Genomic DNA, 57671 nt, shown 5'->3' with positions numbered 1-57671 from the left:
GCCAACCGCTCCCTGGAAGAGGTCCACAAGAACTTCAACCAGCTGTGGCGCCGCAACATCAAGAAGGCCGAGAAGGCCGGTGTCGAGGTCGTCCAGGGCGGTTACCAGGACCTGGAGGAGTGGCAGCGGCTGTACGAGATCACTGCCGTGCGCGACCGCTTCCGGCCGCGCCCGCTGTCGTACTTCCAGCGCATGTGGACGGCCCTCAACACCGAGGACCCCAACCGCATGCGGCTCTACTTCGCCCGCCACAACGGCGTGAACCTGTCCGCCGCCACCATGCTGGTCGTCGGCGGGCACGTCTGGTACTCCTACGGAGCCTCGGACAACATCGGCCGTGAGGTCCGGCCCTCGAACGCGATGCAGTGGCGCATGCTGCGCGACTCCTACGCGCTCGGCGCGACCGTCTACGACCTGCGCGGGATCTCCGACTCGCTGGACGAGACGGATCACCTGTTCGGCCTGATCCAGTTCAAGGTGGGTACGGGCGGACAGGCCGCCGAGTACCTCGGGGAATGGGACTTCCCGTTGAACAAGCTGCTCCACAAGGCGCTCGACATCTACATGTCGCGCCGCTGACGCCCCCGTTTTTGTTTCCATACCTCTGATACACCGCAGCCACCAGAAAGGTTCCGGGACCGTCCATGGCGCTCACGCTGTACGTCGACACCGCGCGCTGGCGGGCACACCACAAGCATGTTCAGGAGCAGTTCCCGGGACTCGTGCCCGTCTGCAAGGGCAACGGCTACGGCTTCGGTCACGAGAAGCTGGCGGAAGAGGCCACCCGCCTCGGGTCGGACATCCTCGCCGTCGGCACCACGTACGAGGCGGCCCGGATCAAGGACTGGTTCAGCGGCGACCTGCTGGTGCTGACGCCCTACAGACGCGCTGAGGAGCCCGTCCCCCTGCCCGACCGCGTCATCCGCTCCGTGTCGTCGGTCGACGGCGTGTACGGCCTCGTGGGCGCCCGTGTCGTCATCGAGGTCATGTCCTCGATGAAGCGGCACGGAGTCAGCGAGCAGGAGCTGCCCCAGCTCCACGCGGCCATAGAGAACGTGCGCCTGGAGGGCTTCGCCATCCACCTGCCGCTGGACCGCACCGACGGCTCCGACGCCGTCGAGGAGGTCATCGGCTGGATGGACCGCCTGCGCGCTGCCCGCCTGCCGTTGCACACCATGTTCGTGAGCCACCTCAAGTCCGAGGACCTCATCCGTCTGCAGCAGCAGTTCCCGCAGACCCGTTTCCGGGCCCGTATCGGCACGCGGCTGTGGCTGGGCGACCACGAGGCGACCGAGTACCGCGGAGCGGTGCTGGACGTCACCCGCGTCGCCAAGGGCGACCGCTTCGGTTACCGGCAGCAGAAGGCCGCCTCCGACGGCTTCCTGGTGGTGGTGGCCGGCGGTACCTCGCACGGGGTGGGTCTGGAGGCGCCGAAGGCGCTGCACGGCGTCATGCCGCGCGCCAAGGGAGTGGCCCGGGCGGGGCTCGCCACGGTCAACCGGAACCTTTCTCCGTTCGTCTGGGCCGGCAAACAGCGCTGGTTCGCCGAACCGCCGCACATGCAGGTGTCGATCCTCTTCGTCCCGTCGGACGCCCCCGAGCCGAAGGTCGGCGAGGAACTGGTGGCCCATCTGCGGCACACCACCACGCAGTTCGACCGGTCGGTCGACCGCTGAAGGCTCTGCCCCCAGCGGGCAGGACCCTCAGGGGCAGGGCGAACGAATCGCCGAACGGATCACCCACGGCATCAAGCGGAGGGCCGTACACGACAGCTCGTGTACGGCCCTCCGCGTCATCCGCCCCCACCTTGTTCGCTCAGAGCGAACTGGCCTCTTGGTCTCGGTTCCCCCAGTCCACCGGTGGTCCTTCGAAGTGCATCGCGTGCCGCGGAGGCCGGGCCGCCGCGCCGTACACGTGAACGTCCTCCGCGCCGTCGAGCACTCCGCCGGAGGGATCGTCGTCACCCGCCCGGCGCACCGGGTCCCGATCGGGCATCAGGATGTCCCGGACGACGATGGCGCACAGGTACAGCGTCCCCAGCAGGTGGGCCATGATCGCGAGGTGATAGCCCTCGGCGGGCAGGCCCTTGTGGGCGTCTCCACTGGTCGTGTAGGCGAGGTACATCCAGATGCCCAGGAAATACGCCACTTCGCACGCCTGCCAGATGAGGAAGTCCCGCCAGCGGGGCCGCGCCAGCGCGGCGAGGGGGACCAGCCAGAGCACGTACTGCGGTGAGTAGACCTTGTTGGTGAGGATGAAGGCCGCGACGATCAGGAAGGCGAGCTGCGCGAAGCGCGGGCGACGCGGTGCGGTCAGCGCGAGCACGGCGATACCCGCACACACGAGCACCATCGAGACCATCGCGTACGCGTTCGCCGTCTCGGCGGTGATCTGAATGTTCAGCCGCTGTGAGATGACCAGGAAGAAGGAGCCGAAGTCGACGCCGCGTTCCTGACTGAAGCGGTAGAACTTCGCCCATCCGTCGGGGGCCAGGAGCATCACCGGCAGGTTGACCGCGAGCCAGGCCCCGACGGCCCCGAGCAGCGCGGTCACGAACGCACGCCACTTGCCCGCCCGCCAGCACAGCACGAAGAGCGGCCCGAGCAGTAGGAACGGATAGAACTTGGCGGCTGTGGCGAGTCCGAGCAGCACACCGAAGGCGAGCGGCCGACCACGCGACCACATCAGCGTGGCGGCGGCCAGCATGGCCACGGCGAGCAGATCCCAGTTGATGGTGGCCGTCAGCGCGAAGGCGGGCGCCAGCGCCATCAGAAGGCCGTCCCAGGGACGTCGGCGGTGGATACGGGCGCAACAGACGGCGATGACGGCCGCGCACACCATCAGCATCCCGGCATTGACCATCCAGTACCACTGTTCTTGGTCCTGGATGGTGCCGCTGCCCGGGGTGAGCCAGGCGGCGACCTCCATGAACACCCCCGTCAGCACCGGGTACTCGAGGTACTCCATGTCGCCGGGGATCTTGTCGAAGTACGGTACGAGCCCGTCGGCGAAGCCACGCCCCTGGTAGAGGTGCGGGATGTCCGAGTAGCAGGCATGCGTGTACTGCGAGCTGGCACCGAAGAACCAGGCGCCGTCGTAGCAGGGCAGCTTCTGGACCATGCCCAGCGCGAACATGCCGATCGCCACGAGCGCGACGACTCGTACCGGCGTCCACCAGGACGTGCCGAGCAGCGCCCGCCGGCCGATCGGGCCGCCGATCAGCTCACTGCCGGTCGCGGCGACCTCGTCCTCCCTGGTCGGCTGTACGGGCTCCGGCTCGTCCACGCTCACTCGCGTCGTCTCTGCACTGGGCATGCCGCACATCCTGCCGTACGCGCCTGGGAATCCACCCAGGGCCGCCGCAGCCCGCCGCGGGCCAGGACCGATGTTTCACGTGAAACAGAGCCCGTCACCGCTCTCCGGATCCCCGAAGACGCTCAAGGGCCACCGCACCTGATCGGTGCGGTGGCCCTTGTTTCACGTGAAACGCCTTCTGCCGGTCGAGGCGCTACCCGTTGGGGCCTCCGAAGAGTCCTCCCCCGTTCTGGTTGCCTCTCGAATCGTCCTCCGACTCCGTCGGTGTGGGAGTCACCCCGCCATCGGCTCCCCCGACATCCGTACCGCCCGCGTCGGTATCACCCGGGTCCTCACAGCTGGGATCGAAGGGGTTGTCGCAAACGTCGCTGGGCGTCGGCGACGGCTCGGGGTCGCTCTCGGAAGGCGTCGGGCTGGGCTCGGGGGGCTCCTCCTCCGACTCGGTCGGGGTCGGAGTCGGAGTCGGGTCCGGATCGTCGTTCACGATCACACCGATCGGCTGGGGCTCCGGGAAGTCCACAGCCGGCTGCCCCTGGAGGGCGTCCTCCATGTAGTCGTGCCAGATCTCGGCCGGGAACGAGGCACCGTGGATCGTCTCCTGACCACCCGTGCCGTACATCTCCAGGAACTTCCGGTTCTTGTTGGACTCGTCGTCGTCCATGCGGTACATGCTGATCGCGGTCGACAACTGCGGGGTGTATCCGACGAACCAGGCCGACTTGTTGCCGTCGGTGGTACCGGTCTTGCCCGCCACCTCACGGCCGGTCAGCCGGGCCGACGTACCGGTCCCCTCGTCCACGACGGTCTTGAGCACGTCGGTGACGTTGTCGGCGACCTTCGCCGTGAAGGCCCGCTTGGGCTCGGCGATGTCGTCGTGGTCGAACATGGTCAGACCCTCGTGCTCCACCGTCTTCACGGAGAACGGGTCGTTCTGCTTGCCGCTGGCGGCGAACGTCGCGTACGAGCCCGCCATACGGATCGCACTGGGATCGGAGATACCGATCGAGAAGGACGGGAAGCTGGTGCCGGTCAGGCTGTTCTCCTTGAGGCCTGCCGCGACGGCGGCCTCCTTCACCCGATCCAGACCGACGTCCATGCCGAGCTGCACGAAGGCCGAGTTCGCCGAGACCCGCATCGCCTCGCGGAGGTCGATCTGGTACTTCGGCGCGCGGCCGTACGACGCGTCATCGTCGTTGGCCTGCAGCCACTCCTCGCCCTTCTCGTTGGTCCAGACCTGTCCGTCGTAGTCCTTGATCTTGAGGTTGTTCTTGCCGCTGTAGAGGCTCTTCGGCGAGACGATGGTGCGCTCGTCCTGCGCCTGGTCCCCGTCGGCGAGGTCGGGATCGCGCTTGCCCCAGGTCATGGCTGCCGCGAGCACGTACGTCTTGAACGTCGAACCGACCTGCGCACCGGTGACGTCGGCGTTGTTGGTGAAGTGCTTGGTGGCGTCCTCACCGCCGTAGATCGCCTCGATGGCGCCCGACTTCGGATTCACGGACGCGCCGCCGAACTGCACATGGGTGTCGGTGTCCGGGCGCTGGCCGGGCTTGATGTTCTCCTTGCGGACCTTGACCACGGCCTTCTCGAGTTCCTTGACCTTCTTCTTGTCGAAGGTCGTGTGGATCTCGTAACCACCCTGCTCCAGCTGCTTCTGGGTGATGTCCGTGTTGTTGAGGATGTAGCCCTTGGCGGTGTCGACGAGGTAGCCGATCTGACCGCCCAGCTGGGCGTTGGACCGAGGGCTCTGGATCTTGGGGAAATCGTTGTACTTGTTGCGCTCGGCCGCGGGCAGGTGCTTGTCCTTGACCATCTCGTTGAGGATCCAGCGCCAGCGGTACGTGGCCCGCTTACGGTTGTTCTCCGGCGAGGCCTCCGGGTCGATCGACGGCGCGCCGGCCGGGTCGTAGTACGTCGCGCCCTTGAGGACCGCGGCCAGGAAGGCGCACTGGCTCGGGTTGAGCTTCTCGGCGTCCTTGCCGAAGTACGTGCGGGCGGCGGCCTGGATGCCGTACGCACCGCGTCCGTAGTACGCGGTGTTCAGGTATCCCGACATGATCTCTTCCTTCTCGACCGAGGTTCCCACCTTGACCGAGATGAAGAGCTCCTTGACCTTCCGCGACAAGGTCTGCGACTGGTCGTCCAGCATGGCGTTCTTCACGTACTGCTGGGTGATGGTCGAGCCACCCTGTGTCTGACCACCCTTGGCCATGTTGACGACGGCTCGCGCGATACCCATCGGGTCGACGCCGCTGTCGGTCTCGAACGTCTTGTTCTCGGCCGACATGACGGCGTAGCGCATCGCCTTGGGGATCTTCTCGTACGCGATGATCTGGCGGTTGACCTCACCACCCGTGGCGACCATCTGCGAGCCGTCCGACCAGTAGTAGACGTTGTTCTGTGCCGTCGCGGCCTGGGCCGGGTCGGGTACCGCCACGACCGCGTATCCGATGCCGGCCGCCGCCACCAGGCTCCCGAAGAAACCGATGAGCAGGCCGGTCGCCTGACGCCACGAAGGCACCCAGCGCATCACCCCGTACTTGCCGGCACGTGGGTAGTCGATGAAGCGCTGCTTGCCAGGCGGATCCGCGCGCCCGCGGCCGCGCCCCGGTCCACGCCCTGCGGGCTCGGCGGCTCTGCGACGGCTCCCGCCGATGCCACTGTCGGCGCTTCTCTGCGACGCCCGACGCGTGGCGGCACGGCCCTCGTACTGGTTCTCCTCACCTCCCGGGCCATAGGTCTCGGAAAGTGACCCGGTGGCGCCCCGCGGTGCCGCGCGGCGGCCGGAGGACGCCGACTGGCCGCGTCGGGCCGCGGCACGTCCGCCTCCCTGCGGCTGCGGCGGTTTGCGACGGTGCTCGCTCATCGAACGACTACTCCTCGGGCAGGCGCACCCGTGCGCGCCTGGAAACGGCGGCTGGTTTCCGGTCCCCCCGAAGTACGGATGCGGTCGTGCTGGCATTCATCCGTACCGCACCCAGGACGGCGACGTGCTCAAACGTCACTCGGTTCCCAGTGGTGTGCATGCCGCACAGACTACGCACCGCCAAAACCCACTGAGCACCGAACTTCACCCCAAATCAGGCAACTTGCTTCCTACCAATCGGTGATGTGACCCCGTTCACCGAATCCCCACTTGTCGCATCCGTAGGGGCGTTCTATCGTCTGGATGTATCGAGTCGATACATCAGCTCGGCATAAACCGTGTCGACGGGGCCAACGGGAGAGGGGAGGCGACGATGAGCCGGCGCTCCGGGATACTCGAGTTCGCCGTCCTCGGTCTGCTCCGCGAAGCCCCGATGCACGGCTACGAGCTGCGCAAACGACTCAACACGTCGTTGGGTGTGTTCCGTGCGTTCAGCTACGGGACCCTGTACCCCTGCCTCAAGACGCTGGTCGCGAACGGCTGGTTGATCGAGGAACCGGGTGGTACCCCGGAAGATGCTGCCGCCGTCCCGCTCACGGGCCGCCGCGCCAAGATCGTCTACCGGTTGACGGCGGAAGGTAAGGAGCACTTCGAGGAGCTGCTCTCGCAGACGGGTCCCGATGCCTACGAGGACGAGCACTTCGCTGCTCGCTTCGCGTTCTTCGGGCAGACCTCCCGTGATGTGCGTATGCGCGTCCTGGAGGGCCGTCGCAGCCGTTTGGAGGAACGGCTGGAGAAGATGCGGGCCTCGCTGGCGCGCACCCGAGAACGCCTCGACGACTACACGCTCGAGCTCCAGCGCCACGGGATGGAGTCCGTGGAGCGCGAAGTGCGCTGGCTGAACGAGCTCATCGAGAGCGAGCGGGCAGGCCGGGACCTGAAGGGTCCCGGCGACGCAGAGCCCGCTCGCGACACCACAGAGGGAGCGCCGGGCGCCCTGCCCCGGCCCGGGGATCTCCCCGGGCCGGATGCGCCCGGCGACACCACCACGTGAGGTCCCTGCCAGGACCTCACTCGTACACACAGGGAGCAGCCGGAATGGGTTCGGTTCGCGTAGCCGTCGTCGGTGTGGGCAACTGCGCCGCGTCGCTGGTGCAGGGAGTCGAGTACTACAAGGACGCCGACCCGGCGTCGAAGGTCCCGGGGCTCATGCACGTGCAGTTCGGCGACTACCACGTGCGTGACGTGGAGTTCGTCGCCGCCTTCGACGTCGACGCCAAGAAGGTCGGCCTCGACCTCGCGGACGCCATCGGCGCCTCCGAGAACAACACGATCAAAATCTGTGACGTGCCCGCCAGCGGAGTGACCGTGCAGCGCGGCCACACCCTCGACGGTCTCGGCAAGTACTACCGCGAGACCATCGAGGAGTCCGCCGAGGCCCCGGTGGACGTGGTCCAGGTGCTGAAGGACAGGCAGGTCGACGTTCTCGTCTGCTACCTGCCCGTCGGTTCCGAGGCCGCGGCGAAGTTCTACGCCCAGTGCGCCATCGACGCCAAGGTCGCCTTCGTCAACGCCCTTCCGGTCTTCATCGCCGGTACCAAGGAGTGGGCGGACAAGTTCGTCGAGGCGGGCGTCCCGATCGTCGGTGACGACATCAAGTCGCAGGTGGGTGCCACCATCACGCACCGCGTCATGGCGAAGCTGTTCGAGGACCGGGGTGTCGTCCTGGACCGCACGATGCAGCTGAACGTCGGCGGCAACATGGACTTCAAGAACATGCTCGAGCGTGAGCGCCTGGAGTCCAAGAAGATCTCCAAGACGCAGGCTGTCACCTCGCAGATCCCTGACCGGGAGCTCGGCGAGAAGAACGTCCACATCGGCCCGTCCGACTACGTCGCCTGGCTCGACGACCGCAAGTGGGCGTATGTCCGCCTCGAGGGCCGTGCGTTCGGAGACGTCCCGCTGAACCTGGAGTACAAGCTCGAGGTCTGGGACTCCCCGAACTCCGCCGGCGTCATCATCGACGCTCTCCGCGCCGCGAAGATCGCCAAGGACCGCGGCATCGGTGGCCCGATCCTGTCGGCGTCCTCGTACTTCATGAAGTCCCCGCCGGTGCAGTACTTCGACGACGAGGCCCGCGAGAGCGTCGAGAAGTTCATCAAGGGCGAGGTCGAGCGCTGATCCAAGCGCTCGTAGTGGGCTGTTGAGGGTCTCCGGGTCATGCGCCCGGGGGCCCTCCCCTATAGGTGAGGTTGGGCCCCATGTCCGTCGTGCGCGACCTGCGCGTCCTGCTCCGCCTCCGCGACTTCCGGCGCCTGCTGGCCGTGCGTCTGCTGTCCCAGGGAGCCGACGGGGTCTTCCAGGTCGCCCTCGCCACCTATGTCGTCTTCTCTCCCGAGAAGCAGACGTCAGCGGCGGCCATCGCCTCCGCCATGGCGGTTCTGCTCCTTCCGTACTCCCTCGTCGGCCCATTCGCGGGCGTGCTGCTGGATCGCTGGCGGCGCCGTCAGGTACTGCTGTACGGAAACCTGCTGCGTGCCCTCCTGGCCTCCGTGACGGCCCTCCTGATCCTGAGCCATGTACCCGACTGGCTCTTCTACGTCTCCGCCCTGAGCGTCACCGCGGTCAATCGCTTCGTGCTGGCGGGGCTCTCCGCCACGTTGCCCCGGGTGGTGGACCCCGACCGCCTGGTGGTAGCCAACTCGCTCTCCCCGACAGCCGGAACGCTGGCCGCGACCGCCGGCGGCGGACTCGCCTTCGTCGTCCGGCTCGTGGGCCCGGACTCCGACGCGACGGTGGTGCTGTTCGGGTCGGCCCTCTACCTGTGTGCGGCCCTCGCCTCAGTGCGTATGGCCCGCGACCTGCTGGGCCCGGAGCCGGATTCGGTGCAGCTTCAGTTGCGTTCCGCGCTCGCCGGGACCGCACGGGGCCTGGCGGCGGGGCTGCGGCATCTCACCGAGCCCGGGCGGCGGACGGCGGCCTGGGCACTGGCATCGATGACGCTGATGCGCTTCTGCTACGGCGCCCTGACGGTCATGGTCCTCATGCTCTGCCGGTACGCCTGGCCGTCCGGCAGTTCCGACGCGTCCGGCTCCGAGGAGGGACTTGCCCTGCTGGGGCTCGCCGTGGGGATCTCGGGGGTGGGATTCTTCACCGCGGCAGTGATCACGCCCTGGGCTGCCGGAAGGCTGGGGCCGAGCCGCTGGATCGTCAGCTGCTCCGTCGCCGCAGCCCTGCTTGCTCCGCCCCTCAGCCTGCCCTTCACGCAAGCGCCCCTGCTGATCGCGGCGTTCGTTCTGGGGCTGATCACCCAGGGAGCCAAGATCGCCACGGACACGATCGTGCAGTCCTCCGTGGAGGACGGCTACCGAGGGCGGATTTTCTCGCTCTACGACGTCCTGTTCAACGTCGCCTTCGTCGGTGCCGCCGCCGTGGCCGCCCTGATGCTCCCTCCGGATGGCCGCTCGGCCCCTCTGGTGATCTCCGTGGCCGTGCTCTACGGGCTGGTCGCTGTCGCCATGGTCCGCTTCGGCATGGTCGAACAACGGCGAGCCGCAGGCGTCGATGTTTCACGTGAAACATCACCCCCTCAGTAACGGCGGCCCCGTAGGTACGGACAGCGGCGCGGTGCGATGTTTCACGTGAAACATCGCACCGCGCCGCTGTCCGTACCTCACATCGGACCATCCGCCGTCAGGAAACCCCCGGCGTCCGAGCCCACCATTCCTTGAGCGCCGTCACGGCCTCGTCCTGCGGCATCGGCCCGTTCTCCAGGCGCAGCTCCAGAAGGAACTTGTAGGCCTGCCCGATCGCCGGACCGGGCCCGACACCCAGGATCTCCATGATCTGGTTGCCGTCGAGGTCCGGGCGGATGGCGTCCAGCTCCTCCTGCTCCTGGAGCTGGGCGATCCGGTCCTCCAGACCGTCGTACGCGCGGGACAGAGCGTTCGCCTTGCGCTTGTTCCGTGTCGTGCAGTCGGAACGGGTCAGCTTGTGGAGCCGGTCCAGCAGCGGGCCGGCGTCCCGTACATAGCGGCGGACGGCGGAGTCCGTCCATTCACCCATGCCGTAGCCGTGGAAGCGCAGGTGGAGTTCGACCAGACGCGAGACGTCCCTGACGAGTTCGTTGGAGTACTTGAGGGCGGTCATGCGCTTCTTGGTCATCTTGGCGCCGACCACCTCGTGGTGGTGGAAGGAGACCCGGCCGTCCTGCTCGAACCGGCGGGTACGGGGCTTGCCGATGTCGTGCAGCAGGGCGGCGAGCCGCAGAGTGAGGTCCGGTCCGGCGTCCTCGAGCGCGATCGCCTGCTCCAGGACGATCAGCGTGTGGTCGTAGACGTCCTTGTGCCGATGGTGCTCGTCCCGTTCCAGTCGCAGCGCCGGCAGCTCGGGCAGCACATGCTCGGCGAGGCCCGTCTCGACCAGCAGGCTCAGGCCCTCGCGGGGGTGAGCGGAGAGGATCAGTTTGTTCAGTTCGTCCCGTACCCGTTCCGTCGAGACGATCTCAAGACGCCCGGCCATGGCCGTCATGGCCGAGACGACCTCGGGGGCCACCTCGAAGCCCAGCTGGGCGGCGAAACGCGCGGCCCGCATCATGCGCAGCGGGTCGTCGGAGAAGGAGTCCTCGGGGGTGCCCGGAGTGCGCAGCACGCGTGCCGAGAGGTCCTCGAGCCCGCCATGAGGGTCGATGAACTCCTTCTCGGGAAGCGCCACCGCCATCGCGTTCACGGTGAAGTCCCGGCGCACGAGGTCTTCCTCGATCGAGTCGCCGTAGGACACCTCGGGCTTGCGCGAGGTCCGGTCGTACGCCTCGGAACGGTAGGTGGTGACCTCGATCTGGTAACCGTCCTTCTGCGCCCCCACCGTGCCGAAGGCGATCCCGACCTCCCAGAGGGCGTCCGCCCAGGGACGCACGATCTTCAGCACGTCCTCCGGGCGGGCGTCCGTGGTGAAGTCGAGGTCGTTGCCGAGGCGGCCGAGCAGCGCGTCCCTGACCGAGCCCCCGACCAGGGCGAGCGAGAATCCCGCCTGCTGGAAACGGCGTGCAAGGTCGTCGGCGACGGGGGACACCCGCAGCAGTTCACTCACCGCGCGGCGCTGCACCTGGCTCAGGGCACTGATGTCTTCGTTGGCGTTCGGCACAACAGAAAAGGGTACGTGGCGCCGGTGGCCGCGGTCGCCTCCATTGAACGTGCGCAAGGCAACGCTCAGGTGCACCCTGCACCGACCCGATCGATACGTACGCATACAGGGACAGCCCGACCTTGGGCCTGATCTTGTGGAGCGGACCGCGGCACTTCCCCTCGGCGCACATCGTTACCATGCGTGGACGCACATTCCGACGACCACTGACGACGACGAGGGACGGGCGAGCGCGTGGCCGAGGCGGCAGACTTCCAGGGGACCAGTCCCTCACCTGCCCGCCGGTGGCTGCTGCGCACCGGAGCACTGTTCGCCGGGGCGCCCCTGCTCGCCGGCCTGTTCCAGGTGCCCGCGGCCCCGGCCGCGCAGGCGTCGCCGAAGGCGTCCCTGGCCGAGGCCACGGGATCGAGAACCGTCGAGGTCTCCGTCGACTCGCTCAGCCCCAGTGTGCCCACCGACGGCGACACCGTCACCGTCTCCGGCACGGTCACCAACAAGGGCAAGCAGACGGTCACGGAGGCCCACGTGGGCCTCCGGGTGGCATCGACGGCCGTGACGGGCCGCTCGGCCATCGACGAGGCAGCCAGGCGCAGTGGCTTCGACCAGTTCACCGATGGCACGGAGGTCGGCGGGAAGTACGAGGAGAAGTTCCCCGCACTCGCCTCCGGTGTGGCCCAGCCCTTCACCATCTCGGTGCCCGTCAAGGAACTCGATCTTGGTTCCGACGGGGTCTATCAGCTGGGCGTCTCGCTCTCGGGCCGGACCGCGTCCGCTCAGTACGACCAGGTTCTCGGCATCCAGCGCACGTTCCTGCCGTGGCAGCCCGACGAGGCGGGCAGCAGGACGAAGACGACGTACCTCTGGCCGCTGATCTCCACCACCCATCTGACGGCCGAGACGGGCCCCGGTGAGCAGCAGACGCCCGTCTTCCTGAACGACGACCTCGCCAAGGAGATCTCGGCGGGCGGACGCCTGGAGCAGATGCTGACGCTGGGCAAGGACCTGGACATCACCTGGGTGATCGATCCTGATCTCCTGGCGTCGGTGGTGGCGATGACGGGGAACTACCGGGTCCAGAGCCGGGGCACCACCGTCGCCGGCAGGAACCAGGCCGCCGCCAAGGCCTGGCTGGCGGAGCTGGAGACCGCGGTCCAGGGCGAGGAGGTGGTCGCTCTCCCCTTCGCCGATCCCGACCTGGCCGCGCTGGCCCACAACGGCAGGACGGTCGCCGGCTCCCTGAGCCGGCTGAAGGGCGCCACCGATGTGGCCTCGGACACAGTCGAGAACATCCTCCGGGTGGTTCCGGAGACGGACTTCGCGTGGCCGGTCAACGGCGCCGTCGACCCGTCGGTCGTCAAGGTCGCCATCTCCGGCGGTGCCGACAAGGTGATCGCCCGCAGCGACAGCCTGCAGGAGAGCAGCGGCCTCTCCTACACGCCCAACGCGGCCCGGCCCATCGGTGGCGGCACCACGGCGGTGGTCGCGGACGCCCGGCTGTCGACAGCCTTCCAGGGCGACATGACGAAGGCCGAGAGTTCGACGCTGGCGGTGCAGAGGTTCCTGGCCCAGAGCCTGGTGACCGACCTCCAGAACAACAAGCAGCGCAGCATCGTGATCGCCCCCCAGCGGATGCCGACGGCGAGTCAGGCCCAGACGATGGCCCAGGCCCTGACGGCACTCCAAGGGGGCAACTGGTCGCAGCCACAGGGACTGTCCGAGGCCGCCGCGGCGAAGCCCGACCCGCGCGCCAGCACCAGGATTCCGTCCGCCTCGGCCTACCCCAGGTCGCTGCGGAAGCAGGCCCTGCCCAAGTCGGCGTTCGAGGAGATCCAGGGCACTCAGGCCGACCTCGACCGCTTCAAGGTGATCCTCACCGACCCGTCCCGTGTGGTGACGCCGTTCGGCAGGACCATGGACCGGGAGATGTCCACCTCCTGGCGGGGCCGCTCCATGGACGCGGCGGTCTACCGCAACAGCGTGCAGTCGTACCTCAACTCGCTCACCGGCCAGGTCCGGCTGATCGAGAAGTCGGAGACGAAGCTCTCCGGCCGCAGCGCCACGATCCCCGTGACCGTGCAGAACAACCTCGTGCAGAGCGTCGACCTGACACTACGGCTCGAGTCGATGGCACCGAAGCGCCTGAAGATCGGTGACAAGGCCTCCGGGGAGCAGTCCGTCGACATCTCCGGCGGCCACAGCGAGTCCGTGAAGTTCACCACCAACGCCGAAGCCAACGGCAAGGCCGACGTCGTGGCCCAGCTCTACACCGCGGACGGCGAGAAGTATGGTGACGAGGTCAGATTCACGGTGAACGTCACCGAGATCACGCCCACGGTCATGCTGGTCATCGCCGGTGGTGTCCTGCTCCTGGTCCTCGCCGGCTTCCGGATGTACACACAGCGTAAGCGTGCGGCCGCCCGGCTGGAGGGGGAGGAAGCCCCGACGGACGACGACTCACCGGAAGAGGCTCCGACGGACGAGGAAGCGAACACCGAAGCGGCCTCAGTCGTACACACTGCCGAGGAGGATTCCCCGGCGAAGTCCGGGACGGATGAGCCGGAGCACGCGAGTGACCCGGCACCGGACACCGCTCCGGAAAGCGCCGACCCGTCCGGCACGGGTGAGAGAGTGGACCGTTGAGCGATTGTCGTGGCCGGTTGGCCCGGGGACGATGAGGTGGGGTAAGCATGAACGCGCCGTACGACGGTGACCGCGGCCAGGGCGCGGCCGACTCGGGGTATCCCGACGGCCCGCTGCCCGGGCCGGGCCAGGTGCCGCCGCAGCCTCCCGCGGACATGTACCTCCAGGACGCCTACGACCAGGACCCCTACCGCGCGCGTGATCTCTCCGCCCAGGATCCGGTGGCCGAGGCGCTCTACGACCGTGCCGCACACCCCCCGCCCGCTCCCGGCACCTATCAGCCGCAGCAGCCTCTCTACGCGCAGCCGTCGTCACCGCAGTACGCGCCCGACCCGCGCGTGTGGGCCCAGACACCGGCTCCCGAGCCCGAAGGACCGACCCGGCATCTGCCGTACGGCGACGATGCCCGTACGACGCAGTTCGTCGGCGTGGACGACCTGGTGACCCAGGCCGGCGAGGAGCGCCACGAGCCGGACGCGTTCGCGCATCTCTTCCGCGACCAGCAGCAGAGCGGCCCCACGCCCGTGGGCCAGCCTTCCGTGCCCGGGCCGGCCCCCGCCCCTTCGCCCGGCCCTGGCCGTCCTGCGTACCAGAAACCCGCTCCTGCGCCCACGCCCGCATCCACACCGGCGCCTGCGCCGAAGAAGGGCGGGCGGGCGTCGGGCCTGCTGAAGTCGAGCGCCGTGATGGCGGCGGGCACCATGGTGTCGCGCCTCACCGGGTTCATCCGGTCGGCGATGATCGTCTCTGCTCTGGGTCTCGCCCTGCTGGGCGACGCCTTCCAGGTGGCTTATCAGCTGCCGACGATGATCTACATCCTGACCGTCGGTGGCGGCCTCAACTCCGTCTTCGTTCCGCAGCTCGTGCGCGCCATGAAGGACGACGACGATGGCGGCGAGGCCTACGCCAACCGCCTGCTGACCCTCGTCATGGTGGTCCTCGGGCTTCTCACGGCACTCGCGATGTTCGCTGCTCCGCTCCTGGTCCGAGCCCTGTCGGTGGGGGTCGCCGACAACGCCGCCGCCAACGAGACGGCGGTCACCTTCACCCGTTACTTCCTCCCCTCCATCTTCTTCATGGGTGTCCACGTGGTGATGGGGCAGATCCTCAACGCACGCGGCCGGTTCGGCGCCATGATGTGGACCCCGGTCCTCAACAACGTGGTCATCATCGTCACCCTCGGCGCATTCCTCTGGGTCTACGGCAGCGCCGCCGACTCCCACATGAACGTGGACAACATCCCTGCCGAGGGAGTGCGGCTCCTGGGCGTCGGCATTCTGCTCGGGCTCGTGGTCCAGGCTCTCGCGATGATCCCGTACCTGCGGGAGACCGGGTTCCGGCTGCGGCTTCGCTTCGACTGGAAGGGCCACGGCCTCGGCAAGGCCGCGATGCTGGCCAAGTGGACGATCTTGTTCGTCCTGGCCAACCAGGCGGGCGCGCTCGTGGTCACCCAGCTGGCCACGGCAGCAGGCATCGGCTCCCCCTCAAAGGGCACAGGATTCGCCTCGTACGCCAACGCCCAGCTCATCTGGGGCCTGCCCCAGGCCATCATCACCGTCTCGCTCATGGCCGCCCTCCTGCCGCGCATCTCCCGCTCGGCCGCCGAGGACGACACGGGCGCCGTCCGGGACGACATCTCGCAGGGCCTGCGCACCACCGCGGTCGCCATCGTGCCGATCGCCTTCGGCTTCCTCGCCCTCGGCATCCCGATGTGCACGCTGATCTTCGGCTCCTCCGGCACCGGCGCGGCCACCAACATGGGCTTCATGCTGATGGCCTTCGGGCTCGGCCTGATCCCCTACTCCGTGCAGTACGTGGTCCTGCGCGCCTTCTACGCGTACGAGGACACCCGGACCCCGTTCTACAACACGGTCATCGTGGCAGCCGTCAACGCGAGCGCCTCCGCGGTCTGCTTCTTCGTGATCCCGGCGCGCTGGGCCGTGGTCGGTATGGCGGCCTCGTACGGTCTGGCCTACATGATCGGTGTCGGTATCGCCTGGCGCCGGCTCAAGAAGCGGCTGGGTGGCGATCTGGACGGATCCAGGGTCATGCGGACGTACGCGCGGCTGTCCATCGCCTCGCTGCCCGCGGCGCTGCTCAGCGGAGCCGCCTGCTACGGCATCAGCCGGACCCTGGGACAGGGCGTCGGCGGCTCGATGCTCGCGCTCGCAGGGGGAGGAATCGTCTTGCTCGGCGTGTTCTACGTGGCCGCGCGACGCATGCGCATCGAAGAGCTCAACTCGATGGTCGGCATGGTCCGCGGACGGCTGGGGCGCTGAGGTCGGGGTACGCGCACAACCATCGTCCGCCGCCGCGTGTCGCTCATAGCGGCGGACTGTGGGCACAATTGGCTTTGGCGTGTCAGAGCGCTCAACGGATGGGGAGGCAGGAACGACGGTGGCGGAACGGAGCACGGCTGCCGTCGACGTGGCAGACAACAGCGGCGACGAGCCGCTGACCGCACAAGCGGACCAGTCCACGGCCGACGGGGAGGCCCAGAACCGGGAGCGGGACACGGAGAGCTCGGCGAGCGAAGAGGCACAGGGACACGGCGATACCGGCAACCCTTCGCAGACGACACCGCCCGAATTGCACAGCGGCCACAAACTCGCCAGACGATACCGCCTGGAGGAGTGCGTCACCCGTCTGGACGGTTTCAGCAGTTGGCGTGCCGTGGACGAGAAACTGCGTCGCGCCGTCGGCGTGCACGTACTGCCCGCCGACCACGCGCGCGCCCGCTCCGTGCTGGCGGCGGCCCGGTCCTCGGCGTTGCTCGGGGACCCCCGCTTCGTCCAGGTCCTCGACGCCGTCGAGGAGAACGACCTCGTCTACGTGGTGCACGAATGGCTGCCCGACGCCACGGAGTTGACGGCGCTGCTGGCTTCCGGGCCGCTGGAGCCGCACGACGCGTACCAGATGGTCACGCAGGTCTCGCACGCCATGGCCGCCGCACACCGCGAGGGCCTCGCACACCTGCGGCTCAATCCGAGCGCCGTGCTGCGTTCCGCCTCCGGGCAGTGGCGCATCCGCGGTCTCGCGGTGAACGCCGCGCTGCGCGGCATCAGCTCGGACACCCCGCAGCGGACGGACACGGAGGCGATCGGCGCGCTGCTGTACGCCGCCCTCACCCAGCGCTGGCCGTACGAGAACGACGCGCACGGCCTCTCCGGGCTCCCCAAGGGTGTCGGGCTCATCGCGCCCGACCAGGTCCGTGCGGGCGTCCACAGGGGGCTGTCGGAGCTTTCCATGCGCGCCCTCGTCAACGACGGCGCCACCGCCTCCCGCCACGAGGCTCCGTGCACGACGCCGGAGGAACTGGTGAAGGCGGTCGGGGAGATGCCGCGCATCCGCCCGCCGGAGCCCGCGTTCACCGCGCCGCCCGACTACCAGCACACGACGTACCAGCAGGGGACCTACGGCCGGCAGGCACCGCACCCGGGTCTCACCCAGCCGATCCAGACCCCGCCGCCTCCGTTGCAGAGCCGAACCGGCAAGGTTCTGAAGTGGGCCGTCTCGGCGCTGCTGATCGCCGCGCTCGGTCTCGGCAGCTGGCAGCTGGCCGACACCCTCATGAACAGCAGGGGCCAGTCCGGCGAACCGGACACCAGCCAGTCGACCGACGGCAACGACAAGGGCACCGACAAGGCCAAGCCCGTCACCACGCTCGGCATCAAGGGCGCCGCGGAGTACTACCCGGACGGCAAGCCGCAGCACGCAGGCGACGCGAGGCTGACGTACGACAACAGCTCGTCGACGTACTGGCGGACGTACTCCTACAACGACGGTCCTACCCTGGCGCCGTTCAAGCAGGGTGTCGGCATCGTCTACGACCTGGGCTCGGTCAAGGAGGTGTCAGCCGCCTCGATAGGGCTTTACTACACCGGCGACCACACGACGGCCACGCTGTACGCGGCCGACTCCCTGTCGTCGTCCGCCCCCCTCAGCTCCATGACGAAGATCGCCACGAACAGGACGAGCGGCACGGACCTGAAGATCTCCGCCAAGAAGGCGGTGAAGACCCGGTACGTTCTCGTCTGGCTCACGGACGTGCCCTACGCGAACCGTGACCAGTTCAGTGGTTCCGGTTACAAGCAGGCGATCACCGACGTGAAGTTCATGGGCTGAGAGCTCACCGGTGGAGGGGGGTCCGATGGCGCACAGCGCTGATCACAGCGACGTAAGCGATCAGGATCTCCTGGCCCGGCATGTGGCGGGCGACCCCGATGCCTTCGGTGAGCTCGTACGACGGCACCGGGACCGGTTGTGGGCGGTGGCCCTGCGGACGCTGGGCGACCGCGAGGAGGCCGCCGACGCCGTCCAGGACGCGCTGGTGTCCGCCTATCGGGCCGCCCATACCTTTCGGGGCCAGGCCGCCGTCACGACGTGGCTGCACCGCATCACGGTGAACGCCTGCCTGGACCGGGCCCGCAAGGCCGCCTCGCGCAAGACGTCGCCCGTCGACGACACCGAGCGCCTGGAGCAGCTCCTGGAGCCGCACGAGTCCGCTTCCGCTCCGGCCGAGCGCAATGATCTGCACCGTCAGCTACTGGAAGCCCTCGGCACCCTGCCGAAGGATCAGCGGGCGGCGCTCGTCCTGGTGGACATGCAGGGCTATCCGGTCGCCGAGGCCGCACGCATTCTCGACGTGCCGACCGGCACGGTGAAGAGCCGCTGTGCCCGAGGCAGAGCCAGACTCCTGCCGCTGCTGACCCATCTACGTGCGGATGCCGAGGGCGGCGGCAGAAAGTCGGACCGCGGAAGGAACCGGACGCAGGGGACATCCGTCCCACCCGCAGCGGGACCACATGATGCAGGACCAAGCGATTCAGCTGCTGTGAAGGGCGGAGGTGGGCGAGCGTGACATCCACGACCGACACGGCCGGACACCCCGACGTCGCGGAGATCTCCGACCTCAGCGAAGGTCTGCTCCCCGCGTCACGGACGACTCACCTACGGCAGCATCTGGACGAGTGCTCCCTCTGCGCCGATGTCTATGACTCGCTCGAGGAGATCCGTGGTCTCCTCGGCACCCTGCCGGGCCCTCCCCGTATGCCTGACGACGTGGCAGGGAGGATCGACGCGGCCCTGGCCGCCGAGGCCCTTCTGAACGCCGGGGCCCAGAGGCAGGAGGCCACCGCGGAGCCTGCCTCCGCTGGCGTCTCCCGCACGGGACGGGAAGAGGACACCACGCATGTTTCACGTGAAACATCGCCGACGGTGGATCGACCTGCCGGTCATCCACGCGCGTCCACCGGCCCCGGACGCACCGGTAAGAGGCGCCCCAAGCGTCGTACGACTGTCATCGGTGCCGTCTTCGCGATCGTGGCCCTGGGCTTCGGGGCAGTCCTCGTCCAGTCGGGCGGTAAGAGCGATGGTCCCGGGCCGGAGACTGCGACAGCGGCCTCTACGACCTTCTCCGGCGTGAAGCTGGAGAAGCGGGTCCAGGCGCTCCTGGGCGAGAACAACAGCAACGGGACCAAGCGCTCGCCCAGCAAGGAGTCCTTCGGGACCGCGACGGCGCCCGACAAGAACAGGAACACGGTCCTCAAGGCCGAGGTCCCCGGCTGTATCGCCAAGGGCATCGGCGACGTCACTGGTGCGATCGCTTCCGAGCCCGGTACCTACCGGGGAGCGGACGCCTATCTCGTGCTGCTGCCCGACGGTGCCGACGACTCACGCGTCACCGCGTATGTCGTCGACGCCTCCTGTGTGGGCAGGGCCACGGAATCCTCCGGTGACGTTCTCTTGAAGCAGTCCTACCCTCGCTCCTGAGGGCTGCCTCGCTCGTTGTGTCTGTCCGGGCTCCCCGGGCGGTGCGCTGTCTCCGTGTGCCCGGACACAGTGGGAATGCGCGCCCCTTAGGATCCGTTGGGTGGGGTGAGAGTTCCGAGAGCAGCTCCCACCGGCAGGTACGCAGCAGTCTCCAGAGACGAGGAATCAAGCCGTGAGCGACGTCCGTAACGTGATCATCATCGGCTCCGGGCCCGCCGGCTACACGGCGGCGCTCTACACCGCGCGCGCGTCGCTGAGGCCGCTGGTGTTCGAGGGCGCCGTCACCGCAGGCGGCGCGCTGATGAACACCACCGAGGTGGAGAACTTCCCCGGCTTCCGGGACGGCATCATGGGTCCCGACCTCATGGACAACATGCGTGGCCAGGCCGAACGATTCGGTGCCGAGCTCATTCCGGACGACATCGTCGCCGTGGACCTCAGCGGCGAGATCAAGACCGTCACGGACACGGGCGGCACCGTGCACCGCGCCAAGGCCGTCATCGTCACCACGGGCTCCCAGCACCGCAAGCTCGGGCTGCCCAACGAGGACGCGCTCTCCGGCCGCGGTGTCTCCTGGTGTGCCACCTGTGACGGGTTCTTCTTCAAGGACCAGGACATCGCCGTGATCGGCGGCGGGGACACGGCGATGGAAGAGGCCACCTTCCTCTCCCGGTTCGCCAAGTCCGTGACCGTCGTGCACCGCCGGGACACGCTGCGCGCCTCCAAGGCGATGCAGGATCGCGCGATCGCCGACCCGAAGATCTCCTTCGTGTGGGACAGCGAGGTCGCCGAGATCCAGGGCGACCAGAAGCTCGCCGGACTGAAGCTGCGCAACCTCAAGACGGGCGAGACGTCCGAGCTGCCGGTGACGGGCCTATTCATCGCGATCGGCCACGACCCGCGCACGGAACTCTTCAAGGGTCAGCTCGATCTGGACGACGAGGGCTATCTGAAGGTGGCCTCCCCGTCGACCCGGACGAACCTGACCGGCGTCTTCGGCGCTGGTGACGTCGTGGACCACACGTACCGTCAGGCGATCACCGCGGCCGGCACCGGCTGTGCCGCGGCCCTGGACGCCGAGCGGTACCTCGCTGCTCTCGCCGATGGCGACCAGACCGCCGAGCCCGAGAAGACCACTGTCTGACCCCCGTCCGCCCCACCGCACCAACCAGTTAGGAGCCCTCAGTGGCCGGCACTCTGAAGAACGTGACCGACGACTCCTTCGAGCAGGATGTCCTCAAGAACGACAAGCCCGTCCTGGTGGACTTCTGGGCCGCCTGGTGCGGCCCGTGCCGCCAGATCGCGCCCTCCCTCGAAGCGATCGCCCAGGAGTACGGCGACAAGATCGAGATCGTCAAGCTCAACATCGACGAGAACCCGGCCACGGCGGCCAAGTACGGCGTCATGTCCATCCCGACGCTGAACGTCTACCAGGCCGGTGAGGTCGCCAAGACGATCGTCGGTGCCAAGCCCAAGGCAGCGATCGTGCGCGATCTCGAGGACTTCATCGCCGAGTGATGTTTCACGTGAAACATGAAGAGGCCGACCCGAGCGGGTCGGCCTCTTCGTTTTACAACGGCCGCAACGCCGGCTCCTTCTGCACGGCACCGAGAAGTCGGTCCAGCGCCAACTCGACGTCCTCCTTCCAGGAGAGCGTCGTCCTCAGCTCCAACCGCAGGCGCGGATAAGTAGGGTGAGGGCGAACCGTCTTGAAGCCCACCGCCGTCAGGTGATCAGCCGGGAGGACGCAGGCGGGCTCCTTCCACCGGGCGTCCCCGAAGGCCTCGATCGCCTTGAAGCCCCGCCGCAGTAGATCCTTGGCGACCGTCTGCACCATCACACGACCGAGCCCCTGGCCCTGATAGCCCTGTGTAATGAAGGCGGTCATCAACTGAACCGCGTCCGGAGACACCGGACTTGTAGGGAACGCCAGAGCACGGGGCACATAGGCCGGAGGCGCGTACAGCACGAACCCCACCGGTACCTCGTCCACGTAGACGACCCGGCCGCACGACCCCCAGTCCAGTAGGACAGCGGAGATCCACGCCTCTTTCTCCAGAGCGGGAGTGCCTGCTCTTACCGCGGCCTCGCCGCTGACTGGGTCGAGTTCCCAGAAGACACACGAGCGACAGCGCTTGGGGATGTCCTGAAGGTTGTCCAGCGTGAGCGGTACGAGCCGACGCCCCATAAAGGCTGTTCCTCGCTTCCTTCGCCCGCAGCGCCGCGAGCGGCTGTCAGAGCGCTCCGCTCCCGGAGCAGACTGCCGATGAATCCGCCGACCGCCCCCAGTCCCAGACCTGCCGTCACCAGTCCGGAACGGCTCACGGTTCGCATGGCTCCGCCTCTCCACAGAAGACCCGCCAGTCGATGCGCCCTACCCGAACGCATCGTATCCACGATGTGATTGCCTCGATACCGCCTCAAAGCAAAGAGCGGGCTGTGTCCGGTATACATCGGACACAGCCCGCTCAGGCGGTCGACGGGCCGAAGGCGGGCCCCTCCCTCAGGAGACTCAGACCTCCGTCTCCTCCGAGTCGTCGTCCAGCAGACTCCTCTGCAGTGCCAGCTTCTCGCCCGGGGCGAGCGTGCTCAGAATCCGCTCCAGATCCTCCGTGGAAGCGAACTCCACAGTGATCTTGCCCTTCTTCTGGCCAAGATCGATCTTCACCCGGGTCTCGAAACGATCCGAGAGGCGGGTCGCGAGTTCACCCAGCGCCGGAGAGGGCACCGAGCCGGCACGTGGGCCCTTGGACCGCGTGGAAGCCTTCGGGTGCGATCCCATGAGGGTGACGATCTCTTCCACGGCTCGCACCGAGAGTCCCTCGGCCACGATCCGGTGAGCCAGCTTGTCCTGCTCCTCCGAGTCCTCGACGGAGAGCAGTGCCCGAGCGTGCCCCGCGGAGAGAACACCGGCGGCCACCCGACGTTGGACCGCCGGCGAGAGCTTCAGCAGACGCAGCGTGTTGGAGACCTGCGGGCGGGACCGACCGATACGGTCCGCCAGCTGATCGTGCGTGCAGTTGAAGTCCTTGAGCAACTGGTCGTAGGCGAACGCTTCTTCCAGCGGGTTCAGCTGGGCACGGTGGAGGTTCTCCAGAAGCGCGTCCAGCAGCAGCTTCTCGTCGTCCGTCGCTCGCACGATCGCCGGGATCGCTTCCAGCTGGGCCTCGTGGCAGGCACGCCAGCGCCGCTCACCCATGATCAGCTCGTAGCGAGCCGGACCCACCTGACGAACGACGATGGGCTGGAGCAGACCCACCTCTTTGATGGAGGTGACGAGTTCCTGAAGAAGGTCCTCGTCGAACACCTCGCGCGGCTGACGCGGGTTCGGGGTGATGGAGTCGAGAGGCAGCTCGGCGAAGTAGGCGCCGACGGGAGCGGCCGGCCGCTCCGCCGCACCGTTCGGAGACGCTTCCTCTGTTTCACGTGAAACAGGCGAGAGGGTGGCCACCTTCGAGGCTCCCACCCCACGCTCCGGGGTGAAGACAGATGGCACCGCCGATGGCGCGGTTGCGGATGCTCCCGCCGCGGGAGAATCCTTCTCTCCTGTCGCCGCCGCTGGGATCAGTGCGGCGAGACCACGGCCCAACCCCCTCCGTCGATCACTCACTGGACGCCCTCCACCACACTCGGATTGTTCTGAGCACCGATGTGGGCCTGCGTCGGGTCGTACCCCACGCCCACGCCCTTCAGTGCGATTTCTCGTGCCGCCTCAAGATAGGAGAGGGCACCGCTCGATCCTGGATCGTAGGTCAGCACCGTCTGCCCATAGCTCGGCGCCTCGGAGATGCGGACCGAGCGGGGAATGCTCGTCCGCAGCACCTCCTCGCCGAAGTGGGTGCGCACCTCGTCGGCGACCTGGGACGCCAGACGTGTCCGGCCGTCGTACATGGTGAGCAGGATGGTCGACACGTGAAGAATGGGGTTGAGGTGCCCCCGTACCAGGTCGACGTTGCGGAGCAGTTGACCGAGGCCCTCCAGCGCGTAGTACTCGCACTGGATCGGGATGAGTACCTCCTGGCCGGCGACCATGGCGTTCACCGTCAGCAGGCCGAGCGAGGGCGGGCAGTCGATGAGGATGTAGTCCAAGGGCTGCTCGTACGCCTGAATCGCTCGTTGCAGCCGGCTCTCTCGTGCCACGAGGGACACCAGCTCGATCTCCGCACCGGCGAGATCGATCGTGGCCGGAGCACAGAAGAGACCCTCTACGTCGGCAACGGGCTTGACGACTTCCGCCAGAGGCTTGCTGTCGATCAGCACGTCGTAGATGGAGGGCACCTCGGCGTGATGGTCGATCCCCAGCGCGGTGGATGCGTTGCCCTGAGGGTCGAGGTCGATCACCAGGACACGGGCGCCGTGCAGAGCCAGCGAAGCGGCGAGGTTGACCGTCGTCGTGGTCTTGCCCACCCCGCCCTTCTGGTTGGCGACGACCATGACTCTGGTCTGCTCGGGCCGGGGCAGACCTTCGCCGGCCCGGCCCAGAGCCTCTACCGCCAGCTGGGCAGCACGGCCGATGGGAGTGTCGTCCATCGGGGGCGGTGTTTCACGTGAAACATCGTCCCCCATCGACTCGGTACGGGGACCGGGGACCGGATCGGTCATCGGTCCCGCGATGTTGGCGTCGGACCGCAAGGATTCACTCTCCTCGACTTCAGGCTCGCAATGAACAGAGCCTCCCATGCCTTCGGGGTCGTGAACCAGTGAGGCCTGGTCTTCTGTGGAGAATTCCACCTCTGTGGAAAACTCCGTTACCTCTCCGAGTGACCCGAGAGGCTTCCGGTCGCGCGGTTCGGCCGCGGCGCGGCCACGGCTGATGATGCCGTGCAGCAATGAGCGACGTTTCACGTGAAACACGATGCCCAGCGTCACAGGCCACGCTGACGCGACACTCCGGAACACGGAGGTTTGGCACCTTGTGTGGAGTAGGGGCGCGTCGTCAGGACGGATCAGCGAAGGTCCGGGACCAGCACCTAGCGGCGTCGGCGGGCGCGACCCGTCCGGGCCGCCTTGGCCCTCTTCGCGGCAAAGCGCACGCCACCCGGGCTCTCCCCGACCTCGACCCGCACGACCGTGGACAGGGGGTCGACCACGCCCTCGCCGACATGAAGGACCGAGGTCTCCACCGCGCCGAGCTTACTGAGAGCCGAGGCCGCGCTCTTCAGCTCCTCCTCCGCGGTGTCTCCCTTGAGGGCGAGCATCTCTCCGTAGGGGCGCAGCAGAGGAATGCCCCAGGCGGCCAGTCGGTCCAGCGGGGCCACTGCGCGGGCCGTCACCACGTGGACGGGCTGCAGGGTCCCGAGGACCTCCTCGGCCCGGCCACGGACGACGGTCACATGATCGAGACCCAGGAGCTCGACGACTTCGGTCAGGAAGTTCGTGCGCCTCAGCAGCGGCTCCAGCAGCGTGATCTTCAGGTCCTGCCGGACGAGGGCCAGCGGAATACCGGGAAGGCCGGCGCCGGACCCGACATCGCACACCGTGACGCCCTCGGGGACGACCTCGGAGAGCACCGCACAGTTCAGCAGATGCCTCTCCCACAGGCGGGGCACCTCACGCGGGCCGATGAGCCCTCGCTGCACTCCCGCCTCGGCCAGCAGCTCGGCGTACCGGACCGCGTCCTCGTAGCGATCACCGAATACGTCGCGTGCCTGCTCGGGCGCAGGGGGGAGCTCCGCTGACTCCGTCACGGGGACCGTCCTTCCGTACAGCAAGGGCGCACTGGGCGCTGACATCAGAACAACAGGCTGACAAAGTTCGGCCCCGCCTGCGGGCAGACGGGGCCGGAGAAACTACGTACCGAATCAGGCGGGCAGCACGACGACGAAGCGCTGCGGCTCCTCGCCCTCGGACTCGCTGCGCAGGCCGGCCGACTTGACCGCGTCGTGCACGACCTTGCGCTCGAACGGCGTCATCGGCTTCAGCTTCACGGGCTCGCCGCTGCTCTTCGCCTCGGCGGCCGCCTTGGCACCCAGCTCGGAGAGCTCGGTGCGCTTCTGGGCGCGGTAACCCGCGATGTCCAGCATCAGACGGCTGCGGTCACCGGTCTCGCGGTGCACGGCCAGGCGCGTCAGCTCCTGGAGCGCCTCGAGCACCTCACCCTCACGGCCGACGAGCTTGTTCAGGTCGCGGCCACCGGAGTCGCTGATGATCGAGACAGAGGCACGGTCGGCCTCGACGTCCATGTCGATGTCGCCGTCGAGGTCTGCGATGTCCAGCAGACCTTCCAGGTAGTCCGCCGCGATCTCACCCTCCTGCTCCAGGCGGGTCAGGGTGTCGCCACCCTCGGAGGCGGTGGAGGTGGTGCCTTCCGTCACGGGAGGAACTCCTTCTTACTTCTTGGACGGGGACTTGGGGCGCTGCTGGCCCTTGCGCTGACCGGACTGGGCCTTGCTGCGGCCACCGTTGCCGGGCTTGGCCGCGGCCGCCGGCTTGGCGTCCTCCGGCTGGTCGGACTTGCTCAGCGACGTGGGCTCGTTCTTCGGCTCGTCGTCGTCGACGCTCCTCGCGCCGCCGGACTGACGCTGGGCCTTGCTCTGGCGCTTGGGCTGCTGACGCTTGGGCGTACCGGGGGTCGGTGTGCCGTCCTCGGCCGTGGCGACGGCGACCTCGCTCTTGATCACCGTGCCGTCGCTCTGGGCCGCGAGGCCCTCCTTGCCCAGGCCGGTGATGAACTTCCGCTCGTGCTCGTTGCGGTCGCGGCCCTTGACGACAATGGCCTTGACGATGGCCCGCTCGCGGCGGTTGCGGGTCTTGCCGTGCCGCGTGACGTGCTTGAAGAGACGCTCCAGATAGGCGGCCTGCGCCTTGGAACCCGGGGTCGGGTTGTTGTGGATGACGTACATCTGCTGGCCCATGGTCCACACGTTGGTGGTCAGCCAGTAGACGAGGACACCGACCGGGAAGTTGATGCCGAAGACCGCGAACATGACGGGGAAGACGTACATCAGCATCTTCTGCTGCTGCATGAACGGCGTCTTCACCGTGGTGTCGACGTTCTTCGTCATCAGCTGGCGCTGCGTGTAGAACTGCGACGCGGACATCAGGACGATCATGACCGCGGTGACGATACGGACCGTGGTCAGCGAGGCGTCGAGCGCGACGACGTCGGCGGTGCTGTCGGTGAACTTCGCCGCGAGCGGGGCTCCGAAGATGTGCGCCTTCTGCGCGCTCTCCAGCAGGCTCTGGTTGATGACACCGATGGTGTCGTTGTTCGCGATGCTGTTGAGCACGTGGTACAGGGCGAAGAAGAACGGGGACTGCGCCAGGATGGGAAGGCACGAGGAGAGCGGGTTGGTACCCGTCTCCTTATACAGCTTCATCATCTCTTCGGACTGGCGCTGCTTGTCGTTCTTGTAGCGCTCCTGGATCTTCTTCATCTCGGGCTGAAGCGTCTGCATCGCCCGGGTCGCCTTGATCTGCTTCACGAAGAGCGGGATCAGGCAGATACGGATGAGGATCACCAGGGACACGATGGACAGGCCCCAGGCCCATCCGGTGTCAGGGCCGAAGACGGCGCCGTACACCGTGTGGAACTGGACGATGACCCAGGAGACAGGTGTCGTGATGAAGCTGAAGAGGCTGGCAATCGTGTCCACTAATCATGCTCCTTGGGCATGGGACGGGCTCTCGGCGGCCGGGCTCGAAGGAACGTGCCCTTCGGTGGCCGGTTCGGCGGCGGAGGACCCGCCCTTGCGTGCGCGCCACGTGCCACGCACCATCTCGTGCCACCGTGGGCGCTTGCGCGGCGGGACATGGTCCACACCGCCGAGCGACCACGGATTGCACCGCAGGATGCGCCAGGCTGTGAGTGCCGTTCCCTTGATCGCACCGTGACGGTCGATGGCCGTGTAGCCGTAGTGGGAGCACGACGGGTAGTACTTGCACACCGGCCCGAGCAGCGGACTGATCGTCCACTGGTACAGCTTGATCAGTGCCAGCAGCGGGTACTTCATCGTGCGCCCCCTCCCAGCAGCCGCCCCAGGGCGGCGTCCAGGTCTTGGGCCAGTTGTACGTGGTCGGCGTCACCCGCTCCGGGCAGCGCTCGTACTACTACCAGGCTACCGGGGGGCAACAGGGCGACTCGATCGCGCATCAGATGGCGAAGCCTGCGCTTCACCTTGTTACGGACGACCGAGCCACCGACGGCTTTGCTCACGACGAAACCCGCACGCGTCGGGGGAGCGCTCTCCCCAGGCGCGTGCGGGTCCGTGGCACCGCTACGTAGGTGAACGACGAGGAGTGGGCGGCCTGCCCGGCGTCCTCGTCGTACCGCGGTCGCGAAGTCCTCGCGCCGCCTCAGCCGATGCTCGGTAGGCAGCACGACGTCATGACCTGATCAGGATCAGGCGGACAGGCTGGCGCGACCCTTGCTGCGACGGTTCGCGAGAATCGCGCGACCGGCACGGGTACGCATCCGCAGGCGGAAGCCGTGGGTCTTCGCGCGACGACGGTTGTTCGGCTGGAAGGTGCGCTTGCTCACTCGGGGGCTCCAGAAGAAATCGGTGTTTGGCGGGTGCCGTCCTGGCTGTCACCGTGCGCCCACGAGTAGCTCGTATAAACGCCCGAGTGCACCGCTGTCCGATCACCTGACGCGATCTGTGCCCATCGGAGGCAGGCGGCAGCAGCCATCGACAACTCGACCTGGTTACGGTACGCGCGGCTACGCCATCCGGTCAAACCGGAGGTCACAGCGAGACACTGTCCACAGGCTGGGGACAACAACTTGAACCGTACCCGTCGCCGTGACTACCGTGACTGAACTCCGATCCGTTCCTCTTCCCTTGGCTGCCGGGGCCCGACCCGCCCACCAGCCCCGCGTTCGGAGTGCCCCACCCGAGTTCCGAAACCGACCCGTCCCAGAACCACACGTTCGTGGGACCTGTGAGAGAGCGTGCCCTGTGGCTGACGTACCTGCCGATCTTGCCGCAGTGTGGCCACGCGTACTGGAGAAGCTCCTCGGTGAGGGCCACGGTCAAGGCGTCGAGGTGAAGGACGAGCGCTGGATCAAGCGCTGCCAGCCTCTGGCACTGGTCGCGGACACGGCTCTGCTCGCCGTTCCGAACGAGTTCGCCAAGGGCGTACTGGAGGGTCGTCTCGCGCCGATCGTCAGCGAGACCCTGAGCCGGGAGTGCGGCCGCCCGATCCGTATCGCGATCACCGTCGACAGCTCCGTAGGCGAGCAGCCGCCCCCGCCGGTCCAGCGCCGTTTCGAGGAGCCGGAGCTGCCCTCCGTCCCGGCCCAGAGCCGGGACGGCTACGACAGCAGGGCCCCGTACGACGGGCAGGGGCGCGACGCGCGCGGTGGATACGAGAACCAGAACGCCTACGAGAACAAGAACACGTACGAGCCGCAGAACGGATACGACGGCCAGGCCCGCGACCCCTACGACGGATACGGCCGTCACCGTGCCGAGGACCGCGGCCCGGGACGCGGCGAGCAGCTGGGCGGCGGGGCCGGCGAGCAGTTGCCGCCTCCTCGCTCGGAACACCCCGCCGGCCGTTCCGACCAGCTTCCGACCGCGCGCCCCGCGTATCCGTCCGAGTACCAGCGGCCCGAACCGGGCGCCTGGCCGCGGCCCTCGCAGGACGACTACGGCTGGCAGCAGCAGCGGCTCGGTTTCCCGGAGCGGGATCCCTACGCCTCGCCGTCGTCGGACTACCGCTCGCAGTCGAGGGACCGGTCGCCCTACGACCAGCAGCGTTCCGAGTACGACCAGCACCGCGGCGACTACGACCGGCCGGGTGCCGACTCCGACTATCCGCGCCAGGACCGGCGCGAGCTTCCCGAGCCGCCACCCGGCTCCGGGCACGTGCACCGGGGCGGCCCGGCGAGCAGCGCTCCCGGCCCGCTGGCGGCGCAGCCCGCGCCGGCGTCCGGCCCGGGGGAGCCGACGGCACGCCTGAACCCGAAGTACCTCTTCGACACCTTCGTCATCGGCGCCTCGAACCGTTTCGCGCACGCGGCCGCGGTGGCCGTCGCCGAGGCTCCCGCCAAGGCGTACAACCCCCTCTTCATCTACGGGGAGTCCGGACTCGGCAAGACGCACCTGCTGCACGCGATCGGGCACTACGCGCGCAGTCTCTATCCGGGCACGCGTGTGCGGTACGTGAGCTCGGAGGAGTTCACCAACGAGTTCATCAACTCCATCCGCGACGGCAAGGGCGACAGCTTCCGCAAGCGGTACCGGGAGATGGACATCCTGCTCGTGGACGACATCCAGTTCCTTGCGGACAAGGAGTCGACGCAGGAGGAGTTCTTCCACACCTTCAACACGCTCCACAACGCGAACAAGCAGATCGTGCTCTCCAGCGACCGGCCGCCGAAGCAGCTGGTGACACTGGAGGACCGGCTGCGGAACCGTTTCGAGTGGGGTCTGATCACCGACGTCCAGCCGCCCGAGCTGGAGACGCGGATCGCGATCCTGCGCAAGAAGGCGGTGCAGGAGCAGCTCAACGCCCCGCCGGAGGTGCTGGAGTTCATCGCGTCCCGCATCTCCCGCAACATCCGCGAGCTGGAGGGCGCCCTGATCCGGGTGACGGCGTTCGCGTCGCTCAACCGGCAGCCGGTGGACCTCGGTCTGACCGAGATCGTCCTCAAGGACCTGATCCCTGGCGGCGAGAACGCGTCCCCCGAGATCACGGCCACCGCGATCATGGGCGCGACGGCCGACTACTTCGGCCTCACGGTCGAGGACCTCTGCGGGACCTCTCGCGGCCGCGCCCTCGTGACCGCCCGGCAGATCGCCATGTACCTGTGCCGGGAACTGACCGACCTGTCGCTGCCCAAGATCGGCGCACAGTTCGGCAACCGTGACCACACCACCGTCATGCACGCCGACCGCAAGATCCGCGCGCTCATGGCCGAGCGGCGCTCCATCTACAACCAGGTGACGGAGCTGACGAACCGCATCAAGAACGGCTGACGAAGGGCCGTCGTACGCCGCCGAAGGCGCCCCGGGACGCGTTCCCGAGGGCGCCTTCGGCGTTCTCGGGGCCGGCCTCCGGACGCCGCCGGGCCTGCTTCGGACGCCGTCGCGCCGGCCGTCGGACACCGTCGAGGCGGCTTCCGGACCTCGTCGAGCCGGCTTCGGACGTCGTCGAGCCGGCTTCGGACGTCGTCGAGCCGGCTTCGGACGTCGTCGAGCCGGCTTCGGACGTCGTCGGATTGACATCAGGTGTTCGAATACCAGCCGGGTTACGGCCTCCCTCCACAGATTCGGGGACTTTCTTCCGTCCACACCCTGGGGACCGGGAAGTTATGCAGATCGTGTCCACAGGGGCGCTTGCTGAGGGATCATCAGGCCAGGTCAGTCCCCTGTGGATTCGTGGACGAAAGATCTCCACAGGCTGTGGACGAAGCGATGATCCACAGACTGTGGACGAGGTTGTCCACCGACGGCCCACAGGTCACGCCCGGTTGTCCCCAGTGATCGACGGCTTCTCCACATGCCTGTCCACTGTTCGGCAAGCCAACGCGCTTCCTCACTGTGTCGAGTGAAAGGCGTCACACGAAGTTGCCTGGTTGGGCTGTGGGAAAGACGGGTAAACCTGGGGACGCCGTTGGGGAGAAGTACCCCCGGGCTGTGCACGGTGTGTGCAGAACTTTCCGTTCTCCACAGAGACACCCGGTTGTCCACCGCCTCCACCCACAGGCCCGGTGGACAAAATTTGCCGCCTGAGCTGCGAAAACGAGGTTATCCACGGTTTCCACAGGCCCTACTACTACTCCCAACTAGAGAGAGCTGGGAATCCGTTTCGAAGTGGGTCCTGTGCACAACTCGCTCTTGGCCGCTCGACCGCGCCTCGTCACGACTTGACCCCGAGAGGCTCCGAGTGTCAGTGGTGTGCGTCAGACTGGTCCCCGGTGTCCTTCCCGTCACAGGGACCACCGACACCGAGACAGACGACGAAGCCAGGCAGGGCGAGAAGCGCCGGCAGCAGCAGGAGGCGGCAACAGTGAAGATCCGGGTGGAACGCGACGTACTCGCGGAGGCCGTGGCCTGGGCGGCGCGCAGCCTCCCGGCACGGCCGCCGGCGCCTGTCCTCGCCGGCCTCCTTCTGAAGGCCGAGGAAGGCCAGCTGAGCCTCTCCAGCTTCGACTACGAGGTCTCCGCCCGGGTCTCCGTGGAGGCGGAGGTCGACGAGGAAGGCACGGTGCTCGTCTCCGGCCGCCTGCTCGCCGACATCTGCCGCGCCCTGCCCAACCGGCCGGTGGAGATCTCCACGGACGGTGTACGGGCCACGGTGGTCTGCGGCTCCTCGCGGTTCACCCTCCACACACTGCCTGTGGAGGAATACCCGTCCCTGCCGCAGATGCCGAACGCCACGGGCACCGTCCCCGGCGAGGTCTTCGCCTCCGCCGCCGCCCAGGTCGCCATCGCGGCCGGGCGGGACGACACGCTGCCCGTCCTCACCGGTGTGCGCATCGAGATCGAGGGCGACACGGTCACGCTGGCCTCCACCGACCGCTACCGCTTCGCGGTCCGCGAGTTCCTGTGGAAGCCGGAGAACCCCGAGGCGTCCGCGGTCGCCCTGGTCCCCGCCAAGACGCTCCTGGACACCGCCAAGGCCCTCACTAGCGGCGACAGCGTCATCCTGGCGCTCTCCGGATCGGGCTCGGGCGAAGGGCTGATCGGTTTCGAGGGCGCGGGCCGTCGTACGACCACGCGGCTGCTGGAGGGCGACCTCCCGAAGTACCGCACCCTGTTCCCGACCGAGTTCAACAGCGTGGCCGTCATCGAGACCGCGCCCTTCGTCGAGGCCGTCAAGCGCGTGGCCCTGGTCGCCGAGCGGAACACCCCGGTGCGGCTCAGCTTCGAGCAGGGCGTGCTGATCCTGGAGGCCGGCTCCAGCGACGACGCACAGGCTGTGGAAAGGGTCGACGCGCAGCTGGAGGGCGACGACATCTCGATCGCCTTCAACCCCACGTTCCTGCTGGACGGCCTGAGCGCCATCGACTCCCCGGTCGCCCAGCTGTCGTTCACCACGTCCACCAAGCCCGCGCTGCTCAGCGGCAAGCCGGCTCTCGACGCCGAGGCGGACGAGGCCTACAAGTACCTGATCATGCCGGTGCGGCTCAGCGGCTGACCGGCCGGACACCGCCGCGGCTCGGCCGCGGCGGTGTCCACAGGGCTGTGGGTTCCGGTGGAGGGCCCTCGGTACGAAGCCGCAGGTCGGGGGCTACTTATGAGCGGGTATGCCCACAGGTGTGCGTGAGCGTCCGGGTCTAGGCTCGTGGGTGGGTACGCAAGTGCCCACACGCACACGTCGCAACCTAAGGAACCACTGATGGAGCTCGGTCTCGTCGGCCTCGGCAAGATGGGCGGGAACATGCGCGAGCGCATCCGCCGCGCAGGCCACACCGTCATCGGATACGACCGGAACCCGGATCTCGCCGATGTCCACAGCCTGGAAGAGCTTGTGGGCAAGCTCCACGGCCCGCGGGTCGTGTGGGTGATGGTCCCGGCCGGTGCCGCCACCCAGTCGACCGTCGACGAGCTGGCCGAACTGCTGCAGCCCGGGGACGTCGTCGTGGACGGCGGGAACTCCCGGTGGACCGACGACGAGAAGCACGCCGAGCAGCTGGCCGCCAAGGGCATAGGCTTCGTCGACTGCGGTGTCTCCGGCGGCGTCTGGGGACTGGAGAACGGCTACGCGCTGATGTACGGCGGTGACGCGGAGAACGTCGCCAAGGTGCAGCCGGTGCTCGACGCGCTGAAGCCCGAGGGCGACCTCGGGGCGGTGCACGCCGGCAAGGTCGGCGCCGGGCACTTCGCGAAGATGGTCCACAACGGCATCGAGTACGCGATGATGCAGGCGTACGCCGAGGGCTGGGAGCTCCTGGAGAAGGCCGACTCGGTGACGGACGTCCGCGAGGTCTTCCGTTCCTGGCAGGACGGCACGGTCATCCGCTCCTGGCTGCTCGACCTGGCGGTGAACGCCCTCGACGAGGACGAGCACCTGGACCGGCTGAAGGGGTACGCGCAGGACTCCGGCGAGGGCCGGTGGACCGTGGAGGCCGCCATCGACCACGCCGTGCCGCTGCCCGCGATCACGGCCTCGCTCTTCGCGCGGTTCGCGTCGCGCCAGGAGGACTCTCCACAGATGAAGATGATCGCGGCGCTGCGGAACCAGTTCGGCGGCCACGCGGTCGAGACGAAGTAGCCCGCGCGACCGGCGCGACCGACGGCAGGACGAACACGCCAAGGTCGACACGCGGTCGTCCACAGGGCCGCACGGCGGTCCACAACCCTGGGGGAGGTCGGCACCCGACCATGCACGTCACGCATCTGTCGCTGGCCGACTTCCGCTCGTACGCCCGGGTCGAGGTCCCGCTCGACCCGGGCGTCACCGCGTTCGTGGGGCCCAACGGGCAGGGCAAGACGAACCTGGTCGAGGCGGTCGGCTACCTCGCGACCCTCGGCAGCCACCGGGTCTCGTCGGACGCTCCGCTGGTCCGCATGGGCGCCGACCGCGCGGTCGTCCGGGCGCAGGTGCGGCAGGGCGAGCGGCAGCAGCTGGTCGAACTGGAGCTGAACCCGGGCAAGGCGAACCGGGCCCGCATCAACAGGTCGTCGCAGGTCAGACCGCGTGACGTGCTCGGCATCGTACGGACGGTGCTGTTCGCGCCGGAGGACCTCGCCCTGGTCAAGGGCGACCCCGGCGAACGACGGCGCTTCCTCGACGAGCTGATCACCGCGCGCTCCCCGCGCATGGCGGGTGTGCGCTCCGACTACGAGCGGGTCCTCAAGCAGCGCAACACGCTCCTGAAGTCGGCAGCCCTGGCCCGCCGGCACGGCGGCCGCACCATGGACCTGTCCACGCTCGACGTGTGGGACCAGCACCTCGCGCGCGTGGGCGCCGACCTGCTCGCCCAGCGCCTGGACCTGGTCGCAGCGATCCAGCCGCTCGCCGACAAGGCGTACGAGCAACTGGCACCCGGGGGCGGTCCGGTGGGCCTGGAGTACAGACCCTCGTCCCCCGGGCTGGTCGGGCACGCGCGCGAGGAGCTGTACGAGCAGCTGACGGCCGCCCTCACGGAGAGCCGCAAGCAGGAGATCGAGCGGGGCGTCACCCTGGTGGGACCCCACCGGGACGATGTGACGCTCAAGCTGGGTCAGCTGCCCGCCAAGGGCTACGCCTCCCACGGCGAGTCCTGGTCCTACGCCCTGGCCCTCAGGCTGGCCTCCTACGACCTGCTGCGGGCCGAGGGGAACGAGCCGGTGCTGATCCTCGACGACGTCTTCGCCGAGCTGGACAGCCGCCGGCGGGAGCGGCTGGCGGAACTGGTCGCGCCGGGCGAGCAGGTCCTGGTGACCGCCGCGGTCGACGACGACGTACCGGACGTACTGACGGGGGCGCGCTACGTCGTGTCCGACGGGACGGTGGAGCGCGTATGAGCGGATCCGGGGCGACCCCGACACCTCACGAGCCCTCCGGCGTGGACCTCGCGCGCGTGGCACTGCGTGCGGCGAAGGAGGCCGCACGCGCGCGTGGTGAGGCCACACAGCAGAAGAAGCAGGCCAGGCGCGGTGGCGGGCTGCGGTCCGGCGCCCGTGCCGACGGCCGCGATCCCATGCCGCTGGGCCCCGCGATCAACCGCCTGATCACCGAGCGGGGCTGGGAGACCCCGGCGGCCGTCGGCGGGGTCATGGGCCGGTGGCCGCAGATCGTCGGCGAGGACCTGGCCAGACGGTGCGTGCCGGAGCGGTACGACGAGGACGAGCGGGTCCTGCACGTGCGGTGCGACTCGACGGCGTGGGCGACGAACGTGCGGCTGCTGGCTCCGCAACTGGTCGCCCGGCTCAACGAGGATCTGGGGCACGGCACCGTACGGCTGCTGAAGGTGCACGGTCCCGCGGGTTCCGCCCGTCGCTACGGGCCCCTGCGGGCCCCGGGAAGCACGGGTCCCGGCGATACCTACGGGTGACCGTAGTCACATTTCCGGGTGCTGTCGCGCCTGTCACCGGGGGGTCCGCGCGGCCCCGTCCACAGCTGTGCGCTCCGGCGCATGCCAAGGCGTGCGGTTGCGAACACGGACGTGACCCGGGAGTAGCAAAGGGTTGACACCCGGAAGCGCTGAGTGCCGCTGTGAGCCTCTTGGAGCCCCGCTCCCCATATGGGGAGTCGGGAGAGACCGGTTCAGGGCGGCACATGCGGACTCAGGTACCGGCAAACCCCCATCACTGTCGGCGCTACCGGTAGACTGGAGAAGAATCCCGCCCGTTTCGCGGGGATCGCTTCGGAAACACCGTTCACCCCAGACAAAGGCTTCCACCGCAACGCCGCAGCCGGCCCGGCAAACCCGCCGGGAGCCTGGCTTGTGCTGTGCCAGAAAGGGCGCTTCGTGGCCGATTCCGGCAACCCCAACGAGAACATCCTGTCCACCGAGGCCCCGGCCGGAGTCGCCGAGGCCTCGGCCACGGCGTACGACGCCAGCGCCATCACCGTCCTCGAAGGCCTGGACGCGGTCCGCAAGCGGCCCGGTATGTACATCGGTTCCACCGGTGAGCGCGGACTGCACCACCTGGTGCAAGAGGTCGTCGACAACTCGGTCGACGAGGCACTGGCCGGCCACGCGGACACCATCGACGTCACGATCCTCGCCGACGGCGGCGTGCGGGTCGTCGACAACGGCCGTGGCATCCCGGTCGGCATCGTCCCCTCCGAGGGCAAGCCGGCCGTCGAGGTCGTGCTGACGGTCCTGCACGCGGGCGGCAAGTTCGGGGGCGGCGGCTACGCGGTCTCCGGCGGTCTGCACGGTGTGGGTGTCTCCGTCGTGAACGCCCTGTCGACCAGGGTCTCCGTCGAGATCAAGACCGACGGCCACCGCTGGACCCAGGACTACAAGTTGGGCGTCCCGACGGCCCCGCTTGCCCAGCACGAGGCCACGGACGAGCACGGCACCACGGTCACCTTCTGGGCCGACCCGGACATCTTCGAGACCACGGAGTACTCCTTCGAGACGCTCTCGCGGCGTTTCCAGGAGATGGCGTTCCTCAACAAGGGTCTGCGGATCAACCTCGCCGACGAGCGCGAGTCGGCGAAGGCCACGGCCGGGGCGGACGAGGCGGGCGAGGACGAGAAGCACGAGGTCAAGAGCGTCTCGTACCACTACGAGGGCGGCATCGTCGACTTCGTGAAGTACCTCAACTCCCGCAAGGGCGACGTGGTGCACCCCACCGTGATCGACCTGGAGGCCGAGGACAAGGACAGGAGCCTGTCCCTCGAACTCGCGATGCAGTGGAACAGCGGTTACACCGAGGGTGTCTACTCCTTCGCGAACATCATCCACACGCACGAGGGCGGTACGCACGAGGAGGGCTTCCGCGCGGCGCTGACGAACCTGGTCAACAAGTACGCGCGCGAGAAGAAGCTTCTGCGGGAGAAGGACGACAACCTCACGGGCGACGACATCCGCGAGGGCCTGACGGCGATCATCTCGGTGAAGCTGAGCGAACCGCAGTTCGAGGGCCAGACCAAGACCAAGCTGGGCAACACCGAGGTGAAGACCTTCGTCCAGAAGGTCGTCTACGAGCACCTGAACGACTGGCTGGACCGCAACCCGGTCGAGGCGGCGGACATCGTCCGCAAGGGCATCCAGGCGGCCACCGCGCGCGTGGCGGCCCGCAAGGCCCGGGACCTCACCCGCCGCAAGGGCCTCCTGGAGACGGCGTCGCTGCCGGGCAAGCTCTCCGACTGCCAGTCGAACGACCCCATCAAGTGCGAGATCTTCATCGTCGAGGGTGACTCCGCCGGCGGTTCGGCCAAGTCCGGCCGGAACCCCGAGTACCAGGCGATCCTCCCGATCCGCGGCAAGATCCTCAACGTGGAGAAGGCCCGGATCGACAAGATCCTGCAGAACCAGGAGATCCAGGCGCTGATCTCGGCCTTCGGCACCGGAGTCCACGAGGACTTCGACATCGAGAAGCTGCGCTATCACAAGATCATCCTGATGGCGGACGCCGACGTCGACGGCCAGCACATCAACACCCTGCTGCTGACCTTCCTGTTCCGCTTCATGCGGCCCCTGGTCGAGGCCGGGCACGTGTTCCTGTCCCGCCCGCCGCTCTACAAGATCAAGTGGGGGCGCGAGGACATCGAGTACGCGTACTCCGACCGCGAGCGCGACGCGCTCATCGAGATGGGCCGGCAGCGCGGCAAGCGCATCCGGGAGGACTCGATCCAGCGCTTCAAGGGCCTCGGCGAGATGAACGCCGAGGAACTGCGCATCACGACGATGGACCAGGAGCACCGCGTCCTCGGCCAGGTCACGCTCGACGACGCAGCCCAGGCCGACGACCTGTTCTCGGTTCTGATGGGTGAGGACGTCGAGGCCCGTCGCGCGTTCATCCAGCGCAACGCCAAGGACGTCCGCTTCCTCGACATCTGAGTCGGTCTCAGCTGACCGCACCAGGAAGGATCTTCACCGGCCATGGCCGACCAGAACACTCCAGTGACGCCCGAAGAGAGCGGCGAGACCGTCCAGCGCGTCGAGCCCGTCGGGCTCGAGACCGAGATGCAGCGCTCGTACCTCGACTACGCGATGTCCGTCATCGTGTCCCGCGCGCTGCCCGACGTACGCGACGGTCTCAAGCCCGTCCACCGCCGCGTCCTGTACGCGATGTACGACGGCGGCTACCGGCCCGAGAAGGGCTTCTACAAATGTGCCCGTGTCGTCGGCGACGTCATGGGCAACTACCACCCGCACGGTGACTCCTCGATCTACGACGCGCTGGTCCGCCTCGCGCAGCCGTGGTCGATGCGGATGCCGCTGGTGGACTCCAACGGCAACTTCGGTTCACCGGGCAACGACCCGGCGGCGGCCATGCGCTACACCGAGTGCAAGATGGCGCCGCTGTCGATGGAGATGGTCCGTGACATCGACGAGGACACCGTCGACTTCACGGACAACTACGACGGCCGCTCCCAGGAGCCGACCGTCCTGCCCGCCCGCTTCCCGAACCTGCTGATCAACGGCTCGGCCGGTATCGCGGTCGGCATGGCGACCAACATCCCGCCGCACAACCTCCGCGAGGTCGCGGCCGGCGCCCAGTGGTACCTGGAGAACCCCGAGGCCTCCCACGAGGACCTCCTGGACGCGCTGATCGAGCGCATCAAGGGCCCCGACTTCCCGACCGGCGCCCTGGTGGTCGGCCGCAAGGGCATCGAGGAGGCGTACCGCACGGGCCGTGGCTCCATCACGATGCGCGCGGTCGTCGAGGTCGAGGAGATCCAGAACCGCCAGTGTCTGGTGGTCACGGAGCTGCCCTACCAGACCAACCCCGACAACCTCGCGCAGAAGATCGCCGACCTCGTGAAGGACGGCAAGATCGGCGGCATCGCGGACGTCCGTGACGAGACGTCGTCCCGCACGGGACAGCGTCTGGTCATCGTCCTGAAGCGCGACGCGGTCGCCAAGGTCGTGCTGAACAACCTGTACAAGCACACGGACCTGCAGACCAACTTCGGCGCCAACATGCTGGCGCTGGTCGACGGTGTGCCGCGCACCCTCTCCCTGGACGCGTTCATCCGCCACTGGGTGACGCACCAGATCGAGGTCATCGTCCGCCGTACGAAGTTCCGGCTGCGCAAGGCCGAGGAGCGGGCGCACATCCTGCGCGGCCTGCTGAAGGCCCTGGACGCCATCGACGAGGTCATCGCGCTCATCCGGCGCAGCGACACCGTCGATATCGCGCGCACGGGCCTGATGGACCTCCTGGAGATCGACGAGATCCAGGCGAACGCCATCCTCGAGATGCAGCTGCGCCGCCTCGCCGCCCTGGAGCGCCAGAAGATCATCCAGGAGCACGACGAACTTCAGGCCAAGATCCGCGAGTACAACGAGATCCTCGCCTCCCCGGTCCGCCAGCGCGGCATCGTCAGCGCGGAACTCGCCGCGATCGTGGAGAAGTTCGGCGACGACCGCAAGACGATGCTGGTCCCCTACGACGGTGACATGTCCATCGAGGACCTCATCGCCGAGGAGGACATCGTCGTCACCGTCTCGCGCGGTGGTTACGTCAAGCGGACCAAGACGGTGGACTACCGCGCGCAGAAGCGCGGCGGCAAGGGCGTGCGCGGTACGAAGCTCAAGGAAGACGACATCGTCGACCACTTCTTCGTGTCCACGACCCACCACTGGCTGCTGTTCTTCACCAACAAGGGCCGTGTCTACCGGGCCAAGGCCTACGAGCTGCCGGACGCCGGACGTGACGCGCGTGGACAGCACGTCGCCAACCTGTTGGCCTTCCAGCCGGACGAGGCGATCGCGGAGATCCTCGCGATCCGCGACTACGAGGCAACGCCCTACCTGGTGCTCGCCACCAAGGGCGGACTGGTGAAGAAGACGCCTCTGAAAGATTACGATTCGCCCCGTTCCGGCGGTGTCATCGCCATCAACCTCCGTGAAAAGGAGGACGGTTCCGACGACGAACTGATCGGAGCCGAACTCGTATCGCCAAACGATGACATCCTTCTGATCAGCAAGAAGGCACAATCGATCCGCTTCACCGCGACGGACGAGGCACTGCGGCCCATGGGCCGTGCCACCTCGGGTGTCAAGGGCATGAGTTTCCGCGAGGGCGACGAGCTGCTCTCGATGAATGTTGTTCGACCCGGTACGTTCGTGTTCACTGCCACAGACGGCGGGTACGCGAAGCGGACCAACGTCGACGAGTACCGCGTCCAGGGTCGCGGCGGCCTCGGTATCAAGGCCGCCAAGATCGTCGAGGACCGCGGCTCGCTCGTCGGCGCGCTGGTGGTCGAGGAGACCGACGAGATCCTCGCCATCACGCTGTCGGGCGGTGTGATTCGTACGCGAGTCAACGAGATCAGGGAAACCGGCCGTGACACCATGGGCGTCCAACTGATCAACCTGGGCAAGCGCGATGCCGTCGTCGGCATCGCTCGTAACGCCGAGGCGGGGCGGGAGGCGGAGGAGGTCGACGGCGACGAGGCCGTGGACGAGACCGCCGAGGGTGCCGCGACGACCGGTACGGACGAGGGTGAGGCGCCCTCGTCCGAGTAGCACGAGGAGTGAGTCAGCGTGAGCGGAGCCACGGGCGCGGGATCGTCCGGTACTTCGGCCGGCACTTCGACCGGGTCGGAGGCGGACGGCGGCGGCCGTGGCTCCGCCGCGCGTGCGATGGACACGCACACGACCCAACTGAAAGCGATCAAGGGCGCGACCGACTCGGCTCCGCCCGCGCCGTCGCTCGACAAGGCCGGACCCCAGGGGGGAACCGTGACGGAGACCCGTGGTGCGCAGGCCCAGCAGCCCGCGCCGGGCGGCACGGCCGCGGGCGGGTCGAGCCGCCCGGCTCCCCCGCAGGCCACCGCCCAGGCGCAGGCCGGCGGCTCCGCACTGCCCGGTGAGCGGCAGTCGCAGCAGCAGGCCGGCCCGTACCACCCGCCGCAGGCGTACCCGTCGGCTCCGGACGGTTCGCGCCAGCCGCGCCCGGCAGCGCGCACGGCACCTCGGACGCGCAAGGCGCGGCTGAGAGTGGCCAAGGCCGACCCGTGGTCCGTGATGAAGGTCAGCTTCCTGCTCTCCATCGCCCTCGGTATCTGCACGGTCGTCGCGGCCGCGGTGCTGTGGATGGTCATGAACGCGATGGGCGTGTTCTCCACGGTCGGCGCCACCATCTCCGAGGCGACCGGCTCGAACGAGTCCAACGGCTTCGACCTGCAGTCGTTCCTGTCCCTGCCCAACGTGCTCGTGTTCACCACGATCATCGCGGTCATCGACGTCGTCCTCGCGACCGCACTCGCCACGCTCGGCGCCTTCATCTACAACATCTCCGCGGCCTTCGTCGGCGGCATCGAGCTGACGCTCGCCGAGGACGAGTGAGCACGGCGACCACTTAGGAACGGCCCCCGGGGACGGCGTCGAACGCCGTCCCCGTCAGGGTGCCCGACCGCCCCGCGGCTCCCCTCCGGGTATCGATTTTGGGACTCCCCACGTCGTGCGCTAATCTTCAGGAGTCAGCGCGCGGGACACACACCGCACAGCGCGGCGGGGCTATAGCTCAGTTGGTTAGAGCGCATCCCTGATAAGGATGAGGCCACAGGTTCAAATCCTGTTAGCCCCACCAGCATGAAGACCCTCAACCGATGACGGTTGGGGGTCTTCGTCGTTCCCGGCCTCGACCGGTGATCGATGGGTGGTGACGCAGGAACCCCCGGCCATTCCGGCCGGGGGTTCCTGGTGTTCTGCGTCTGTTCGGCGGGGCGTCGTACGCAAGATCGCCACGGGGGTCGTGCGGGTCTGCTGCCTGAGTGGATCAGCGCTGGAGGGGTGGGGCGGGCCGTTCGGCCTGCGGGAAGCCGGACCGCAGGGCGGTGGTGTTCGCGGCGTCCGTGGCATTCCTGGCTTCCGATTCCAGGAGCGCGCGATGGCGGCAGGAGGGCGAGGAGCCGTGGGCCTCGGCGCGGATGCGTTGCTTCATCGTGGGGGGCAGGGCGCGATCGTGGGGCCGGACCGGCAAGACCGTCGCCGGCAGCGTCGTGGGGGCCGCGCAGTTGCGGGTGGTGCCGGTCTGCGGTACCGCGGCCGATGCCGTGGTCGTGATCAGGCCGAGTGCCGTGCACAGCGCCAGGACGGCGGTGACGACCGCGGTCCACAGCTTCATGACCTTGTTCTGGGCCATGGCCCCTCACTTTCGGGTTGGGCGATTTGCGTACTTTCCTCATGATGTGTATGTGGGCTCTGGAATCGTGTACCGACGCCCGTGGCGTGTGGATCGTCGGATCAACACCACTCGGATGGCCGCAAGGGGCTCGGGAAGCTCCAGGAAGCCTGTGCGGGGGCGTAGGGGTGGCGCGGGGCCGCGGCGGCCGTGCGGGCCCCGGACGCCGCGGGGGCCGCGAAGGTGGCAGGGCGGGGGCGTGGGCGTCGGAGGTGCGGCGGGGTGGATGTCCTGCGGGTTCGCGCCGAGTGTGGGAGAGGTGGGGGACCTGTGTGATGAACCTGCGATCGGAACGGTCGCATCCGGTTCTACTGCGGTCCTCCCGGCGGCAGTTGAGGGGCGGGACGCAGGTCACCGATCGGTATCGGTCGGTGTGTATAGTCGGGCGCCAGAGGTCCCCTACGTCAAGGAAAGACGAGGTCGCGCGGTGAAGAAGCTTCTCCTGGTCGCACTGGCCGCCATCGGCGGGCTCCTCGTGTACCGCCAGATCCAGGCGGATCGCGCCGAGCAGGACCTGTGGACGGAGGCTACTGACTCCGTGCCCACGGGTTCGTGAACATCGACATCAGTCTCAGAGCAGACCCCGGCCGCGCTCGCGGTCGGGGTTTTGTGTCGTTCGGGCGCTTCGCCCGCGTCCCCTCGGTCCTCCACGAGTGTGTCGCCGACACCGGATTCGCCTTGGCGAACGATGTGCTTGCCGAAGCAAAGCGAGGGGCCGGGTAGCGGCTGTTTTCGGCCGCTCCTTGCCCTGAACGAGGGCACCGGCGGGCACGGCCCGGCAGGATGGGCGCATTCACTCCAGGCTTTCTTCCACGCTTTCTTCCGGATGGCTCTTCCGGACGGCTCTTCTGGGCGGTTCTTCCGGGCTTTCCCGCGGGCTTCGACTCCGGAGCCGCGACTTCGGACTACGACGAGGGGTGGCGCTAGATGGGGCGGCGCACGGTCGGGTGGCGAACTGTGGCGGCCGTGGGGGCGGCTCTGTGCGCGACGATCACGACGGCCGGGCCCGCGGCCGGCGCCGACGACCTCACGCCGTACGCCTATGCGGAGGGCGCGAAAACGGTTGAGGGCGCCACGAGCAGCACGGGTGCCGCGCGGCTGGCGGCCGGCGGGACCTACCGCAGTTCCATAGGTCCGGGCGGCAAGCTCTACTACCGCCTCGACCTCGATGCCGCCGCGAACGCGTACGTCTCGGCCACCGTCGTACCCGCCGCCGGAGCCGCGGTCGCTTCGGCAGACGGCATCAGGGTGTCCCTGCAGGACGCCGACGCGCATCGCTGCTCGTACGAGACCGCCCGCTTCGGTCCGACCCGCAGCGCGCACCCCGTGACTGCCTGGGCCTCGCGCGAGATCGGCAGCGACGAGTACATGTGTCAGGAGGCGGGGACCTACTACGTCGTCGTGGAACGGGTCGGTGCCGGAGGGGGCGCGGGAGCGGGAACGGGGGTGGGAACCGGTACGGGAGGCGGTACGGGGACGAGTGCGGACTCGGGTTCCGGGACGGCTGCCGGATCGGTGTCGGGCTCGTCCTCGGAGGGCTCGACTGAGAAGTGGGGGCTGGAGCTCGGCTTCGTGTCGGAGCCCGCCGTGACGAAGGGGGGCCCGACGAGTGCCCCCGAGAACTTCGACTCCGCACCGCCGGAAGAACTGTCCGGCGACCCCGAGCGTCGGCGCGGCGGGAGCGGTTTCGCCACGGCGAGTCCTGTGGGGCAGGGCGTTTGGCGGGACGCGGTCGGGATCAGGACCGGGGAGACGCTGTTCTACAAGGTGCCCGTGGGCTGGGGACAGCAGCTCCACGTCACCGCCGATCTGGGCAGCGCGACAGGCGGCGACGGGTACGTGGGCAACGCGTTCGTCATGTCGCTCTACAACCCCGTACGTGGCCTCGTGGACGACAGGACCGCCAACTACGGAGGTGAACAACGGTCCACCTCCCTCGACCCGCTCCCGCCCGTGGCGTACGAGAACCGTTTCTCCCTCGACGGCGAAGTGGGCGGGATGCGGTTCGCGGGCTGGTACTACGTGGCCCTGCATCTCGGGGCCTCGGTCGCGGACCGGTACGGCGAGGAGCCTCTCGGACTGACCCTGAGGGTGCGGCTGGAGGGCCGGGCCGGGACCGGGCCGGGATATCTCGGTACCTCGGAGCCGCGCGGAGTCTTCGAGGTCACCGCGTACGACCAGGAGGCCGCGGAGAAGGGGACCACGGGGGAGACGCTGGACGGTGCGGGGGGCGGTGGCGACGACGTGGACGCTGCAGGCGGCGGCAAGGGTTCCGGCGACTCCTCCGGCGGGGACCGGCGCCTTGCCATGACGGTCGTCGCGGCGGGTGGCATCGGTACGGGGAGCCTCCTGGTGTTCGGCCTCGTGGTGTGGACCCTCGTGGCGCGCAGGCGGGCATCCGCCGAGGTGAGGGGGAGGACGAAGCCGACGGCGGGGGCGGATGCCCAGGCCGGGCGGCCTCAGGCGGGCGCGGTGGCTCGGGGGCGGCACGGGGCATCCCGGGGGCGGTGAGGCGTGGCCCGGCTCTTCGAACGGTGCTGGGCAGGGGCGGGCTCAGAGTTGGCCCAGAGCCCAGAACCCCACCGCGAAGCAGGCCAGCGCCAGCAGCAGGACCGGGAGAGCCACCTTGAGGGAAGGGCCCGTGCGGCGTCGGGGAAGCGCCCGGGATCGCCGTGGAACCTCGGACGGCCGAGCGGTGTATGAACCAGTAGAGGCGTAAGCGTGCTGCTGCACCGCCGCGGTCGGGGCCTGAGCGAGGCCCAGAGGCGAGCGGGTCTGGGGGGAGGGGACATGCGCGGGTTCGGCGTACTGCGCCGGGACGGCTTGTACGGGCGTCGCGCCGGGGGGAGTGGCCTGCTGCTCGGGTTGGTGCTCTGGGCGGCCCGGGTCGTGGCCGCGCTGCTGTTCCGTCCGGAGCGCCGAGGTGTGGGCGGCGAGTACCTGGGGCGGCGGCAGATGGAAGCTGCCGGTGTCCGACATCGTGGACGGCTGCGCGGGCGCGGGGTCGCGCTCGGGCAGCGGAGGTACGGGGGCGGGGGGCGTCCCGGGTGCTATGTGACCGGTGTGCGGCGAAGACGCCGAAGATGCCGCTGACGAGGAGGCTTCGCCCTGCGGTCGATGTCCGGGGCTGGTGCCGGCATCGGGGCCGGGAGCGGACGTGGTGGGTCCGGCCGGGGGCGGAGCGGTCGTGGGCATGGGAGGGGGCGTGGGCGGGGGCGGTATGAGGCCCATGTGCTGGGGCTGCGGTCCGGAGGCTGCGGACGGTGTGGGTGGTGCGGTGCCCGTGCCGGGCCGAGGTGGCAGGCCCTGAAAGGCCGGGTTGTGGACGGGCGGGCGGTGAGGTGGCGGAGGTGTGGCTTCAGCACCCGACGGTGAGGCGCCCCCCATGACCGGTCCTGAGGGCGAGGACGAGGCCGAGGGCGACGACGGAGATGAGGTCGACGACGGGAGCGAGGACGGAAGCGGGGCCGGAGACGAAGCCGCGGAAGAAGGCCCGGAAGAAGGCCCGGACAGAGGGGGTGGTGCGGCTGCCGGGGGGAGGGGGCCGGGAGCGGCCGAGGACATGCCGCTGTCCGTCCCCGTGCCGCCGGTGTGTGCGCCTGTTCCGGTCTTGTCCAGACCGGATGCCCTCTGCAGGGGGCCTTGGGGGGCGAACCCCGACGGGAGCGGGCCGAGTTGGTCGAAGACCTCCACCAACTCGTCGTCGGGCCCGGGTTCGGGGAGGAGCTCCGTGGCGGCGGCGAGGGCCTTTCGGGCGCCCGTGGCGGTGCGGAAGCGGGAGTCGGGGTCGGGCTGGAGCAGCGTGGCGATGACCTGCCACAGCGGCTCGGGGATGCCTCGCGGGGCCTTCGGGGTGCCGTGGGCGGCGAAGTGCTCGATGAGGGCCTTGGAGTCGGGTTTCGCGCCTTCCAGGAGGTACAGGGCGACGAGACCCACCGCGAAGAGATCGGCCGGGAAGTCCGGATCGGCTCCCAGCATCTGCTCGGGAGCGAAGTAACCCGGCGTTCCCACCACGTAGTTGGTCTCGGTCAGACGGGGCTCGCCCAGGCGCATGGCGATGCCGAAGTCGGACAGGCGCAGACGGGGCCGGGCCGTGCCGGTGGCCTCCAGCAGCACGTTGGCGGGCTTGATGTCGCGGTGGATGATGCCCTCGGCGTGCACGGCGGCGAGGCCGGACAGCAGCTGATCGAGCAGGCCGCACACGTAGACGGGCGGGAGGGGGCCGTAGTCGTTGATGAGGTTGACCAGGGAGCCTCCGGCCACCAGGTCCATGGTGAACAGGACCTTGTCGTCGTCGGCGGCCCAGCTGGCGGGCGCGAGCACATGGGGATGGTCGATCCGCACGGCCTGCTCGCGGACGAAGCGCAGCAGGGCGTGCGCGTCGCGCTGCTGCAGGACCTTGGCGGCCACATAGCGGCGGCGGCGGTGGTCCCAGGTGCGCCAGACCGCGCCGACTCCCCCGCGTCCGATCGGGTCGACCAGTTCGTACCGGCCGGCGAAGACCTCACCCATGGCTGTGCGTCGTTCCCCCTTCGGCTCCCCCGTGGCTGCCCGCCGACGGAGGACACGGAGTTTCTGCCGCCCCTTGCGGAGCCGGCTCGCACGTGCCCGGCTTCCCCGCAGCTCGATGTCCCGCCTCTGCGCCCCTTGTCTTCCCGTCGCCTTCCGCTTGTGTCCATGGGCTTTCCTGGAGCCTACGTCCACGTCTCCAGGGCTCAAGAGGGCCCTACAGAACCCTCGTTCCCTTTTCGGCCTCGGCCCGGCCGCCGAACCCCCTTCCGAGGACCGGGCCTTGGGCTCAGCTCTGGTGGGACTGGTAGTGCGCCACCGCGTCCGAGGTGCGGCCCGCGCCGTACACCCGGAGGAACTCTGCCAGTTCCGGGTGGGTCGGGGCGAGGGTGTCCGCCGCCTCGATGATGTCGCCCGCGGCAGCCACCGAGCGAAGCAGTGACTGGATCTCGCGGACCACCCGCTTGACCGTGGGCGCCCCCGAACTCGTCGTCGACTGCGTGGTGTTGCTGAGCACCGATCCCCCCTGTGACTTCTTGATCTCGTCCATGCGCTCGGTCGCCTCGGCGGCGCTCACGCTGCCGTCCGCGACCTGGCCCGCCAGATCCTGCAGCAGCTGCACCCGCTGGACCACGGCCGGATTGCCGATCTTGGCACGCTGACCGCTCATCAGCTGCGACAGCATCGGTGCGGACAGGCCCAGCACTCCCGCGAGACGGGCCTGGTTGAGCCCCAGGTCCTCGATGAGCCTACGGAAGAGCGCCCCCAGCGGCTCTCCGTACCAGTTCCGCTGCAGCTCCCGGGCTCTTGCGGTCGCTTCCTGCTGTGCGGCGTCCATTGCGTCTCCCCATCGCTTCCCCAAATACCGTGGTTCGCTGTAGCGAACCACGACGAGCATCTTACGGAGAGTGGTCGTTCACGGGGACCCCCAATCTTTTTGCGAGATCCCGGGGGTGACCCGGTACTCTGGTCTGCGAAGCCCCCCGGTGGTCGGTTCTTCCGGGTGGATGCTTCGCCTCCGGGGCCTTAGCTCAGTTGGTAGAGCGCTGTCTTTGCATGGCAGATGTCAGGGGTTCGACTCCCCTAGGCTCCACAGCGGATCGGCCGGGCCGGATGTCGTACGACATCCGGCCCGGCCTTTTTCGTGTTCCCGGCGCCGATTCGCGGGAGCGGCTGCGGACGGGGTTCGTCGCGATCGCTACGTGTGCACTCCGGAGAGAATGGGCCGTTGGAACGGGGTGACGTGCGTCGGCGTCTGCCGGTGTGCGCATATGCGAAAACGGTGTTCTGCGTCACAGGTGAGGGTGGCGGAATGTATGCCTCACTCTTCGCAACCGGACCAATACATTCCGGTCGCCCCGTGGACGGTGCCCGAAGTCGGCCGCCGTTTCACGTGAAACAGCCCGGTGGGGCAGAAGACCAGCAAGTCTTCTGCCCCACCGGGCTGTTGGAGAATGTCCCGTCGAACGGGCTCTCGGGCACGGCCGAGCCGCATGACCGGGCCGCAGACGACATCTTCCGCTTCCGCGGGCCGACTGCAGTCGTGCGGAAGAAGGGCCGGGCCTGGACCTCAGCGGTGGTTGTCGCGGTCGGCGGCTTCGTCCTCCGCCTGCTTGGCCTCAACCTCCGGATCGAGGACGGACTGACCGCTGCCGTCGACGGAGGACAGCCGGCCGGAGTCGGAGACCTCGGTGGCGGCGGGCGGCTCGACCAGCCAGTCGGGGTTGGCCTGCTTGTCCCACCACTTCCAGGCGGCGAACGCGCCTCCGGCCAGGACGCCGATCACGGCCAGTCCCTTGACGGCGCGGCCGAGCTTCGCGCGGCGCTGCTGCCTGCGGACCAGCCTCTGGATCTGCTGCGGTGAGACCTGCCCACGCAGTGCGGCCAGTGCCGCGACGCTGCGGGCGGTGGCCTCCTCGCGCACCGGGCCGGCGGCGGCCACGGCCTGCTCGATGCGGGGGCGGGAGTAGTCGGCGGCCTGACGGGCCGCCTTGCGGGTGCGGACGGCGGCTTCATGGGCCGCGTGGTCGACCTTGGGCGGCACATGCGTGCGGGCCTGCTCCAGGCGCGGGACGACAAGGGCGCCGTACTGGACGCGGGCCTGCTCCGCGGCCTGCGACACCTTCGGCGCGATCAGCACGCGTGCTTCGTGCGCGTAGTGCGAAGCCTTGTCCTTGGCCGTGTCGGCGTAGGGCGCCACCACTTCCGCGGCGTGCAGCACGCTGTCCTTTGCCGAGCCGGTCGCGGCGCGCACGCTCTCGATGCGGGTCACGGGATCCTCCTCCTCGGTGGCGTACGTAATTCGACTTTCCACCCTTTTGGGGATCATGCCTCTCGGAGCGATCCGGGGCATGTGCGGGCGGGCATCCGGGTCATGGGCGCCGGCTCCGGCCGATCGTCGAGCAGGAGCCGTGCCGGACCGGCCCATGCAATGGTCCGTGCGTTGGTCCGGGCGATTGGTTCCGTGCAATAGAGGATGAATACGGGACAACGGGAACTTGTCCGCGACAGTGCCGACAATGCCACGGATCGTCGCGAAGCGCGCCGCTACGGGGGGTACTCGGCCGGTTTTTGCGTGCTCTCCCGGGACGAGAGCGAGGGCGTCGCGGGACGCACGGCGTCGGCCGTGCGAGGATCGGGGGAGTCACAGAGGACAACGGAAGGCAGATCGTGGCAGAGCAGCTGTACGCCACCCTGAAGACCAACCATGGCGACATCGAGGTGCGGCTGCTGCCGAACCACGCGCCCAAGACGGTCCGTAACTTCGTCGAGCTCGCCCAGGGCGAGCGTGAGTGGACCAATCCGGCCACCGGCCAGAAGTCCACGGACAAGCTCTACGACGGCACGGTCTTCCACCGGGTGATCAGTGGATTCATGATCCAGGGCGGTGACCCGCTGGGCAACGGCACGGGCGGCCCCGGCTACCAGTTCGAGGACGAGTTCCACCCGGACCTTGCCTTCGACAAGCCCTACCTGCTGGCCATGGCCAACGCGGGTCCGGGCACCAACGGCTCGCAGTTCTTCATCACCGTCTCCCCGACGGCGTGGCTGACCCGCAAGCACACCATCTTCGGTGAGGTGGTCGACGCGTCCAGCCAGAAGATCGTGGACGCCATCGCCGGGGCCCAGACCAACCCGCGCACCGACCGCCCGGTCAACGACGTCGTCATCGAGTCGGTCGTCGTGGAGACCCGTCAGGGCTGACCCTCGTCGGCATGCGCCGCCAGGGCCGAGGACGCAGGGCTCCCCAAGAGGCCGGAACCGAAAGGTTCACAAGGCCCTGAAGGGAACCAATCGCCCCGCTCATCCGTAGGGATGGGCGGGGCGTCGCGCTCCACACACGAGACGGAGGGGACCCGATGGACCAGGTGCCGAGCAGTCCGCAGGACGCACAGAGCCTGCCCACCTGCTACCGGCACCCGGATCGCGAGACGGGCATCCGCTGCACCCGCTGTGAGCGCCCCATCTGCCCGGAGTGCATGGTGAGCGCGTCCGTGGGCTTCCAGTGCCCCGAATGCGTCCGCGGCGGCTCCGGCACGGGCCACGCACCCGCCGCCTCCGTCCCGCGCACCCTCGCGGGCGGTACCATCGCCGCCGACCCCCGGCTCCTCACCAAGATCCTGATCGGCGTGAACCTGCTGCTCTTCCTGGTGCAGCAGATCCTGGGCGACACCTTCACCGACCGGTTCGACCTCATCGGGCGGGCGTGGGTCCCGGAACTGGGCACCTCGCTCCAGGGCGTCGCCGAAGGGCAGTGGTACCGGCTGGTGACGTCGATGTTCCTGCACGGCAGCGTCACCCACATCCTGTTCAACATGCTCAGCCTGTGGTGGATCGGCGGCCCTCTGGAGGCGGCTCTCGGCCGGGCCCGCTATCTGACCCTCTACTTCGCCTCGGGCCTCGCCGGCAGCGCGCTCACCTACCTGCTCGCGGCGCCGAACCAGCCGTCGCTCGGTGCGTCCGGCGCCATCTTCGGCCTCTTCGGTGCGACCGGCGTGCTGATGCGCCGTCTGCGGTACGACATGCGTCCGTTGATCATCCTGCTGGTGATCAACCTGATCTTCACCTTCAGCCCGATGTTCAACATCGCCTGGGAAGCCCACGTCGGCGGCCTCGTGGGCGGCGTGCTGATCGGCTACGCCATGGTGCACGCCCCGCGCGAGCGGCGGGCACTGATCCAGTACGGCATGTGCGCCCTGGTCCTCGCCGCCGTGGTGATCATGACAGTGATCCGGACGGCCCAGCTGACCTGAGGTGATGGCACACCGTCACCGTTTCGGAGCCCCTTCGGCACTGTCCGGCACCGTTGTCCACAGAACGTGGCGGATCTTGTGCATAGGGTGCGGGTACAAGTGCGCCCCCTGTCGCTCACCTGCGTTCTCGCAGGTCAGGCAGGGGGCGAACGTGTTTGCGGGTGCCGGTAGGTCAGTCATACCGGCGTCAACGTCCAGTGAGTTATCCACAGATCGTCGTTCTTTTTCCCCACTGTGGAAAACGCCTGTGGATAACTCGGTGGATAGCTCTGGGGAGAGCTACTTCCGCCGGGCGGGGACCGCTATTTCCACTGGGTGGAGACGCCGAATCCCGCGGCGATGAAGCCGAAGCCGACCACGATGTTCCAGTTGCCGAGCGCGTCGATCGGCAACGAGCCGTCGGTCACGTAGAAAACCACGATCCAGGCCAGCCCGATGAGGAACATGGCCAGCATGACCGGAGCCACCCAGCCTCGGCTGTTCAGCTTGATGTTCGTGGCCTGCTTGGACGGCGGCGGCGTGTAGTCGGCCTTCTTGCGGATACGTGACTTCGGCACGAGGGTCTCTCCTGTCGATGCGCTGCGTGGCCGCGCAGGGAACTGTGGCGGGCTCCGGGGCAGAGTACAAGGGGACGCGGAATGCTCCCCCGGGCGTCCGTTAGCGTAGTGCTTCCGTGGCGCCTAAGGAGATAAGGGTACGTTGAGCAATTCGGCCGACTCCCCCGAGGCCGGTTCCGGCACCTCCCCGGAGGCCGGGTCCGGCGGCTCCACCGGGACGGGCTCCGCTCCCGCCGACCGGAGCGAGGACAGTTCGTCCCGCGGAGGCATCCGCCCCGTGCGGGTGCTCACCGTGGGCGTCTTCGCCCTCGCCGGGCTGATCTTCTTCACCAGCTTCGACACCGCCAAAGGCACCAACATCCGCACCGACGCCTCGTTGCTGAAGCTCTCCGACCTGATCCAGGAGCGCAGCCACAAGAACGGGCAACTCGACGAGACCAACGCGGTGCTCCGGGACGACGTCGAGGCCCTCGCCGAGCGGGACGACGGCAGCACCGAGGCCGAGGACGCCCGGCTCAAGGCCCTGGAGAAGAACGCCGGCACCCAGAAACTCAGGGGCGAGGCCCTCACGGTCACCCTGAACGACGCCCCGCCGAACGCCACCGCCAAGCTCCCCGGCTATCCCGAGCCGCAGCCCGACTATCTGGTCATCCACCAGCAGGACCTGCAGGCCGTGGTGAACGCCCTGTGGCTCGGCGGCGCCGAGGGCATCAAGGTCATGGACCAGCGGCTGATCTCCACCAGCGCCGTCCGCTGTGTCGGCAACACCCTGATCCTCCAGGGCCGCGTCTACTCACCGCCGTACAAGATCCAGGCGGTCGGCGACCCGGAGAAGCTGCGGAAGGCGCTCGCCGAGAGCAAGGCGATCCAGAACTACATGGTGTACGTCAACGTCTACGGGCTGGGCTGGAAAGTCACCGAGGACGGGCCGGTGACTCTGCCCGGGTACTCGGGCACAGTGGATCTGAAGTACGCGAAGCCCGTGGAGTGACGGCAGCCGGGGGACCTGTGTCGGTGCGCGTGATCGTGAGGACCGTCAGCGAACTCTGCATCACCGTCGGCACCCTGATCGTCCTGTTCGTCGTCTACGTGTTGTTCTGGACGGGCGTGAAGGCCGACACCGAGATGGACCACCAGGTCGACCTGCTCCGGGACCGGTGGGCGAAGCAGCCCGCGGGGCCGGCGCCAGGACAGGGCGCCCCGGCCGCTCCGCAGCGGCCCGCCCCGTACCGGGACGCCGAGCCCTTCGCCCTCATGTACATCCCCCGCCTCGGTTCCACGTGGAACAAGCCCGTCCTGGAGGGCACGAAGACGGACACTCTCAAGAAAGGGCTCGGGCACTACGCGAACACCACGCAGCTGGGACAGAAGGGGAACTTCGCGGTCGCCGGCCATCGCCGCACCTACGGTGATCCCTTGAAAGATTTTCCCAAGCTGCGCCCCGGCGACGCGGTCGTCCTGTCCGACGGCGCCGACTGGTTCACGTACGTCGTCGACAAGGGGCCCTATCGGACATTGCCCACGGATGTCCAGGTCATCGACCCCCTGCCGAGGAAGTCCGGGTACACGCGCGCGGGACGCTATCTGACACTGACGACGTGCGACCCGGAGTGGGGGCACAGCCACCGGCTCGTCGTCTGGGGCCATCTGGAATCCACCCAGCCCGTGGAGTCAGGGAAACCGGAGGCTCTCCGCCGTTAGTCTGGTGGCGGTACGGCGTGATTCCGGTGCCGTGGTGTGAAGGAAGGGACGGCATGTACGGCTGGATCTGGCGGCATCTGCCGGGCAACGCGTGGCTGAAGGCCCTGATCTCCCTCGTGCTGACCCTGGCCGTCGTCTATGTCCTCTTCCAGTACGTCTTTCCCTGGGCGGAGCCCCTGCTCCCCTTCAACGATGTGACGGTGAACGACCAGTGACTGCCGCCCGACCCGCCCGGGTCCTCGTCGTCGACAACTACGACAGCTTCGTCTTCAACCTGGTCCAGTACCTCTACCAGCTCGGCGCCCAGTGCGAGGTGCTGCGCAACGACGAGGTGGCGACCGCCCACGCCCAGGACGGCTTCGACGGCGTCCTCCTGTCCCCCGGACCGGGTACCCCCGAGGAAGCCGGCGTCTGCGTCGACATGGTCCGTCACTGCGCGGCGACCGGCGTCCCGGTCTTCGGCGTCTGCCTCGGCATGCAGTCCATGCAGGTGGCGTACGGCGGTGTCGTGAACCGTGCCCCCGAGCTGCTGCACGGCAAGACCTCGCTGGTGGAGCACGAGGGCGAGGGCGTCTTCGCGGGCCTGCCCACCCCCTTCACGGCGACCCGGTACCACTCCCTGGCCGCCGAGCCGACGACCGTACCGGCCGAGCTGCGGGTCACGGCGCGTACCCACGACGGGATCATCATGGGCCTCAGGCACCGCGAACTGCCCGTCGAGGGCGTGCAGTTCCACCCCGAATCCGTGCTCACCGAGCACGGCCACCGCATGCTCGCCAACTGGCTTGCGGAGTGCGGCGACCAAGGGGCCGTGGCGCGGTCGACGGGGCTCGCCCCCGTGGTGGGCAGGGCCACGGCGTGACGGCACTGCGCCCCGAGCGCGAGAGTGCCCCCTACGGCGGCGAGGCCGCGTACGGGGGCGCCGAGGCGTTCGAGGCGGAGACCACCTTCGAGCCCGGGGTGCCCTTCCGTGACCCGGCCGAGCCCCAGCAGTGGGCCGCGCCGCAGGCATCTCCCTACGCCCAGGGCGACTGGCACGGACAGCAGCCCTACGCCGAGCCCGCGTTCGGGTCCTACGAGACCTACGGGCAGCGCCCCCAGGCCCCGTACGAGGGCCGTCCCCCCGCCTCGTACGACCTCTATGCGGCGGCGGGCGTCCAGGCGGGCTTGCCTGCGGACACGGCCCAGGAGCACCCTCCGATCGACGAGGAGACCGTGGCGCTCCGGGTGGAGGAGGCGCGACGGGCGGCGGCGCGGGCCGAGTCCATACCCCCCTCCGCCGTTACGGCGGGCCGTGCGGCCCGCCGTAAGGCCGCGAGACGGCACGGGAGGCACGGAGGCTCCCCGGCGGCCCACGCGGCCTCCAGAGCCGCTCAGGGGCCCGGTCAGCCCTTAGGTGCGGCTCCGTCGGCGTCGGCACCGCTGTCCCGGATCGAGGCGCGTCGGGCGGCGCGGGCGCAGAAGCCCGGTGTGGGGGTGATCGCGAGCCGCGTGATCGGCGAGGTGTTCATCACCACCGGTGTGGTGATGCTGCTCTTCGTCACGTACCAGCTGTGGTGGTCGAACATCCGGGCCCACCAGCAGGCGGGCCGGGAGGCGACGAGCCTCCAGGAGGAGTGGAAGAGCGGGAAGCGCGCGCCGGGAGCGTTCGAGCCGGGGCAGGGCTTCGCCATCCTGCACATCCCGAAGCTGGACGTCGTCGTGCCGATCGCCGAGGGCATCAGCAAGTCGAAGGTCCTGGACCGCGGGATGGTCGGCCACTACGACGCGAACAGCATCAAGACGGCCATGCCCGAGGACAAGACGGGCAACTTCGGCGTCGCCGGCCACCGCAACACCCATGGCGAACCGTTCCGCTACATCAACCGGCTGAAGCCGGGCGACCCGATCGTCGTGGAGACGCAGGACAAGTACTACGTCTACGACATGTCCTCGATCCTGCCGGTGACACCACCGTCGAACGTCAGTGTCCTCAACGCCGTGCCCCCGGGCTCCGGTTTCACGAAGCCCGGCCGCTACATCACCCTCACCACGTGCACGCCCGAGTTCACGAGCAAGTACCGCATGATCGTGTGGGGCAAGATGGTGGAGGAACGGCCGCGCAGCGAGGGTAAGCCCGACGCGCTCGTCCAGTAGGGGCTCGACCGAGGGCGGAAGAAGAACTGTGGCAGTGACCACCGACGGCACCGAAGAGAAGACGAGCGACACCGAAGAGAAGACGGGCGCGCCCGAGGTCGCTAAACGGCGTCGCGGGATGACCCGGCTCGCCATGGCGGTCAGTGTCTTCGGTGAACTCCTCATCACGGCGGGCCTGGTGCTCGGGCTGTTCGTCGTCTACTCGCTGTGGTGGACGAACGTCCTCGCCGACCGCGAGGCGGACAAGGAAGCGAGCAAGGTCCGCGACAACTGGGCCGCCGACAGCGGTCCGGGTGCCCTGGACACCAAGGACGGCATCGGCTTCCTGCACGTGCCCGCCATGAACAACGGCGAGGTCCTGGTGAAGAAGGGCACCTCCTCCAAGATCCTCAACGGTGGTGTCGCCGGCTACTACACCGACCCGGTCAAGGCGACCCTTCCCGGCTCGGACAAGGACGGTAACTTCACCCTTGCCGCCCACCGGGACGGCCACGGCGCGAAGTTCCACAACATCGACAAGCTCGGCAAGGGCGACTCGATCGTGTTCGAGACCCGCGACAACTGGTACGTCTACAAGGTCTACGACACCCTCACCGAGACCTCGAAGTACAACGTCAAGGTGCTGTCGAACATCCCCAACGAGTCCGGCAGGAAGAAGGCCGGCAAGTACATCACCCTCACCACCTGCACGCCCGTCTACACGTCCCGGTACCGGTACATCGTCTGGGGCGAGCTGGAGCGCGTGGAGCGGGTGAACGCGGAGCGCACGCTGCCGAAGGAACTGCGGTAGCCGTCGCACCCCTTGGCAGGGCGCCTTCGCATTCCTGCCTGCGGGGGTGGATGTTTCACGTGAAACATCCGGTTTCACGTGAAACATCGCGACAACGACAGAGTCCCGGTCACCTCTCGGTGACCGGGACTCTGTCGTTGCGGGAACGGTGGCGCTATCCGAAGAAGCCGCCGCCGTCGCCCCCGCCATTGTTGTTGTTGCCGTTGTTCCCGCCGAAGCCGACCGACGCCAGGGTGATGGTCGTCTGGGTCGGGTCGGCGTCGTTGCCGCCGTCCGGGTCCTGGTCGGTGACCAGCGCGGTGTCGCTCTGGTCGCTGCCGTTCGCGAACTGGATGTTGGTGAAGCCGGCTGCCTGCAGGATCTGCTTGGCCTGGCCCACGGTCCGTCCCACGACGTTCGGGACCTTGGACTCCGGCTTCTCCTCCTCGGCCTTCTTGCCGATCTGGATCGTGACCGTGTCGCCCTTGTTCAGCTCGGAACCCGCCTCGGGGCTGGTCGCGACGACCTTGCCGTCGAGACCGTCGTCGTCGGTCTCGACCTCGGTGCAGGTGCCGACGAGGTTGTTGGCCGCCATCTGGTTCTTGGCGGCTTCACAGCTCTGCCGGGCGACGTCCGGGACGGTTTCCTTGTCCGGGGCCTTGGCCACCGTCAGCGTGACCGTGGAGCCCTTCTCGATCTTGCCGCCTTCCGGGTCCTGACCGATCACGACTCCTGCAGTGCGGTCCGACTCCTCGTTCTTCCTCTCGACCTCGAAGCCCTTCTCCTTGAGCTGGTCCCTGGCCTCGTTGAACGGCACGCCCTTGACGTCGGGGACCGTGACCTTCGGGGCACCCGTCGAGATCGTCAGGGCGATGGTGTCGCCCTTCTTGACCTTGAGGCCGGCCTTCGGGTTCTGGGAGCAGACGTTTCCGGTCTTCTCCTTCTCGCACTCGGCCTTGGTGGTCGTCACCTCGAGGTCGACGTTCTCGGCCGACGCTCTCGCCTCCGCCTCCGTCTGGCCCACGAAGTTCGGTGCCTTGAGGGTGTCGTTGCCCGCGTCGTTCCCGGAGAACATCCACTGCCCGATGAGGACCGCGCCGATCAGCACCAGGACACCCGCGACGACCAGGAGGATCGTCGAGGTGTTGTTCTTCTTCTGCTGGCGGCGACGGCCCTGGCGGTCGTCGTAACCGCCGTAGCCGTCGTCCGGACCGACCGGGGGCAGCATCGTCGTGGCGCCGGCGTCGGAGCGCAGGGCGGTGGTCGGCTGATCGTCGGGGTAGCCGCCGTAGCCGACCGAGCCCATCGCCGCCGTGGCCGCGACGG

48 protein-coding genes and 2 tRNA genes (2 of these 50 cut by a window edge) are annotated in these 57671 nt (G+C 68.4%); 32 read left to right on the top strand and 18 right to left on the bottom strand.

Annotated features, from left to right (window positions below; all coding sequences use genetic code 11):
- On the top strand, positions 1-579 hold the 3' portion of the coding sequence (gene femX / locus SCAB_RS21890; protein WP_013002266.1) for a peptidoglycan bridge formation glycyltransferase FemX. 543 nt of this gene lie to the left of the window's left edge; the window shows 579 of its 1122 coding nt (coding positions 544-1122); its start codon lies beyond the left edge, outside the window; its stop codon occupies positions 577-579.
- A 65-nt stretch (positions 580-644) separates the two neighbouring features.
- A complete protein-coding gene (locus tag SCAB_RS21885) occupies positions 645-1676 on the top strand; it encodes an alanine racemase (protein WP_013002265.1) in 1032 nt (343 codons plus the stop codon).
- Positions 1677-1815: 139 nt separating this feature from the next.
- Here SCAB_RS21885 and SCAB_RS21880 read toward each other — a convergent pair whose 3' ends face one another.
- Together SCAB_RS21880 and SCAB_RS21875 are read right to left on the bottom strand one after the other, a co-directional pair.
- On the bottom strand, positions 1816-3324 hold the full coding sequence (locus tag SCAB_RS21880) for a glycosyltransferase family 87 protein (protein WP_013002264.1): 1509 nt from the start codon (positions 3322-3324) through the stop codon (positions 1816-1818).
- Positions 3325-3508: 184 nt separating this feature from the next.
- Positions 3509-6178 carry a transglycosylase domain-containing protein gene (locus tag SCAB_RS21875; RefSeq protein ID WP_173402895.1) on the bottom strand — a complete coding sequence of 890 codons (2670 nt, stop codon included), beginning with the start codon at positions 6176-6178 and terminating at the stop codon, positions 3509-3511.
- A gap of 373 nt (positions 6179-6551) precedes the next feature.
- Between SCAB_RS21875 and SCAB_RS21870 the strand changes: the two genes are divergently transcribed.
- From SCAB_RS21870 to SCAB_RS21860, 3 genes are all read left to right on the top strand, one after another.
- On the top strand, positions 6552-7232 hold the full coding sequence (locus SCAB_RS21870; protein ID WP_013002262.1) for a PadR family transcriptional regulator: 681 nt from the start codon (positions 6552-6554) through the stop codon (positions 7230-7232).
- 44 nt (positions 7233-7276) lie between these two features.
- A complete protein-coding gene (locus tag SCAB_RS21865; RefSeq protein WP_013002261.1) occupies positions 7277-8359 on the top strand; it encodes an inositol-3-phosphate synthase in 1083 nt (360 codons plus the stop codon).
- Positions 8360-8439: 80 nt separating this feature from the next.
- The gene (locus tag SCAB_RS21860) at positions 8440-9774 is read left to right on the top strand and encodes an MFS transporter (RefSeq protein WP_013002260.1); all 1335 of its coding nucleotides are present in this window, start codon (positions 8440-8442) and stop codon (positions 9772-9774) included.
- A gap of 97 nt (positions 9775-9871) precedes the next feature.
- On the opposite strand, the gene SCAB_RS21855 is transcribed toward SCAB_RS21860, so the two are convergent.
- Positions 9872-11320 (bottom strand): CCA tRNA nucleotidyltransferase, encoded by a 1449-nt coding sequence (locus SCAB_RS21855; protein WP_013002259.1) that lies wholly within the window; start codon positions 11318-11320, stop codon positions 9872-9874.
- A 234-nt stretch (positions 11321-11554) separates the two neighbouring features.
- Here SCAB_RS21855 and SCAB_RS21850 point away from each other — a divergent pair, with 234 nt between their 5' ends.
- The 7 genes from SCAB_RS21850 to trxA all read left to right on the top strand — a co-directional run bounded on the left by SCAB_RS21850 (position 11555) and on the right by trxA (position 21250).
- The gene (locus tag SCAB_RS21850; RefSeq protein ID WP_013002258.1) at positions 11555-13960 is read left to right on the top strand and encodes a DUF6049 family protein; all 2406 of its coding nucleotides are present in this window, start codon (positions 11555-11557) and stop codon (positions 13958-13960) included.
- A gap of 47 nt (positions 13961-14007) precedes the next feature.
- Entirely contained in the window at positions 14008-16239 is a 2232-nt protein-coding gene (gene murJ, locus SCAB_RS21845; RefSeq protein ID WP_013002257.1) for a murein biosynthesis integral membrane protein MurJ, read from the top strand.
- A gap of 118 nt (positions 16240-16357) precedes the next feature.
- Positions 16358-18085, top strand: coding sequence for a protein kinase family protein (locus SCAB_RS21840; protein ID WP_037726047.1), 1728 nt, complete (start codon positions 16358-16360; stop codon positions 18083-18085).
- A gap of 25 nt (positions 18086-18110) precedes the next feature.
- A complete protein-coding gene (sigM, locus tag SCAB_RS21835; protein WP_013002255.1) occupies positions 18111-18821 on the top strand; it encodes an RNA polymerase sigma factor SigM in 711 nt (236 codons plus the stop codon).
- Positions 18818-19732, top strand: coding sequence for a hypothetical protein (locus SCAB_RS21830; protein WP_013002254.1), 915 nt, complete (start codon positions 18818-18820; stop codon positions 19730-19732). The genes sigM and SCAB_RS21830 overlap by 4 nt, the downstream gene beginning before the upstream one ends.
- 172 nt (positions 19733-19904) lie before the next feature.
- Complete coding sequence (gene trxB / locus SCAB_RS21825) at positions 19905-20876, top strand: thioredoxin-disulfide reductase (RefSeq protein WP_013002253.1); 972 nt, start codon at positions 19905-19907, stop codon at positions 20874-20876.
- Positions 20877-20917: 41 nt separating this feature from the next.
- Positions 20918-21250, top strand: a complete 333-nt coding sequence (trxA, locus tag SCAB_RS21820; protein ID WP_005482961.1) for a thioredoxin — start codon at positions 20918-20920, stop codon at positions 21248-21250.
- Positions 21251-21302: 52 nt separating this feature from the next.
- Here trxA and SCAB_RS21815 read toward each other — a convergent pair whose 3' ends face one another.
- From SCAB_RS21815 to rpmH, 9 genes are all read right to left on the bottom strand, one after another.
- Positions 21303-21920, bottom strand: a complete 618-nt coding sequence (locus tag SCAB_RS21815; protein ID WP_013002252.1) for a GNAT family N-acetyltransferase — start codon at positions 21918-21920, stop codon at positions 21303-21305.
- Between the two features lie 324 nt (positions 21921-22244).
- Positions 22245-23342, bottom strand: coding sequence for a ParB/RepB/Spo0J family partition protein (locus tag SCAB_RS21810; protein WP_041669467.1), 1098 nt, complete (start codon positions 23340-23342; stop codon positions 22245-22247).
- Positions 23339-24412, bottom strand: coding sequence for a ParA family protein (locus SCAB_RS21805; RefSeq protein ID WP_078580166.1), 1074 nt, complete (start codon positions 24410-24412; stop codon positions 23339-23341). The genes SCAB_RS21810 and SCAB_RS21805 overlap by 4 nt, the downstream gene beginning before the upstream one ends.
- A 290-nt stretch (positions 24413-24702) precedes the next feature.
- Positions 24703-25419 carry a 16S rRNA (guanine(527)-N(7))-methyltransferase RsmG gene (gene rsmG / locus SCAB_RS21800; protein ID WP_013002249.1) on the bottom strand — a complete coding sequence of 239 codons (717 nt, stop codon included), beginning with the start codon at positions 25417-25419 and terminating at the stop codon, positions 24703-24705.
- 114 nt (positions 25420-25533) lie between these two features.
- Entirely contained in the window at positions 25534-26046 is a 513-nt protein-coding gene (locus tag SCAB_RS21795; RefSeq protein ID WP_013002248.1) for a Jag family protein, read from the bottom strand.
- Between the two features lie 15 nt (positions 26047-26061).
- Positions 26062-27327: a membrane protein insertase YidC gene (yidC, locus tag SCAB_RS21790; RefSeq protein WP_013002247.1), complete on the bottom strand. Its 1266-nt coding sequence runs from the start codon at positions 27325-27327 to the stop codon at positions 26062-26064.
- Between the two features lie 3 nt (positions 27328-27330).
- Positions 27331-27684 carry a membrane protein insertion efficiency factor YidD gene (yidD, locus tag SCAB_RS21785; protein WP_005482973.1) on the bottom strand — a complete coding sequence of 118 codons (354 nt, stop codon included), beginning with the start codon at positions 27682-27684 and terminating at the stop codon, positions 27331-27333.
- The gene (rnpA, locus tag SCAB_RS45150) at positions 27681-28052 is read right to left on the bottom strand and encodes a ribonuclease P protein component (RefSeq protein ID WP_078531538.1); all 372 of its coding nucleotides are present in this window, start codon (positions 28050-28052) and stop codon (positions 27681-27683) included. The genes yidD and rnpA overlap by 4 nt, the downstream gene beginning before the upstream one ends.
- Positions 28053-28073: 21 nt before the next feature.
- Positions 28074-28211, bottom strand: a complete 138-nt coding sequence (rpmH, locus tag SCAB_RS45145; protein ID WP_005482975.1) for a 50S ribosomal protein L34 — start codon at positions 28209-28211, stop codon at positions 28074-28076.
- 418 nt (positions 28212-28629) lie between these two features.
- On the opposite strand from rpmH, the gene dnaA reads away from it, so the two are divergent.
- The 9 genes from dnaA (at position 28630) to SCAB_RS21735 (ending at position 41826) form a co-directional block, all read left to right on the top strand.
- Positions 28630-30654 (top strand): chromosomal replication initiator protein DnaA, encoded by a 2025-nt coding sequence (dnaA, locus tag SCAB_RS21775; RefSeq protein WP_013002245.1) that lies wholly within the window; start codon positions 28630-28632, stop codon positions 30652-30654.
- Between the two features lie 1033 nt (positions 30655-31687).
- A complete protein-coding gene (gene dnaN / locus SCAB_RS21770; RefSeq protein ID WP_013002244.1) occupies positions 31688-32818 on the top strand; it encodes a DNA polymerase III subunit beta in 1131 nt (376 codons plus the stop codon).
- A gap of 201 nt (positions 32819-33019) precedes the next feature.
- The gene (gene gnd, locus SCAB_RS21765; protein WP_013002243.1) at positions 33020-33895 is read left to right on the top strand and encodes a phosphogluconate dehydrogenase (NAD(+)-dependent, decarboxylating); all 876 of its coding nucleotides are present in this window, start codon (positions 33020-33022) and stop codon (positions 33893-33895) included.
- 110 nt (positions 33896-34005) lie between these two features.
- Entirely contained in the window at positions 34006-35130 is a 1125-nt protein-coding gene (gene recF / locus SCAB_RS21760) for a DNA replication/repair protein RecF (protein ID WP_013002242.1), read from the top strand.
- Positions 35127-35660: a DUF721 domain-containing protein gene (locus SCAB_RS21755; protein ID WP_173402894.1), complete on the top strand. Its 534-nt coding sequence runs from the start codon at positions 35127-35129 to the stop codon at positions 35658-35660. Before recF ends, SCAB_RS21755 begins: the two co-directional genes overlap by 4 nt.
- Before the next feature lie 417 nt (positions 35661-36077).
- Entirely contained in the window at positions 36078-38123 is a 2046-nt protein-coding gene (gene gyrB, locus SCAB_RS21750; RefSeq protein ID WP_013002240.1) for a DNA topoisomerase (ATP-hydrolyzing) subunit B, read from the top strand.
- 42 nt (positions 38124-38165) lie between these two features.
- On the top strand, positions 38166-40760 hold the full coding sequence (gene gyrA / locus SCAB_RS21745) for a DNA gyrase subunit A (protein WP_013002239.1): 2595 nt from the start codon (positions 38166-38168) through the stop codon (positions 40758-40760).
- Between the two features lie 18 nt (positions 40761-40778).
- Complete coding sequence (locus tag SCAB_RS21740; RefSeq protein WP_037726053.1) at positions 40779-41582, top strand: DUF3566 domain-containing protein; 804 nt, start codon at positions 40779-40781, stop codon at positions 41580-41582.
- 167 nt (positions 41583-41749) lie between these two features.
- Positions 41750-41826 (top strand) — tRNA-Ile (locus tag SCAB_RS21735).
- 189 nt (positions 41827-42015) lie between these two features.
- Here SCAB_RS21735 and SCAB_RS21730 read toward each other — a convergent pair.
- The gene (locus tag SCAB_RS21730; protein ID WP_013002237.1) at positions 42016-42381 is read right to left on the bottom strand and encodes a DUF6344 domain-containing protein; all 366 of its coding nucleotides are present in this window, start codon (positions 42379-42381) and stop codon (positions 42016-42018) included.
- Positions 42382-42847: 466 nt separating this feature from the next.
- Between SCAB_RS21730 and SCAB_RS45130 the strand changes: the two genes are divergently transcribed.
- A complete protein-coding gene (locus SCAB_RS45130) occupies positions 42848-42976 on the top strand; it encodes a DLW-39 family protein (protein WP_003999697.1) in 129 nt (42 codons plus the stop codon).
- A 410-nt stretch (positions 42977-43386) separates the two neighbouring features.
- Positions 43387-44931 carry a hypothetical protein gene (locus tag SCAB_RS21725; protein WP_231885106.1) on the top strand — a complete coding sequence of 515 codons (1545 nt, stop codon included), beginning with the start codon at positions 43387-43389 and terminating at the stop codon, positions 44929-44931.
- Between the two features lie 42 nt (positions 44932-44973).
- On the opposite strand, the gene SCAB_RS21720 is transcribed toward SCAB_RS21725, so the two are convergent.
- Both SCAB_RS21720 and SCAB_RS21715 read right to left on the bottom strand, forming a co-directional pair.
- A complete protein-coding gene (locus SCAB_RS21720; protein WP_013002234.1) occupies positions 44974-46932 on the bottom strand; it encodes a serine/threonine-protein kinase in 1959 nt (652 codons plus the stop codon).
- A gap of 286 nt (positions 46933-47218) precedes the next feature.
- On the bottom strand, positions 47219-47767 hold the full coding sequence (locus tag SCAB_RS21715) for a helix-turn-helix domain-containing protein (RefSeq protein WP_005482990.1): 549 nt from the start codon (positions 47765-47767) through the stop codon (positions 47219-47221).
- 182 nt (positions 47768-47949) lie between these two features.
- On the opposite strand from SCAB_RS21715, the gene SCAB_RS21710 reads away from it, so the two are divergent.
- Positions 47950-48022 (top strand) — tRNA-Ala (locus SCAB_RS21710).
- A gap of 477 nt (positions 48023-48499) precedes the next feature.
- Here SCAB_RS21710 and SCAB_RS21705 read toward each other — a convergent pair.
- A complete protein-coding gene (locus tag SCAB_RS21705; protein ID WP_037726059.1) occupies positions 48500-49201 on the bottom strand; it encodes a DUF5324 family protein in 702 nt (233 codons plus the stop codon).
- 398 nt (positions 49202-49599) lie between these two features.
- Between SCAB_RS21705 and SCAB_RS21700 the strand changes: the two genes are divergently transcribed.
- Together SCAB_RS21700 and SCAB_RS21695 are read left to right on the top strand one after the other, a co-directional pair.
- Positions 49600-50133 (top strand): peptidylprolyl isomerase, encoded by a 534-nt coding sequence (locus SCAB_RS21700; RefSeq protein WP_013002232.1) that lies wholly within the window; start codon positions 49600-49602, stop codon positions 50131-50133.
- Between the two features lie 155 nt (positions 50134-50288).
- Complete coding sequence (locus SCAB_RS21695) at positions 50289-51182, top strand: rhomboid family intramembrane serine protease (protein ID WP_013002231.1); 894 nt, start codon at positions 50289-50291, stop codon at positions 51180-51182.
- A gap of 302 nt (positions 51183-51484) precedes the next feature.
- On the opposite strand, the gene crgA is transcribed toward SCAB_RS21695, so the two are convergent.
- Positions 51485-51739 carry a cell division protein CrgA gene (crgA, locus tag SCAB_RS21690; RefSeq protein ID WP_013002230.1) on the bottom strand — a complete coding sequence of 85 codons (255 nt, stop codon included), beginning with the start codon at positions 51737-51739 and terminating at the stop codon, positions 51485-51487.
- A 142-nt stretch (positions 51740-51881) separates the two neighbouring features.
- On the opposite strand from crgA, the gene SCAB_RS21685 reads away from it, so the two are divergent.
- Genes SCAB_RS21685 through SCAB_RS21660 form a run of 6 tightly spaced genes read left to right on the top strand, consistent with a single transcriptional unit; the run spans position 51882 to position 56366 of the window.
- Positions 51882-52730, top strand: coding sequence for a DUF881 domain-containing protein (locus SCAB_RS21685; RefSeq protein ID WP_037726061.1), 849 nt, complete (start codon positions 51882-51884; stop codon positions 52728-52730).
- Between the two features lie 17 nt (positions 52731-52747).
- A complete protein-coding gene (locus SCAB_RS21680) occupies positions 52748-53440 on the top strand; it encodes a class E sortase (protein WP_013002228.1) in 693 nt (230 codons plus the stop codon).
- A gap of 53 nt (positions 53441-53493) precedes the next feature.
- Complete coding sequence (locus SCAB_RS47775; RefSeq protein ID WP_020113582.1) at positions 53494-53655, top strand: hypothetical protein; 162 nt, start codon at positions 53494-53496, stop codon at positions 53653-53655.
- Positions 53652-54302, top strand: coding sequence for an aminodeoxychorismate/anthranilate synthase component II (locus tag SCAB_RS21670; protein ID WP_013002226.1), 651 nt, complete (start codon positions 53652-53654; stop codon positions 54300-54302). The genes SCAB_RS47775 and SCAB_RS21670 overlap by 4 nt, the downstream gene beginning before the upstream one ends.
- Complete coding sequence (locus tag SCAB_RS21665; protein WP_013002225.1) at positions 54299-55576, top strand: class E sortase; 1278 nt, start codon at positions 54299-54301, stop codon at positions 55574-55576. The genes SCAB_RS21670 and SCAB_RS21665 overlap by 4 nt, the downstream gene beginning before the upstream one ends.
- Before the next feature lie 28 nt (positions 55577-55604).
- A complete protein-coding gene (locus tag SCAB_RS21660; RefSeq protein ID WP_041669458.1) occupies positions 55605-56366 on the top strand; it encodes a class E sortase in 762 nt (253 codons plus the stop codon).
- Between the two features lie 154 nt (positions 56367-56520).
- Here SCAB_RS21660 and pknB read toward each other — a convergent pair whose 3' ends face one another.
- Positions 56521-57671 carry the 3' portion of a Stk1 family PASTA domain-containing Ser/Thr kinase gene (gene pknB / locus SCAB_RS21655; RefSeq protein ID WP_013002223.1) on the bottom strand. It continues 841 nt past the right edge of the window, so only the last 1151 of its 1992 coding nucleotides appear in the window; the start codon falls outside the window, past its right edge — the gene reads right to left on this strand; its stop codon occupies positions 56521-56523.

It is taken from the genome of Streptomyces scabiei 87.22 (assembly GCF_000091305.1).
GTDB lineage: Bacteria > Actinomycetota > Actinomycetes > Streptomycetales > Streptomycetaceae > Streptomyces > Streptomyces scabiei.
Note: the sequence above shows the minus strand (reverse complement) of the source record. Positions and strands in the feature narration are given on the sequence as shown.

Excerpts from the sequence above, each read along its gene's own strand:
- SCAB_RS21885 (WP_013002265.1), top strand. The coding sequence starts at position 645 with ATGGCGCTCACGCTGTACGTCGACACCGCGCGCTGGCGGGCACACCAC.
- SCAB_RS21880 (WP_013002264.1), bottom strand. The coding sequence starts at position 3,324 with ATGTGCGGCATGCCCAGTGCAGAGACGACGCGAGTGAGCGTGGACGAG.
- SCAB_RS21875 (WP_173402895.1), bottom strand. The coding sequence starts at position 6,178 with ATGAGCGAGCACCGTCGCAAACCGCCGCAGCCGCAGGGAGGCGGACGT.
- SCAB_RS21870 (WP_013002262.1), top strand. The coding sequence starts at position 6,552 with ATGAGCCGGCGCTCCGGGATACTCGAGTTCGCCGTCCTCGGTCTGCTC.
- SCAB_RS21865 (WP_013002261.1), top strand. The coding sequence starts at position 7,277 with ATGGGTTCGGTTCGCGTAGCCGTCGTCGGTGTGGGCAACTGCGCCGCG.
- SCAB_RS21860 (WP_013002260.1), top strand. The coding sequence starts at position 8,440 with ATGTCCGTCGTGCGCGACCTGCGCGTCCTGCTCCGCCTCCGCGACTTC.
- murJ (WP_013002257.1), top strand. The coding sequence starts at position 14,008 with ATGAACGCGCCGTACGACGGTGACCGCGGCCAGGGCGCGGCCGACTCG.
- sigM (WP_013002255.1), top strand. The coding sequence starts at position 18,111 with ATGGCGCACAGCGCTGATCACAGCGACGTAAGCGATCAGGATCTCCTG.
- SCAB_RS21815 (WP_013002252.1), bottom strand. The coding sequence starts at position 21,920 with ATGGGGCGTCGGCTCGTACCGCTCACGCTGGACAACCTTCAGGACATC.
- SCAB_RS21805 (WP_078580166.1), bottom strand. The coding sequence starts at position 24,412 with ATGGGAGGCTCTGTTCATTGCGAGCCTGAAGTCGAGGAGAGTGAATCC.
- yidD (WP_005482973.1), bottom strand. The coding sequence starts at position 27,684 with ATGAAGTACCCGCTGCTGGCACTGATCAAGCTGTACCAGTGGACGATC.
- gnd (WP_013002243.1), top strand. The coding sequence starts at position 33,020 with ATGGAGCTCGGTCTCGTCGGCCTCGGCAAGATGGGCGGGAACATGCGC.
- recF (WP_013002242.1), top strand. The coding sequence starts at position 34,006 with ATGCACGTCACGCATCTGTCGCTGGCCGACTTCCGCTCGTACGCCCGG.
- SCAB_RS21755 (WP_173402894.1), top strand. The coding sequence starts at position 35,127 with ATGAGCGGATCCGGGGCGACCCCGACACCTCACGAGCCCTCCGGCGTG.
- gyrA (WP_013002239.1), top strand. The coding sequence starts at position 38,166 with ATGGCCGACCAGAACACTCCAGTGACGCCCGAAGAGAGCGGCGAGACC.
- SCAB_RS21730 (WP_013002237.1), bottom strand. The coding sequence starts at position 42,381 with ATGGCCCAGAACAAGGTCATGAAGCTGTGGACCGCGGTCGTCACCGCC.
- SCAB_RS21720 (WP_013002234.1), bottom strand. The coding sequence starts at position 46,932 with ATGGGTGAGGTCTTCGCCGGCCGGTACGAACTGGTCGACCCGATCGGA.
- SCAB_RS21715 (WP_005482990.1), bottom strand. The coding sequence starts at position 47,767 with ATGGACGCCGCACAGCAGGAAGCGACCGCAAGAGCCCGGGAGCTGCAG.
- SCAB_RS21695 (WP_013002231.1), top strand. The coding sequence starts at position 50,289 with ATGGACCAGGTGCCGAGCAGTCCGCAGGACGCACAGAGCCTGCCCACC.
- SCAB_RS47775 (WP_020113582.1), top strand. The coding sequence starts at position 53,494 with ATGTACGGCTGGATCTGGCGGCATCTGCCGGGCAACGCGTGGCTGAAG.